Source organism: Paenibacillus graminis, assembly GCF_000758705.1.
GTDB lineage: Bacteria > Bacillota > Bacilli > Paenibacillales > Paenibacillaceae > Paenibacillus_AQ > Paenibacillus_AQ graminis.
Genome location: NZ_CP009287.1, coordinates 5,701,084 through 5,758,754 on the forward strand (window position 1 = coordinate 5,701,084; position 57,671 = coordinate 5,758,754).

51 protein-coding genes and 1 riboswitch (2 of these 52 only partly in view) are annotated in these 57,671 nt (G+C 46.0%); of the genes, 5 read left to right on the forward strand and 46 right to left on the reverse strand.

Going from position 1 to position 57,671, the window contains the following annotated elements; translation table 11 throughout:
- From hemL to hemA, 8 genes are all read right to left on the reverse strand, one after another.
- On the reverse strand, nucleotides 1–420 hold the 5' end (the start) of the coding sequence (gene hemL, locus PGRAT_RS24640) for a glutamate-1-semialdehyde 2,1-aminomutase (protein ID WP_025706547.1). The gene continues 882 nt to the left of window position 1, outside the view; only the first 420 of its 1,302 coding nucleotides appear in the window; its start codon is at nucleotides 418–420; its stop codon lies beyond the left edge, outside the window.
- Nucleotides 421–567: 147 nt separating this feature from the next.
- Nucleotides 568–1,566 carry a porphobilinogen synthase gene (hemB, locus tag PGRAT_RS24645; RefSeq protein WP_020426932.1) on the reverse strand — a complete coding sequence of 333 codons (999 nt, stop codon included), beginning with the start codon at nucleotides 1,564–1,566 and terminating at the stop codon, nucleotides 568–570.
- Nucleotides 1,567–1,653: 87 nt separating this feature from the next.
- The gene (cobA, locus tag PGRAT_RS24650; protein ID WP_042267345.1) at nucleotides 1,654–3,201 is read right to left on the reverse strand and encodes a uroporphyrinogen-III C-methyltransferase; all 1,548 of its coding nucleotides are present in this window, start codon (nucleotides 3,199–3,201) and stop codon (nucleotides 1,654–1,656) included.
- A gap of 5 nt (nucleotides 3,202–3,206) precedes the next feature.
- Entirely contained in the window at nucleotides 3,207–4,157 is a 951-nt protein-coding gene (hemC, locus tag PGRAT_RS24655; RefSeq protein WP_042267347.1) for a hydroxymethylbilane synthase, read from the reverse strand.
- A 3-nt stretch (nucleotides 4,158–4,160) separates the two neighbouring features.
- Entirely contained in the window at nucleotides 4,161–4,697 is a 537-nt protein-coding gene (locus PGRAT_RS24660; RefSeq protein ID WP_025704728.1) for a hypothetical protein, read from the reverse strand.
- A gap of 145 nt (nucleotides 4,698–4,842) precedes the next feature.
- Nucleotides 4,843–5,490, reverse strand: coding sequence for a precorrin-2 dehydrogenase/sirohydrochlorin ferrochelatase family protein (locus PGRAT_RS24665; RefSeq protein ID WP_042267348.1), 648 nt, complete (start codon nucleotides 5,488–5,490; stop codon nucleotides 4,843–4,845).
- A 1,089-nt stretch (nucleotides 5,491–6,579) separates the two neighbouring features.
- Nucleotides 6,580–7,404, reverse strand: a complete 825-nt coding sequence (gene ccsA / locus PGRAT_RS24670) for a cytochrome c biogenesis protein CcsA (RefSeq protein ID WP_036705907.1) — start codon at nucleotides 7,402–7,404, stop codon at nucleotides 6,580–6,582.
- Between the two features lie 5 nt (nucleotides 7,405–7,409).
- The gene (gene hemA / locus PGRAT_RS24675) at nucleotides 7,410–8,801 is read right to left on the reverse strand and encodes a glutamyl-tRNA reductase (protein ID WP_025707056.1); all 1,392 of its coding nucleotides are present in this window, start codon (nucleotides 8,799–8,801) and stop codon (nucleotides 7,410–7,412) included.
- A gap of 708 nt (nucleotides 8,802–9,509) precedes the next feature.
- Nucleotides 9,510–9,612: riboswitch (purine riboswitch) on the forward strand.
- A gap of 150 nt (nucleotides 9,613–9,762) precedes the next feature.
- On the opposite strand from hemA, the gene PGRAT_RS24680 reads away from it, so the two are divergent.
- The 3 genes from PGRAT_RS24680 to hpt all read left to right on the forward strand — a co-directional run bounded on the left by PGRAT_RS24680 (nucleotide 9,763) and on the right by hpt (nucleotide 12,478).
- Nucleotides 9,763–10,323: a phosphoribosyltransferase gene (locus tag PGRAT_RS24680; RefSeq protein ID WP_025707055.1), complete on the forward strand. Its 561-nt coding sequence runs from the start codon at nucleotides 9,763–9,765 to the stop codon at nucleotides 10,321–10,323.
- Nucleotides 10,324–10,354: 31 nt separating this feature from the next.
- Nucleotides 10,355–11,869 carry an IMP dehydrogenase gene (locus PGRAT_RS24685; protein WP_025707054.1) on the forward strand — a complete coding sequence of 505 codons (1,515 nt, stop codon included), beginning with the start codon at nucleotides 10,355–10,357 and terminating at the stop codon, nucleotides 11,867–11,869.
- Nucleotides 11,870–11,947: 78 nt separating this feature from the next.
- Nucleotides 11,948–12,478: a hypoxanthine phosphoribosyltransferase gene (gene hpt, locus PGRAT_RS24690; protein ID WP_025707053.1), complete on the forward strand. Its 531-nt coding sequence runs from the start codon at nucleotides 11,948–11,950 to the stop codon at nucleotides 12,476–12,478.
- 106 nt (nucleotides 12,479–12,584) lie between these two features.
- Here hpt and PGRAT_RS24695 read toward each other — a convergent pair whose 3' ends face one another.
- The 7 genes from PGRAT_RS24695 to PGRAT_RS24725 form a co-directional block, all read right to left on the reverse strand.
- Nucleotides 12,585–13,631, reverse strand: coding sequence for an HD-GYP domain-containing protein (locus tag PGRAT_RS24695; RefSeq protein ID WP_025707052.1), 1,047 nt, complete (start codon nucleotides 13,629–13,631; stop codon nucleotides 12,585–12,587).
- Between the two features lie 317 nt (nucleotides 13,632–13,948).
- The gene (locus tag PGRAT_RS24700; RefSeq protein ID WP_155990469.1) at nucleotides 13,949–14,149 is read right to left on the reverse strand and encodes a hypothetical protein; all 201 of its coding nucleotides are present in this window, start codon (nucleotides 14,147–14,149) and stop codon (nucleotides 13,949–13,951) included.
- Nucleotides 14,150–14,203: 54 nt separating this feature from the next.
- On the reverse strand, nucleotides 14,204–15,220 hold the full coding sequence (locus PGRAT_RS24705; protein ID WP_081758896.1) for an aminoglycoside phosphotransferase family protein: 1,017 nt from the start codon (nucleotides 15,218–15,220) through the stop codon (nucleotides 14,204–14,206).
- Nucleotides 15,221–16,053: 833 nt separating this feature from the next.
- Nucleotides 16,054–16,632 (reverse strand): CueP family metal-binding protein, encoded by a 579-nt coding sequence (locus PGRAT_RS24710; RefSeq protein ID WP_025707051.1) that lies wholly within the window; start codon nucleotides 16,630–16,632, stop codon nucleotides 16,054–16,056.
- 751 nt (nucleotides 16,633–17,383) lie between these two features.
- A complete protein-coding gene (locus PGRAT_RS24715; RefSeq protein WP_025707050.1) occupies nucleotides 17,384–18,562 on the reverse strand; it encodes a WD40/YVTN/BNR-like repeat-containing protein in 1,179 nt (392 codons plus the stop codon).
- A 38-nt stretch (nucleotides 18,563–18,600) separates the two neighbouring features.
- The gene (locus PGRAT_RS24720; RefSeq protein WP_025707049.1) at nucleotides 18,601–19,638 is read right to left on the reverse strand and encodes an acyltransferase family protein; all 1,038 of its coding nucleotides are present in this window, start codon (nucleotides 19,636–19,638) and stop codon (nucleotides 18,601–18,603) included.
- Nucleotides 19,625–20,725, reverse strand: a complete 1,101-nt coding sequence (locus tag PGRAT_RS24725) for a hypothetical protein (protein WP_025707048.1) — start codon at nucleotides 20,723–20,725, stop codon at nucleotides 19,625–19,627. Before PGRAT_RS24725 ends, PGRAT_RS24720 begins: the two co-directional genes overlap by 14 nt.
- Before the next feature lie 281 nt (nucleotides 20,726–21,006).
- Between PGRAT_RS24725 and PGRAT_RS24730 the strand changes: the two genes are divergently transcribed.
- Together PGRAT_RS24730 and fliB are read left to right on the forward strand one after the other, a co-directional pair.
- Entirely contained in the window at nucleotides 21,007–22,116 is a 1,110-nt protein-coding gene (locus PGRAT_RS24730) for an acyltransferase family protein (protein ID WP_025707047.1), read from the forward strand.
- Between the two features lie 96 nt (nucleotides 22,117–22,212).
- Nucleotides 22,213–23,418 carry a flagellin lysine-N-methylase gene (gene fliB / locus PGRAT_RS24735; protein WP_238326853.1) on the forward strand — a complete coding sequence of 402 codons (1,206 nt, stop codon included), beginning with the start codon at nucleotides 22,213–22,215 and terminating at the stop codon, nucleotides 23,416–23,418.
- A gap of 76 nt (nucleotides 23,419–23,494) precedes the next feature.
- Here fliB and PGRAT_RS33500 read toward each other — a convergent pair whose 3' ends face one another.
- The 31 genes from PGRAT_RS33500 to clpP form a co-directional block, all read right to left on the reverse strand.
- Nucleotides 23,495–23,644: a hypothetical protein gene (locus PGRAT_RS33500; protein WP_155990467.1), complete on the reverse strand. Its 150-nt coding sequence runs from the start codon at nucleotides 23,642–23,644 to the stop codon at nucleotides 23,495–23,497.
- A 195-nt stretch (nucleotides 23,645–23,839) separates the two neighbouring features.
- On the reverse strand, nucleotides 23,840–24,484 hold the full coding sequence (locus PGRAT_RS24740) for a YdcF family protein (RefSeq protein WP_025707045.1): 645 nt from the start codon (nucleotides 24,482–24,484) through the stop codon (nucleotides 23,840–23,842).
- A gap of 2 nt (nucleotides 24,485–24,486) precedes the next feature.
- On the reverse strand, nucleotides 24,487–25,482 hold the full coding sequence (rfbB, locus tag PGRAT_RS24745) for a dTDP-glucose 4,6-dehydratase (RefSeq protein WP_025707044.1): 996 nt from the start codon (nucleotides 25,480–25,482) through the stop codon (nucleotides 24,487–24,489).
- Between the two features lie 34 nt (nucleotides 25,483–25,516).
- Nucleotides 25,517–26,077: a dTDP-4-dehydrorhamnose 3,5-epimerase gene (rfbC, locus tag PGRAT_RS24750; RefSeq protein ID WP_025707043.1), complete on the reverse strand. Its 561-nt coding sequence runs from the start codon at nucleotides 26,075–26,077 to the stop codon at nucleotides 25,517–25,519.
- A gap of 21 nt (nucleotides 26,078–26,098) precedes the next feature.
- Nucleotides 26,099–26,977 carry a glucose-1-phosphate thymidylyltransferase RfbA gene (rfbA, locus tag PGRAT_RS24755; RefSeq protein WP_025707042.1) on the reverse strand — a complete coding sequence of 293 codons (879 nt, stop codon included), beginning with the start codon at nucleotides 26,975–26,977 and terminating at the stop codon, nucleotides 26,099–26,101.
- A 32-nt stretch (nucleotides 26,978–27,009) separates the two neighbouring features.
- Nucleotides 27,010–28,458 (reverse strand): flippase, encoded by a 1,449-nt coding sequence (locus tag PGRAT_RS24760; RefSeq protein ID WP_025707041.1) that lies wholly within the window; start codon nucleotides 28,456–28,458, stop codon nucleotides 27,010–27,012.
- Between the two features lie 41 nt (nucleotides 28,459–28,499).
- Nucleotides 28,500–29,867: a UDP-glucose dehydrogenase family protein gene (locus tag PGRAT_RS24765; protein ID WP_272945719.1), complete on the reverse strand. Its 1,368-nt coding sequence runs from the start codon at nucleotides 29,865–29,867 to the stop codon at nucleotides 28,500–28,502.
- 86 nt (nucleotides 29,868–29,953) lie between these two features.
- Nucleotides 29,954–30,973 (reverse strand): acyltransferase family protein, encoded by a 1,020-nt coding sequence (locus PGRAT_RS24770; RefSeq protein WP_025707039.1) that lies wholly within the window; start codon nucleotides 30,971–30,973, stop codon nucleotides 29,954–29,956.
- A 74-nt stretch (nucleotides 30,974–31,047) separates the two neighbouring features.
- Nucleotides 31,048–32,289: an O-antigen polymerase gene (locus tag PGRAT_RS24775; protein WP_025707038.1), complete on the reverse strand. Its 1,242-nt coding sequence runs from the start codon at nucleotides 32,287–32,289 to the stop codon at nucleotides 31,048–31,050.
- 35 nt (nucleotides 32,290–32,324) lie between these two features.
- Nucleotides 32,325–33,530 carry a glycosyltransferase family 4 protein gene (locus PGRAT_RS24780; protein ID WP_025707037.1) on the reverse strand — a complete coding sequence of 402 codons (1,206 nt, stop codon included), beginning with the start codon at nucleotides 33,528–33,530 and terminating at the stop codon, nucleotides 32,325–32,327.
- Between the two features lie 67 nt (nucleotides 33,531–33,597).
- Complete coding sequence (locus PGRAT_RS24785) at nucleotides 33,598–34,743, reverse strand: glycosyltransferase WbsX family protein (protein WP_025707036.1); 1,146 nt, start codon at nucleotides 34,741–34,743, stop codon at nucleotides 33,598–33,600.
- Nucleotides 34,740–35,846 (reverse strand): glycosyltransferase family 4 protein, encoded by a 1,107-nt coding sequence (locus PGRAT_RS24790; protein ID WP_051424763.1) that lies wholly within the window; start codon nucleotides 35,844–35,846, stop codon nucleotides 34,740–34,742. Before PGRAT_RS24790 ends, PGRAT_RS24785 begins: the two co-directional genes overlap by 4 nt.
- Nucleotides 35,846–36,694: a glycosyltransferase family 2 protein gene (locus tag PGRAT_RS24795; RefSeq protein ID WP_025707034.1), complete on the reverse strand. Its 849-nt coding sequence runs from the start codon at nucleotides 36,692–36,694 to the stop codon at nucleotides 35,846–35,848. The genes PGRAT_RS24790 and PGRAT_RS24795 overlap by 1 nt, the downstream gene beginning before the upstream one ends.
- Nucleotides 36,695–36,722: 28 nt before the next feature.
- Nucleotides 36,723–37,316, reverse strand: a complete 594-nt coding sequence (locus PGRAT_RS24800; protein ID WP_025707033.1) for a DapH/DapD/GlmU-related protein — start codon at nucleotides 37,314–37,316, stop codon at nucleotides 36,723–36,725.
- A 33-nt stretch (nucleotides 37,317–37,349) separates the two neighbouring features.
- Entirely contained in the window at nucleotides 37,350–38,477 is a 1,128-nt protein-coding gene (locus tag PGRAT_RS31285; protein ID WP_025707031.1) for a glycosyltransferase family protein, read from the reverse strand.
- Nucleotides 38,474–39,346, reverse strand: coding sequence for an NAD-dependent epimerase/dehydratase family protein (locus tag PGRAT_RS24810; RefSeq protein ID WP_025707030.1), 873 nt, complete (start codon nucleotides 39,344–39,346; stop codon nucleotides 38,474–38,476). The genes PGRAT_RS31285 and PGRAT_RS24810 overlap by 4 nt, the downstream gene beginning before the upstream one ends.
- Before the next feature lies 1 nt (nucleotide 39,347).
- Nucleotides 39,348–39,977, reverse strand: a complete 630-nt coding sequence (locus PGRAT_RS24815) for a sugar transferase (protein ID WP_025707029.1) — start codon at nucleotides 39,975–39,977, stop codon at nucleotides 39,348–39,350.
- Nucleotides 39,978–40,080: 103 nt separating this feature from the next.
- Nucleotides 40,081–41,103, reverse strand: coding sequence for a copper amine oxidase N-terminal domain-containing protein (locus PGRAT_RS24820; protein WP_042267352.1), 1,023 nt, complete (start codon nucleotides 41,101–41,103; stop codon nucleotides 40,081–40,083).
- Between the two features lie 2 nt (nucleotides 41,104–41,105).
- The gene (locus tag PGRAT_RS24825) at nucleotides 41,106–41,816 is read right to left on the reverse strand and encodes a hypothetical protein (protein WP_025706986.1); all 711 of its coding nucleotides are present in this window, start codon (nucleotides 41,814–41,816) and stop codon (nucleotides 41,106–41,108) included.
- Between the two features lie 24 nt (nucleotides 41,817–41,840).
- Nucleotides 41,841–43,673, reverse strand: a complete 1,833-nt coding sequence (locus tag PGRAT_RS24830) for a polysaccharide biosynthesis protein (RefSeq protein WP_025706985.1) — start codon at nucleotides 43,671–43,673, stop codon at nucleotides 41,841–41,843.
- A 38-nt stretch (nucleotides 43,674–43,711) separates the two neighbouring features.
- Entirely contained in the window at nucleotides 43,712–44,398 is a 687-nt protein-coding gene (locus PGRAT_RS24835) for a CpsD/CapB family tyrosine-protein kinase (protein ID WP_025706984.1), read from the reverse strand.
- Entirely contained in the window at nucleotides 44,379–45,155 is a 777-nt protein-coding gene (locus PGRAT_RS24840) for a YveK family protein (protein WP_025706983.1), read from the reverse strand. Before PGRAT_RS24840 ends, PGRAT_RS24835 begins: the two co-directional genes overlap by 20 nt.
- A gap of 159 nt (nucleotides 45,156–45,314) precedes the next feature.
- Nucleotides 45,315–47,312: an S-layer homology domain-containing protein gene (locus PGRAT_RS24845; protein WP_025706982.1), complete on the reverse strand. Its 1,998-nt coding sequence runs from the start codon at nucleotides 47,310–47,312 to the stop codon at nucleotides 45,315–45,317.
- A 139-nt stretch (nucleotides 47,313–47,451) separates the two neighbouring features.
- Nucleotides 47,452–48,234 (reverse strand): tyrosine-protein phosphatase, encoded by a 783-nt coding sequence (locus PGRAT_RS24850; protein WP_025706981.1) that lies wholly within the window; start codon nucleotides 48,232–48,234, stop codon nucleotides 47,452–47,454.
- Nucleotides 48,235–48,338: 104 nt separating this feature from the next.
- Nucleotides 48,339–48,935, reverse strand: coding sequence for a hypothetical protein (locus PGRAT_RS24855; protein ID WP_025706980.1), 597 nt, complete (start codon nucleotides 48,933–48,935; stop codon nucleotides 48,339–48,341).
- Nucleotides 48,936–49,143: 208 nt separating this feature from the next.
- Nucleotides 49,144–49,809 (reverse strand): ribosome biogenesis GTP-binding protein YihA/YsxC, encoded by a 666-nt coding sequence (gene yihA / locus PGRAT_RS24860; RefSeq protein WP_025706979.1) that lies wholly within the window; start codon nucleotides 49,807–49,809, stop codon nucleotides 49,144–49,146.
- Between the two features lie 12 nt (nucleotides 49,810–49,821).
- Nucleotides 49,822–52,185 (reverse strand): endopeptidase La, encoded by a 2,364-nt coding sequence (gene lon, locus PGRAT_RS24865; protein ID WP_025706978.1) that lies wholly within the window; start codon nucleotides 52,183–52,185, stop codon nucleotides 49,822–49,824.
- Between the two features lie 441 nt (nucleotides 52,186–52,626).
- Nucleotides 52,627–54,336, reverse strand: a complete 1,710-nt coding sequence (lonB, locus tag PGRAT_RS24870; protein ID WP_042267358.1) for an ATP-dependent protease LonB — start codon at nucleotides 54,334–54,336, stop codon at nucleotides 52,627–52,629.
- Nucleotides 54,337–54,640: 304 nt separating this feature from the next.
- Nucleotides 54,641–55,780: a flavodoxin-dependent (E)-4-hydroxy-3-methylbut-2-enyl-diphosphate synthase gene (gene ispG, locus PGRAT_RS24875; protein WP_025708436.1), complete on the reverse strand. Its 1,140-nt coding sequence runs from the start codon at nucleotides 55,778–55,780 to the stop codon at nucleotides 54,641–54,643.
- Nucleotides 55,781–55,892: 112 nt separating this feature from the next.
- On the reverse strand, nucleotides 55,893–57,149 hold the full coding sequence (clpX, locus tag PGRAT_RS24880) for an ATP-dependent protease ATP-binding subunit ClpX (protein WP_020430248.1): 1,257 nt from the start codon (nucleotides 57,147–57,149) through the stop codon (nucleotides 55,893–55,895).
- Nucleotides 57,150–57,161: 12 nt separating this feature from the next.
- Nucleotides 57,162–57,671: the 3' portion of an ATP-dependent Clp endopeptidase proteolytic subunit ClpP gene (clpP, locus tag PGRAT_RS24885; RefSeq protein ID WP_025708435.1), read on the reverse strand. The gene runs 81 nt beyond the window's last position; 510 of the gene's 591 nt are visible here — the last part of the coding sequence; its start codon lies beyond the right edge, outside the window; its stop codon occupies nucleotides 57,162–57,164.

The following is a 57,671-nucleotide window of genomic DNA, read 5'->3' on the forward strand; positions in this document are numbered from 1 at the left end:
TCCGGTATACCCCCGGGCCAGGCGGATTGCACTCATCGTAGCTTCCGTACCGGAATTAACCATGCGCACGATATCCACCGAATGAACGCGGCCGGTGACGGTTTTGGCCATCTCCGTTTCCAGCAGTGTCGGCGCGCCGAAGCTTGTCCCTTTGACGGCGGTCTCCTGCAGTGCCTTGACCACCTCAGGGTGGGCATGGCCCATAATCAGAGGCCCCCATGAGCAGACGTAGTCGATAAAGCTGTTGCCATCGATATCGTAAATGTGCGAACCCGCGCCATGATCCACGTATAACGGTGTCAAACCCACGGATTTGAACGCCCGGACCGGACTGTTCACCCCGCCGGGGATATACTGCTTCGCTTCTTCAAAAGCCTTGCGGGAAGCCTCTTCCCGCCGCGCCAAAGGCAAATTGCTCATGGTCACCACTCCTGTTCTATTCATATCGTTGGCTTGTACCTGCAATGCTAACCGGAGCAGGCAAAAACCTTCTCCGGCTATAGCATAGCTGATGCTCACCAGTTCGAAAAACATGCTCCAACTTCTGCCCGGCCGGCATTCAGCCGTTTATCCGCGCAGCCAGCGGGCTGCATCTTTGGCAAAATAGGTAATAATAATGTCCGCACCAGCGCGCTTCATCCCGGTCAGCATCTCCAGCACGACAGCCTTTTCGTCGATCCAGCCTTGCAGGGCTGCGGCCTTGACCATCGAATACTCCCCGCTCACATTATAGGCAACCAGCGGCAGATCAAATTGGTCGCGGATCGTACGGATGACATCCAGATAGGCCAGCGCCGGTTTTACCATTAGCATATCCGCACCTTCCAGCACATCGGAATCCGCTTCACGGATAGCTTCGCGCAGGTTGGCGGGGTCCATCTGGTAGGTCTTGCGGTTTCCGAACTGCGGTGCGGAGTCGGCGGCTTCACGGAACGGGCCGTAAAAGGCCGATGCATATTTTACCGAATACGACATGATCGGCACATGCTCAAATCCGTTCTCATCCAATCCGGCGCGGATCGCATGCACGAACCCGTCCATCATATTCGATGGCGCAATAATATCGGCCCCCGCCCGGGCCTGCGACACCGCCGTGCGGGTCAACAGGTCCAGCGAAGCATCATTGATCACATCGCCGTGCACGACACCGTCCACCGTATGGGTATGAACCATGCCGCAATGGCCGTGATCCGTAAATTCACACAGACAGGTGTCCGCAACCACGAGCAGCTCGGGGTACCATTTTTTGATCAAACGAGTGGCTTCCTGCACGATGCCATCCTCAGCGAAGGCAGAGGAGCCGACCGCATCCTTGGTTTCGGGAATTCCAAACAGCAGTACAGCCGGAATGCCCAGCGCTGCGATTTCGTCTACCTCCGCCTTCAGCGTATCCAGTGAAAAATGGTATACCCCCGGCATGGAGCTGATTTCATTTTTTACACCTGTTCCATAGGTCACAAATATCGGCTGGATGAAATCCAGCGTATTCAGGATCGTTTCCCGCACCATACCGCGGATTCCGGCTGTCCCGCGCAAACGGCGGTGTCTTGTAATTGGAAAGCCCATCTATTCATCCTCCTATATATAAACACAAGTCTAGCTAAAGCCCACAAACAATCGAGCTTTGTCAGTCATAAAAAGCCCGGACTCACTCTATTTCAGCCTCGTGCTTTCGTTCCAGCGGCACAGTTCCTGCACCAGTCCTTCTATCGTCGCTTCCCCGGGAAGAAGCCCCGGCGTCAGCCCCGCCTCTACAGCGGTTTGTTCGGTCACCGGACCGATGCAGGCAATCTTGACGCCCGCCAGCAGCGGAAGCGGATCTTCCAGCCCCATGCGCTGCAGAATGCTCATGAAGTTGCGCACCGTAGAGGAACTGGTAAAAGTCACCGCATGAATCCGCTTCTCTTCCAGCAGCTTCAGCAGCTCTATATCGTCCTCACCGGTCACCACAGTCTCATAGGTATCCACCTCGGTTACTTCAAGGCCGAGCTCCCGCAGCTTGTCCGCCAGCCACTCGCGCGCCAGATCGCCGCGCGGGAGCAGCACCTTCTGCCCCGGCTGAAGCCTTGGCGCGAAGGCTTCAAGCAGCCCCTCTGCCTGGAAGTGTCCAGGCAGCTCCTCAGCCATCAGCCCGCGCTGCGCCAGCGCCGCGGCTGTGGCCGGACCCACCGCGCCGATACAGGCGCGGTGCAGCCCGCGGATGTCCACCTTCAGCTCCGCCAGGTGGCGCCAAAAAAACTCCACGCCGTTCACGCTCGTGAAGAATACGTAATCGTATTCTTCCAGCGCCGCCAGCGCGGCGGCAATGTCTGCCCTCTGCCCGGCGCCTTCGGGCATCCGCGTCTCAATGACCGGGAACTCATAAGGCTCGCCGCCGAGTTCCTCAATCCGGTTCACCAGCTCGCTCGCCTGGCTGCGGGCCCGTGTCACCACAATGCGCTTGCCGAACAGCGGCAGCGCCTCTGCCCACATGAGCTGCTCGCGCTGCAGCACGACCTCGCCGACGACAATGACCGCCGGCGACTCGAAACCCGCCGCCTTCACCTTCGCCTCAATGTCGGCCAGCGTACCCGTCAGCGTCTCCTGATCCGCCCGGGTCCCCCAGCGGACCAGCGCAACAGGGGTCTCCGGCGGCCGTCCATGCTTGATCAACTGGGCGCTGATATAGCCAATCTTCGCGACGCCCATCAGGAAGACCAGTGTCCCCGTTGCATTCGTTACTTTATCCCAGTGAATGGAATGATCGAGCTTATCAGGACTTTCATGTCCTGTAATGATCGATAGCGACGAAGCCATATCCCGGTGCGTCACCGGAATACCTGCATACGCCGGGACACTGATTGCCGAAGTAACACCCGGCACAATCTCATATAAGATGCCATGTCTGCGCAGCAGTTCAGCTTCTTCACCCACACGGCCAAAAATCGTCGGGTCCCCGCCCTTCAGCCGCACTACCGTCTTGCCCTCCAGCGCCAAATCAACAAGCAGCTGATTGATTTCTTCTTGCTTCATCGTGTGGCGGTCCGGAAGCTTGCCCACGTATATTTTTTGCCCGCCGGGCTTCATCCATTTCAGCAGCCGCGGACTGGCCAGCCGGTCGTACACCAGCACATCCGCTTTTTGGACACATTCCAGCCCTTTGACCGTAATCAGCTTCGCATCTCCAGGACCCGCACCTACCAGATAAACCTTCCCCGTCATTTCCCTCATCCCCTTGCATCTGCCAAAATCTGTTCTGCTCCTCTGGCAATAAGCTTCCGAGCAACCTCTTCTCCCAACAGCACCGGATCATGCCCGCTGCAGGTTTCTTTCAGGACGACCGAGCCGTCGGGAGTTCCCACCATTCCTGTCAAAGTAATCAGCTTGGATGAGGCAGACTCCGCAGCTTCCGCATCCAGTACCGCAAAAGCACCAATCGGCACCTGGCAGCCGCCATTCAGCGCCCCGAGAAAAGTCCGCTCCGCGGCCACCGTCAACGCTGTCTGCTCGTCATTATATAACGCCAGCAGCTTCCGCAGCTCGTCGTCATCAGCCCGGCACTCGATCCCGAGTGCCCCTTGACCAACAGCGGGCAGACAGACCTCCGGCGGCAAATATGCCGTCACCCGGTCCTCCCAGCCCATCCGCGATAATCCTGCTGCCGCCAGCAGGATCGCGTCGAATTCACCACTCTCCAGCTTGCGCAGCCGCGAGTCGATGTTGCCGCGTACCGGCTCGATTTTCAGATCAGGCCGCAGCGCTGCAAGCTGACTCGAGCGGCGCAGACTGCTTGTGCCTACACGCGCTCCTTGCGGCAGCCCTTCGAGCGGAAGTCCGCTGCTCGAAATCAGACAATCCCGGGGGTCCACACGCTTAGGAACCGCACCGTTCATCAAGCCCTCCGGCAATTCAGAGGGCATATCCTTCATACTATGTACAGCCATATCAATCTCACGGGCCAGCATCGCCTGCTCGATTTCCTTCACAAACAACCCCTTGCCGCCCACCTTGGACAGCGTTACATCCAGAATCCGGTCGCCTTTGGTAACAATCTTATGCACCTCAAAAGTAAACCCAAACCCATGCTCCCCGCTCAGCCGCTCCAGATCTGCGATCACCTGCCCCGTTTGCGTGAGCGCCAGCGCACTTTGTCTGCTGCCTACAATAATCTTCCTCATCCTTCACCCCTCCTTGGTACCTTCCCTGGCCCCATGTGGCTGAAATAACGACATTTCTGCCTTTATTTCACGCGCACTTGCCATTTGCAGCCTAATTAACGGCATTTCTGCCGTTGTTTCACACATGCTGGCCGTTTGCGGCCTAACTAACGGCATTTTTGCCGTTGTTTCACGCATGCTAGCCGTTTGTGGCCTAATTAACGGCATTTCTGCCGTTATTTCAGCCTTTTCCAGGCTCAGCACCTTATTCAAAGGTATTTCTACCTTTGTTTTAGCCACCTTCGGCCTCCGCGCCTTATTCAAAGGTATTTTTACCTTTGATTCAGCTACTTCCAGCCTCTGGACCCCATTCAAAGGTATTTTTACCTTTGATTCAGCCACTTTCAACCTCTGGACCCCATTCAAAGGTATTTTTACCTTTGGTTCAGCTACTTCCAGCCTCCGGACCTCATTCAAAGGTATTTCTACCTTTGATTCAGCTACTTCCAGCTTCCGGACACCATTCAAAGGTATTTGGTTCTGCCACTTCCAGCTAATCATCTGCCCGCTTCCGCCCCAATACTGTCAGCAGCCTCGACTTTAATCCTAATCCTTCAAGTAACCGGCAGTTCTGACTTCTATCCTTATCCCTCAAGTTTCTGGCCAGCAGTCCCAGCTTCTATCCCCGGTTCATGGGAACCCCTATCTACACTTCAAGGTTGCGGGTGATCCAGTTGTCGATGTCATCTGCGCTCCACTCTATAAAGGTGCCCTGTCGCATCTCATTCAACACATCGAGATTCCCGGCGCTGCGCAGAAGCCTTCTGCGCTGCTCAGGCGGCAGCTCTCTGCGCTTGATCTCTACGCGCAGATCATGCAGCCAGTCCAGATAGGGCTCGTATTCCTCGCCCAATATCTCAGCCAGCTGCTCCGTGATCCTCGCAGCTGCCGACGGTCCCGCGCCTGAGGTGGACACGGCGACCGTCAGCCGCCCCCGGCGAAGCACGCCAGGGGTAATAAAGCTGCCAGCCTCGGACCGGCTGGCCACATTCACCGGAACGCCCAGGCTGCGCGCCTCCTGGGCCACCGCCTCATTCACCGCCGCCTCATTGCTGGCGGCGTAGACCAGGAATGCCCCCCGTATGTCTCCGGGGGCATAGCGGCGGCTGATCCAGCTCAGCCGCCCCGCTTCAGCCAGTGCGGCTAACGCTTCTGTCAGCGATGGGCTGACCAGAACCACCGCCGCTCCGGCTTCGACAAGGGCGCCCACCTTGCGCTCCGCGACCGCACCGCCGCCAATGACAACCACACGCTGGTCCTGCACATCCAGCATAATAGGCAAATACTTCACCATGCAGTCACACTCCCACTCCTGCCACTAACCTGGAAACATCAGCTGCGGGTAACCCTAGATCAAACTCCAGCACCAGTTCCAGCCATCATCACCGTCAACTCTGTTTCAACCACATCATTCCCGCTATACCGTTCCATCCGGGATCAGCATCAACACAACCTCAATTTTACTACTGTTATAGCCGAAGAGAACCCCTCAACTTATCACTCTTTCTTATACTTAACTTCTATGGGGAATTTACTTCGTCTGATACTTACTCCAGTCCTATACTATACTATCCTAATCTAATACTTACCCCAATCCGATACTCACCTTTGTTAAATCCCCACTTCCCGTTAGCGGGTCAACGCGACTTGAGCGGAAGCGTTGGGAACCAGTCTCACATTTATAGTCCAGATCATGTTCTTGCATGCATGTCTCCCTGAGGTTATCCTAAAAAATAAACAGTTGCAGTCCACACGAACTCATCTCATAACGACAGCATTTTATTGAGCTGCTCATACGGCCTCTCGTACTACTCCAGATACACCTGCTTTTACGGTTCCTTATGCAACTTCACCTAACAAATTTCACACATACAGCTACTTATACCGCCACTTAAACAACTTCTCATAACAAATTCACATACACCTACTTTTACCGCTTTCCATACAACTTCTAATAACAACTTCTCGTATACCTACTTTTACAGCGTCTTACACAGCTTCTCATACAACCGGAGAACTCGAAAGCTTGGGAAAAACAATGGAGCTCCCAGAAATTGAGCGAAGTGGAAAAAGTAAAACTAATGAGCTAAAATCCTGGCTGCTGAAGGCTTTAGTAGGATTTTGTGCATCTAATTCAAGCATAATTATTCCATACGGCCGCTTTCGGCCGAATTAGTGAACCTTTTTCCTACATAGGTTACTCCGTAAGCCGGATAAGTTCGATTAGTGCTCCTTTCTCCGCTAACGATAACCGCCCTTCGATTTTTCAAGTTCAATCTATGCAGCTTTTTTTGCATCTAAAATTGCTTCTTATACTCCCATATTCACTCTCAACCCGCCTTACACTGGCAACGTCCAGCACCATACCCTGGTCTAACCTGCCCTATCCGCCCCAGCCATGAAACTCGGACCAGGAGTTCAGCAGGAAGTTCAGGATAATAAAACCGTAGCCGGCAATGGCCCAGCGGGCCATGGAGGTACCGCTGCGGCGGGCGGAACGCTTGAGGAAGATATAGGCAATATAGACCGCAAGCCCGATCAGCGTGGTCAATACCTTGGTATCCTGGAATAGCGGCGTGCGCCCTTCAGCGACAATCGACATTCCGGCCAGCACCAGCGAAGCCAGCAACAGCGGAACCCCAGCCAATATTGCGGTATACGAGTATTTGTCCATCGTCTCCAGACTGGGCAGGCGGCGGATGCGGTCATCCCATTTTTTGTGCTTCAGCCGTGTATGCAGGAACAGATACATTATGGCAAATACCGTCCCCAGTGTCAGTGCGGCAAAGCTCAGATTGGCCAAAATAATATGCATCGCCAGCCATCCGTGCACTGCACTCCAACTCTGTAGTGTATGATCCTCGGCGGTCAGCCAGACCCGGTTCAGCAGGAAGACGCTGAAGCCGGCCATGTTAAGCAGCAGAATCGTAAATTCTCCCCCGCGGGTATACGCAACCGCAAGCGAGGTCAGCACAATGATGAAGGAGAACCAGAACAGGAAGTCATACGGCGTAAAAATCGGCAAACCCTGCTCCTGGGAGAAACGCACCGCAAGGCCGGCAGCCTGGAAAATGCCCACAACAACAAGAAGCCCTGTGCCCAGCCGCTTCCCGCCCGGATTCCGCTTAAGGCAATCCGAGAAAACAAACAGCAGGCTCAGGGCATATAGCAGCAGAGCGGCATCATATATTCCGTTCAGCAATTGCATCTTGTTCACCCGCCCAGCAGGCCTGCCGGGGCGAACACCGACTTCGGCAGTGTGAACTCACTGGCAGAGGCGCGTTCGGTTTCCTCTCGTTCCGGCTTAGCAGGACTGGTTCCGTCAGGGTCAGAGCCAAGCTGCTCCTGAAGCGCGAAGATTTGTGTAAAATACTCCAGTGCTTCATTGCCCTGCTTGCCGCTGGACAGCTCTTTGATCACATTGATTGGATCATGCATCATCTGGTTGACAATGCTCTTCGTCAGGCGGCGGATTACCTTGCGCTGATGCTCGTCCAGTTCAGGCAGCTTGTTAAAGAGACTATCCATCGTGTCTTCATAAATCCCGTTCGATTTGTCCTGAAGCGCACGGATGACCGGCCGGACGCCAAGCGTCTTCAGCCACATCTGGAAGTCCTCCAGCTCCGCTTCGATCATGACTTCAATCTTGGCGGCTTCACTGCGGCGCATTTCCAGGTTGTTCTCCACAATGCCTTCCAGATCGTCAATGTCGTACAGGAACACATCCGGCACGCTCGCCGCCGCCGGATCAATGTCACGCGGCACGGCAATATCAATCATGAACAGCGGCCGCGACGGACGGCGCTTCATATTGTCGGCCACCTGATCTGCCGTCAGCACATAGCCGTCCGCTCCCGTCGAGCTGATCACAATATCCACTTCGTCGAGATGCTGCAGGGCGTGCTCAATTGTGCTTGGCTTGCCCGAGAACTTCTCGGCCAGCTCTACGGCCCGTGCCAGCGTACGGTTGGCGACAATCACTTCAGCCGCACCGCTGCTGTACAGATGCTTCACCGTCAGCTCGCTCATTTTGCCCGCGCCGAGAATCAGCACTCTTTTGCCGGTGAACATGCCGAAAATCCGCTTGCCCAGCTCCACAGCCGCGTAGCTGACGGACACCGCACTCTCGCCAATCGACGTTTCGCTGTGTGCGCGTTTGCCGAGAGTAACCGCCTGCTTGAACAGCCGGTTGAACCAGGTTCCCGTCACGCCTTCCGCCTGGGCAGTCAAAAAAGCACTGCGCACCTGTCCCAGAATCTGTGTCTCGCCGATCACCATAGAATCCAGACCGCAGGTTACCCGGAACAGGTGGGCAATCGCCTGCTCGTCTTCATATATATACATATGCTGTGCAAACACATCGCTTTTCACTCCAAACCACTGCTCCATATAACTGCGGATGAAATACCCGCACATATGCAGCCGGTCTACAACCACATAAATTTCCGTCCGGTTGCAGGTGGCAACGACAACCCCTTCCAGCACGCTTTTGGTCTGCATCAGCTGATGCAGTGCCGCAGGCAGATCCTTTTCGGCAAAAGCGAACTGTTCTCTGACCTCTACAGGCGCCGTACGGTAATTCAGGCCAACCACGACAATATGCATCGTTTGTTCACCATCCTAATCTCTATTCATTGGTGCAGGCACTGTGCTGCTCACCTGTAAATTTACTGGTACCACTTTCACAAGTTCTATAAACGCTGTGTTAAGTATATCACATGAAAATACGGCTTTTGACAAAACCTTTGAACTATTTATGAAATCCAGATAATAATTATTATAAACAAGCAGAACGCTTTTGTCGTCCTTAAAATTAGGAAAATCGGTTCAGCGAGAAAGTAAGGGATCATTTAAACCTGGAACCATTTAAAAATCAATATCTATTAATAAGACCGTGCAAGTACCATGGGTTAGGATCGGTTACTTGATGATAATTTATGAACTCATACAAATTATAAAGGGCATATAAAGAATACACGTCCGGCGCTGCGTCTGGACCGCCTCACAACAAAAACCCTTAACCCGCAGCAAACGCGGGACTAAGGGTTATGTTGGTTGTATCTCATGTTTTATCGTGTTTCAAAAAATGAATTGAGGGCGAATATGCGTTTATTTTCCAATGCGAAACTTCTTCTGGTATTCTTTTTATCCTCTTCAAAATCGTTTTTAGTCATTAAATCTAACATGAAACTCAAGGATTGACACACAATATTGCGGATGATAGCATATAACAAATGATTAATGTCATTTTTTATAACTCAAAACTGTGCACAGGCGTATTATTCCTCATCACATGTTACTTTTCCGTTCATATCTCCTTTATTTCAAAACTCTTGTATAAGCTCATTAATCTGGTTTGAGCGTTTCTACAGGCAACCGTAAATTGCCCCAGGCTACAAGAGGCACCGCAGAGCAGATGGATCTTCAAGGCCAGAGTCCGCATGATTATTGTGCGCTCTTCCGTGATGCCGCCCGGCTTCCAGGTGTCTCTTGTGTCCCGGGTTTTTTTGTATATTCAGCCAGGCAAAAAAGTATAGACTAACCAAACTTTTAAGGAGTGAGGACCATGAGCGCATTTTATGCAAGACTCAGCGAATCCATCAGCAAAGCCAAAAATGTGAGAATTTATAAAAATAAGGACACCGCCTATGATTTCAAGCTCTATCCCTTCGGTGAACGGGGCACTTATATCGATCCCGGGCTGATCAGCGAAATTACAGATAGCCTGGCAGAGAGCATCACCGCACAGTTCCCTGCTTTTGATTATATCGTATCTCCGGAGCCGGGTGGACATACCTGGGGCATGCTTGCCGCCTACAAGCTAAGGAAGCCGATGAATATTCTGCGGCTCAGCACCGAATTATACGACAACTATGAAGTTAGCATTAAACGCGAGACGGCGTATAATGAGAACTATATTTATTTTGACGGGTTCACGGCCGGAGACCGGGTGCTCCTTCTGGATGATGTTATCAGCTCAGGAGCTACGATCCGCTGCATCGCCCAGCAAATGGTTCAGATGGGCATCGGGCTAGTTGGTGTACAGGCGATCCTGGCCAAAGGCGGGCATTACAAACAATTGGAAACCGACATTGGCGTACCCGTACGATTCTTATCCAAAGTGTAGCATTAAACAAACCTAGAGAGGGTGTCACCCAATGGCTTACTATTATGATCAGCCGTCCAGAACGTTCAGCGAGTTCCTGCTGGTACCCAATCTGACGACCAAAGAATGCATTCCGGGAAATGTAGATCTTCGAACACCGGTGACCAAATTCCGCAAGGGAGAAACACCCGCATTAACCATGAATTTGCCTGTAACTTCTGCCGTGATGCAGGCCGTATCCGACCACAACATGGCCATTGCCCTGGCCAAAAGCGGCGGCATCTCCTTCATCTATGGCTCCCAATCAGTGGAACAGCAGGTGGAAATGGTCCGCAGAGTCAAAAAGTTCAAAGCCGGCTTCGTGCTCAGCGACTCCAATCTGCGCCCGGAGGATACGCTGAAGGATGTGCTGGAGCTCAAAGCGCGCAGCGGCCATTCCACCATCGCCATTACCGGCAACGGGACGCCCACAGGTAAACTGGCGGGCATAGTCACCAGCCGCGATTACCGGGAGAACCGCCTTGCGCCGGACTGCAAGATTACCGAATTTATGACCCCCCTGTCTTCGCTGATCTATGCCCAGGAAGGCATTACCCTGACCGAAGCCAACGATATGATCTGGGACCACAAGCTGAACTGTCTGCCGATTGTGAACAGCAGCGGTAATCTGGTGCACCTCGTCTTCCGCAAGGATTATGACAGCCACCAGGAGTACCCGCTGGAGCTTCATGACAGCAACAAGCAGCTGATCGTCGGCGCAGGCATCAATTCCAGAGATTATAAGGAACGCGTTCCGGCGCTTGTGGAAGCAGGGGCGGATGTACTCTGCATCGATTCTTCGGACGGGTATTCCGAATGGCAGGCGGAAACGATACACTATATTAAGGAAACGTTTGGGGATAATGTAAAGGTTGGAGCAGGCAATGTCGTGGATAAGGAAGGCTTCCTCTACCTGGTCGAAGCAGGGGCGGACTTCATCAAGGTCGGCATCGGCGGCGGCTCCATCTGCATTACCCGTGAGCAAAAGGGCATCGGCCGGGGCCAGGCCTCCTCGGTCATCGAAGTTGCCGCAGCCCGCCAGGAATATTACGAACAGACGGGCATTTACGTCCCGATCTGCTCCGACGGCGGCATCGTACATGACTACCATATCGTGCTTGCTCTCGCGATGGGAGCTGACTTCGTCATGCTGGGCCGCTATTTCGCCCGCTTCGACGAGAGTCCGGGCCGCAAGCTGCTGGTCGGCGGCAACTTCGTCAAGGAATATTGGGGTGAAGGCTCCAGCCGGGCCCGCAACTGGCAGCGGTACGACTTCGGCAACGCCGACAAGGAGAGCAAGCTGGAGTTCGAGGAAGGCGTAGATTCCTTCATTCCATACGCCGGACGCCTCAAAGACAACCTGGATCTCAGCATCAGCAAAATCAAATCCACGATGTGCAACTGCGGTGCCCTGACCATCCCGCAGCTGCAGCAGCATGCCAAAATCACCCTGGTCTCCTCCACCACCATTTACGAAGGAGGGGCACATGATGTTATGCTGAAGGAGCAGGACAGATCATCCTCCTGAGCATTAAATGCAGGCTGCTGGATATGCGGGCTTGCTTTTCTCAGAGATGAAACAGACAGAGTAAGGAGCGCAAAAGCGATGACAGAATTACAGAATGTGCTTGTTCATAAGGAAGCTTTGCAGCAGAGAGTCCGGGAGCTGGGCACGGACATTTCCCGTGATTACGCGGGCAAAGACTTGGTCCTCATCGGCATCCTTAAGGGAGCGGCCGTATTCATGGCCGACCTGATGCGTGAAATCAGCTTCCCCGTAGGCATTGATTTCATGGCCGTCTCCAGCTACGGCACAGCCGCCACCACTTCAGGTGCGGTCATTATCAAAAAAGACATCGATACCGATATCCGCGGCCGCCATGTCCTGCTTGTTGAGGATCTGATCGACACCGGTCTGACGCTGAAGCATCTGAAAGAGCATTTCCTGAATAGCGGCGCGCTCAGTGTACGCATCTGCACCATACTCAACAAGCCTTCCCGCCGCCTCGCCGACGTAGAAGTTGAATATTCAGGCATCGAAATTCCCGACGAATTTGTCGTCGGATATGGCCTGGACTATGCGGAGCAATACCGGAACCTGCCGGAGGTGTGGGTGGTAAAGACGGGGGAAGAATGAGGTTATTAGCAAAAAGATATAAAAAGGGCCACGTGGAGTATACTTACACTCACATGTGGCCTTTTTTTAGATTCCACGGTACAGGAGAGGCTTCTCGGCTTTTCAGTCAAACTATAATTTCCTGGATATTCAGACTGCGTTCTTTAGACAAATCTATAAATGCCTCTTTCACTTTCACCAGGGGCCTGAAAAAATCCATAGGATTGTTCAATATAATTTCTCCTATGTCTCCATTGCTAAGCAGTACCTTCTTCCCGATCATATTAGGGAGGATATTATGTATTAGCGCTTGCACGGGCTTCTCGTTCAGTTTACCGAACCCAAGCTCATAAATTTCTTGCAGAACTATTGAGAAGTTTCGCCTTGGCTGTTCTGCGGAAACAAATGTCTTGCTGATGAATTCATTCGCCACAGCAACAATCTGGGCATAAGGATGGATTTTATCCTTTTGCAATCCGAGCGGATAGCCTGTTCCGTCCTCCCGTTCGTGATGCTGCAGCGCTACCAATGCAGTTGTATTATCCTTCAGCGATTTGCAGATAATCTGGTAACCTGCCGCAGTATGCTTCTGAAGCTCCTTTTCTTCCTCATCATTTAATTGGCCGACCCGGTTACGGATCGATAACCGAACGCGGCTCTTCCCGATATCGTGGAGGTAGCCTGCCTTGCTGATTTCAAACCGTTCGCTCTTCGGATAGCCTAGCCACTCAGCAATATAGTAAGACAACAAACCTACCTGCAAAGAGTGATTGTAAATGGTCTCATCTTCTTTTTGGAAACTGAACAGAAGGGTAAGCACGTCTTTTTGCTCATCCAGCTGTTCCAGCAAAGGCATCAGCGTCCATTCCATTTTCGACCGGTCAAACTCTCCCGAGATCACAGCCTCCAAAAAAAAGGCTTGGTATTCCCTAAGCGACTTATCATAATTAGGTTTGACTCGCAAAGGACGTTCAGTACCATTAAACACCTCTCTGGCTATACGATCTTCTACATTCCCCTCAACATCGACAAATTTAATGCTGTGCTTATTCAGCAATTCAATATCCTCAAGACGGATTTTTGTCTTTTTTGCCAGCACATGAAGACCCTGACGGTTAAAAATATCGTTTTTCAAAACATCGCCGATTTTCAGTTTCTTAATATGTATTCTCACCTTGTGTCCCTCCGAAATGGATTAAGCCTTTATTATTCTATCGTAAGAACACAACGTTTTATAAATAGTTCTAAACACCCCTCTCTGACCGATTCCACATGACTAAAAGCGCAATTTGAAGAAATTTTCCTCATAATTGGGATAATATGAAACCCCCGCCTCAATTTGTGGAGGCGGAGGCTAATATCCGTTGCTTTACATTTCGCACGACAGGTGCCTAATATTTAAATGATGGTATCATGCTCGTAGACCTTCGTAGGCCAGCCCCAGGTGAAAGTGGTCAGAGCTAAGCCGCGCGGCATCCTTTCTCACGTGTTCTAAGAGCAATTTGCCGTATCGGTCAGCGGATTGATGTATCCACTGATACCGTCCTCATCCAGCCCGGCGCCAATCAAGCCAACGTATTCATCGTCTCGCTTAATGGCGAACAGCTCGGTATGTTCCTCGTATCGGCTGATCCCCATCCAGTACACATTGGGAATTGTAAATATTCGCTTTTGTTCTTCTGAAACAGACAATTCGCATACCTTCAACCAGTTGATTGCATCTAAGGACTCAATGGTTATATTCATCTATATATTGCTCATTTCATGAATTTTCTGCAAGGTATTCAGATGCATTGATTTATCTTCGGGCGACTCCGCGAATTTATACCCCTCCACAAGCCTGTATCCGAACATAACAAGGATTAGTTCATGGATACAGTGATATGAGATATCGGACACATCCGCATATTCCGCAAAGCCCCTGTAATAGGCCGGAATGCATTTTTGGTAGTATTCAAGCATATGACAGATGTCCGCTTCGTCCGCTATTAAACTTGCGATGTCCTCACCCATGTACCCCCATCCGGCGGTATCCCAGTCGATGAGTACAATTTTACTGTCCGAGCAGAATAGGTTAGCCACCCAAAAATCTCTGTGGCACAGCACTATGGGCAGTTTGTCAATGCGACTGAAGATTTCGTCCGCATTGTTATCTATGTCTATAAGCATTGTACATAGGTGCTTCGGAATTTCGCATTCGTCGGAGCGTATATAATCATACAAAACTGCCCATGACCGGTACCGCAGATAGAAGCTTTTTACGAAATCAAGCTTGCTTAAATTTTTCAAATTCCCCAATACATCCGGTTGCTGGGCATACAGTTTGCCTTGAAACCGCCCCAATTCCTCGGCTGCACGTTCATACATTCCAGAGGTGAGATTTAAGCCTGACACACCCTCAATATATTCCATCCATAGCTGTATCTCATCGCCGTTCATCTCTGCATGGTAGCATTCTGGCCAGCGGAGCGAATCCGTAAAAGTCTTACCCAAATCCGATGCATAGAGGTCATATTCCCTGCGCCATGAATCAGGGTCGTTGTAGCGTTCCCATTTTTTCTGTTTTTTCCAAACTACCTTATACGGCAGAATCTCACCCTCTAAGGTTTCAGCCATGCCCGTTACAAGCCGAACATCTCCCACCGTCCCGCCTTTCAGCTGCCTGGTTTGATAATCCGCGCGGGTTATGGTCTTGCGGAGCACTGCACTCACAACAAGCGCCAGTATTTCGGGCTTTACATATATTTCATCCTGGTTGTTCATATCTTATATCCTCCGTTTTTTTTCATTTGCTTGCTTCCCATGGCAATCGATCAAAGTTCGTGGCTACGACTTGCTCCAGTATGGTTTTGGCATACCCTGCAGCGTGTCCTGAAATAATGACCGTATATTGCTCTCGCTGAACCTCCGTAACCTTTCGGGTATTAAACCTATCGGCATCATTTCGGCTTCAATATAACCCACTGGTATCAAAACAATCACGGACGCAATCCCCCCTGCAAATCTAAGCTGTTTTTGGGCATAAAAATGCCGCGAACAAGCAGCCTCCTAAGAAGCTGCTGTTTCGCGGCGCATAAATGCTTATATTTTCAAAAAAGGATACGACCTTCATCGCATCGCGCTAACAGCAGTATTCACGAAAGGTTACTGTTTACGGCATAGCAAAAACACGGGTGATCTTCCCGATTTCTCACCTTCCAAGCTATAAACAAGATTGGAATTTACTATGCCCAATATTCGGTTAAGCTAAAACCACCAATACCATATAAGCAGTCATTAAAAAAACATCCCCTTTCGCAAGCTGCAGTTGAAATCTATTTACTTCTATAGTGAAGCATAACCTTTTGTGAGAGATCAATAGAACGTTTGGTTATAAGTGAGTTTTACCAATCAAATACCCTAAAGACAGGGCTTTCATCTCAGGCTCCCCTTTGCGGTGAGGTCAAGAAAGAAGGTATTCTTTTTATTGAAATCCAAGAGAATTAACACTTATCAAAAAATAAATCATAGAAAAAAACCTTGATGGACACAGTACCATTCAAGGTTAATCTAATAGACCAAAGCTTTTCAGTTGTTCATTTACTGCACTAGAACCTTCACCCCAACTGCATAGTTGTCACACAAGTATCGTCCTTCTCAAACGTGGAAATCTCGGACTCTGCTTGTTTGCCGTCATGTTCAATAGTAACTTGATAAGTCTGGTCCCGCGGCAGCCACAAGTCGATAAAGCCGTTGGGCTGGGATTTCACCGTTTCGTTGTCCATTATTACCTTGCCGTCCGCGTCTTTGACTGAGATGTTGAACTTTTCCTCTGTCATCTCGCCCTGGCAGCCGGTCAGGCTGTGGGTTGCGCACGGATGGGTTTGATTGAGGTAGGGTGCAATGGAGACGAAAAATTCGTCAGCTGGCAATGCATAGGTCGCCGACTTGCCATCGCTCTCTTTTACCATGAGCTGTGTGGATGAAATCGACGCTGACTCCGCTTTTGCAGTACGCATACTGTAACTCCGTACCATCTGTTTTAGTCCTTGCGTGTCCATTTTAACGCTTTGTACATCCGTTTCAACACTTTCTGATTTTCCAGTCTCTTTTGAGTCATTGGTTCCTGCTAACATATATGTTCCCATGGCAATAACAAACACTATTCCGGCAGCTACAAGTACTTTATTTCTCATCCGGGCAATCCTCCTCCTGTTTCTTTCCCTATTATAATCTAGCCCATACAATTGTAGACAAGACGAAAACGTGACAAATGTGCCAAGCAAGCAACGGCCGGCCAAAGAGTACGCCATACGCAAAAAAAGCGAACCCCTTGTATGACCAGGAAATCCGCCTTAGCTGCTGCTGCCTGTTCTCAAATGGTGAAATCAAACCGTTCACACCGGAATGAAATGGTTAAAATATGAAGATCCAGCCGCAGGCGTTTCAGGCCCAACGAGCTGAGTCCTCTCTTGGTCGATAGAGTCTGCCTGTTTGCTACGGACTGAGCGGCGCTTATCCCTATCAAAAATCATTTTTAGCAAGGTAACGGACTGAGGCGCACTTATTCGCGGACATTTATCCCATTTAAAGCTACTCGTGAAGCCATAAGTGCGCTACGGTCCGTTAGCCCCGGCATAAGTATCCTTATTGAGAAAATAGCGGCGTTACGGTCCGTAAAGATCAGCAAGACAGACATCACAATCTTGAATGCAAGGGTGATAGTGATAGCTAGCGGATTTCACAGGATAAGAACAGATGCTCTACTGGCGGGTGAATAAGGTTGAGGTTACGAAATCCGTATTTGTTAGAGGTTCATCCATTTGGTGAGTCAGGCCCATATTGCTGTACAATCCGCAAGATTTTTGTCCACTGATCGTTGCTTAGGATACTGTTTGTTGAATAACGGAACATACAAGATGTTCGCCCCCTAAGGGTCCCAACTGACTAGAATTCAAAAGCAAACTTAGCCTTCCAGCTCGCGCCGCCGTCCTTCGTGGCATACAGGGTTGAGCTGTTCATATCACGTACCGCCAGCCAGCCCTGATTATGGTCAACGAAGGAGATCACGCCTTCAAAGCCCAGGACCGTCTTGGAGTTGCTCCACGCCTGTCCGTTGTTCTTGGTCATGCCGGTGCCGACCATCTGGGCCGCAGGCTGATAGCCGACCAGGAAGGCTGTGGTTTTGCCGATCACCTGCATCGTTCCGGGACTGCCTGAAGCCGGCCCCTTCTCCTGCTTGGCTGATCCGCTTCCCGGAGCAGGACCGCCGCCAGCCGTTGCCTGGGCAATGATTCGGGTCCAACTGCTGCCTGCATCGGAGCTGCCATAGAGGGAGTACGAGGTCTGCGACATCCCCGAACCGCCATAAAGCACAGTATATACCTGAGAAGCGTTAGCGTAGACTTGAGCGTATAGCGGATCTGAATAGGCCACTTTTTTCATCTGCTTCCAGCTTGCCCCGCCATCGGTGGTTCTCATGATCTGGTAGCCGCTGCCCTGATTAACAACGACCGCCCAGCCGCTGCTGCTGGTAGTGAAGTCCGCCCCGCGAGTATTAGCCGGAGTAGGAATCCGGCTCCAGGTGCCTCCGCCATCTTTTGTATAATAGGTAGAAGCGCGGTTATAGCCAAATCCGGTTGCACCGTCTACAAATTCTATACGCTCAAAGGCCGCCGGACTCTGGCTCAGCCGCTTCCAGGTGGAACCGCCATCCTTGGTACGGATCAGATATTTGTTCTGGCCGCCCTTCAAGGAGGCTAAGGCCCAGCCATGCACATTATCCGGAAACTCGATTTGCTGAAAGTTCCATTGTCCCTGATAGATCTCCTGGAAGTGGCATCCCCCATCCGATGTCCCAATCAAAAAACCGTTGCCGGCCGCCCGGCCCGTCTCTGCATTCAGAAAGTCCACTGTGGCAAAGGTAAGCGGGTCGGCTCCTTTAGCCGTCTGCTTCTTCTGCAAATCCTGCAGAATCCCATGATCTCCCGTACTGCAGGACGGTGCTGGTGTGGCGGGCGCTGCCGCCTGTGCCGGAGACACTGCGGTTCCCCAGCCCGAAAAGGCAAGCAGTCCCGCAGAGAGAATGGTTAAAGATCTTTGCTGCAATTTTCTAGTAATGTTCATTGAAACACCTCCTAGGGTATATTTACCCTATCCGGCAATCACGAAGCGGCGGCCGCTGTCGTGCCGGATTTCATACGGGCGCTGAACCCGTTAACTACTTTTTTCAATACAAAAGCCAGTCCCAGGGTAAGCAGGATGCCCGCCGCATTCAGGATAAGATTGTTCACAGGCAGCTCCAGGCTCCGCCGGAGATCCGCCAGAATTTTCAACATCCGTTCATGAATCAGGTAAATTTCCAGACTATGCGTGCCACAGAACGTAAGGAAGGGATACCGGGTCCATTTGTGCTCTGCCACCCAGTGCAGTCCTCCCGCCGTAAGCAGGCATAAGGGCAATGTAATCAGGATAAAAGGATACCACCACAGCCCATAGCTCCACACATATTCGCTCATATATTTCTGGATTGCTGCCAGCATCCCTACACCGGACAGAAGCATCCCCAGATATAGAATGCCATTTATCCGCGAGACAGCCTGTTTCTTGTCGATCAGGTAACCCACCCATACGCCAACGAAGAAGATCGGGATTCTTATCGTAAAAATCAGCAAATATGCGAGAGGTGTTCCCGATAGAACCACGCTAACCACAAGACCAATCAAGCTGGCCGCCGCCACAGTAACAAGCTTTCGCTGGCCCCTGAAAAAATGCATAAACAGCGGCGTAAGCAAATACAGCACCAGCAGGGCAGGAACGTACCAGTCAAACCGGCTGTCCCGTCCAAGCCAGAAACTAAGCGTGGTCAGGTTTAGAAGCACGTCCGTAAAGGGCATCTCACCCATTCCCCAATACAGCAGGCAAAAAATCAGCACCACCGGAAGATACGTAGGCAGAATCCGCTGCAGCCTTCTTTGATAAAATAAAGCTGTGCGGGTATTCGTGCGGGTTGCATAATAAAGCCCCAAGCCCGACACCAGCAGGAAGATATCCACCCCACCATATCCGTAGGCCTGCAAAGTGCCAAGAACCGGAACGGAGGAAAAACTTACCGTCGAGTGATAGAGCATCACCCACAGAATTGCCAGTCCCATGAGCTGGGTGCGGTACGTGCTGATCGCTGTGTAATTAAGCTTGTTCATGGACAACCTCCGGAAGGGGCGGTTGGCGGCGGGTAGACGGTTTGGCTGACATCAGGCTGGAGAGCTGTTTGTAATTCATTGCGAACAGCATACCCAGCGCAGTCTCCGCGAGAATAATCAGATCTCTGTTCGGGATTACCAGCGGGACCGCAACAACACCAATGACGATAAGCGCCCAAGGCAGCGGATGCTCCAAGTACTGCTCCACGTAGCGGTTAAGCCACAGCAAAACCTTCATCCCCACATAAGTGCAGACCAGAACCAGCCCCCACATCCACACAATGTACAGGCGGCCCAGACCCAGCCGGTCAAAAGCCAGGATCAGAAACAAATGGGTAAACAAAAATAGAAACGAATGCTTGCCGAAATACAGAACCAGGTTGGAGGATGCGTAGCTTTTTTTGCTCCTGAAAAGGTAGAAGACCCCGAACAACACGAACAGAGACAGCAGCAGATATTGCACGGACATATTGTATTTCACAAAATCCGTCTCGCGCACTTCTCCATAACTGACGATGGCCAGCATCACCCCGGTAGCCACAGCCGCCATGAGGTTTACCAGATTGTTGCACCGATAGGCAAGGACCCCCGCCGCAAACGCAAACATCCAAGGGAAATACGTGAAACCGACCGTTTCTGTGAAGAAAATAGATTGTAGAGGAAAGTCCGGCAACCGGTGGCCGATGAACGTATGTACTGCAAACACCAGCAGCGACAACAGGAGGTATAAATAGAGTGGAGGTTTGAGGTATTTCTCTAAAAGGTATACACTGATCACTCCGAGTGCGATGATCTGGGGAACATCCATGATCCGAAATGCCTGAATCTCCGGCCTCCACATCAGATTATAGGAAAACCCGATGAGCGCGAACAGCACATAAAAGCCGAGAAGCGATCCGAAACTGCGCCTTCGCACCAGCAGGGTGGTAGTCACACCTGAGACCGCAAAGAAGAGTACAGGGGCCACACCGGCAACAATCTGGAACACCCGTTCATTGCCGTTAAAATAAAGCGGAATATGCGCCATGATCATCAAAATACAGCTAATCCCCTTAATCGCATCCAATGAATAGTCATATTCCTTCATTCCCCTCACTTTCCTTTCCGTTCATATGGATTTCATTTCGATTATAAAACGAATCCTGCGATCTCCCACCCCTCTAAAGTGTAAGATTTCACATGAATTCTGCACGTATGTGCAATTTATTCCATACCTGCAGTTCCAACTACCCTTCTTTATATAACTATCAATAAATTATATCAACCAACTAAGGTAGTATATTGAAATAACTAGTTTGTACCATGTTCTTGCCTATTATTTCCTATAAACTATTGATAACTTATAGGGAAGGGGGCTGCCGTCAAGCCATGCAAGCTCCAGATACGACTTCAGCGACAACTGCAGCGGAATCAGCTTCCGCTACTTCCAGGACCCCGCGGCTCAAAGTGATCGACATGGTAAGAGGGATTACCATTCTGCTCGTCGTTGTGGGACATGCCGGCCTGACTCCGGTCGTGCTCAATGATATGTTCAGAGATTTCCGGCTCCCGCTGTTCTTTATCGTCTCCGGTTATCTGTTCAGCGCCTCCAAATATTTTGACAATTTCACAGCATTGCTTCGTACCCGTATCTTTACCCTCGTTGTTCCCTATCTGTCTGCCGGATTCCTCTGCTACCTGCTCTGGCTCATTCTTCGGACCCTCGAACCAAATCACAGTCCCGGTATTGCTTGGCATGAACCTATGCAGGCTATTGCGCTCGGCACCTATTCCGGGGGGCTGCTCCTGAATATTCCCAGCTGGTTTCTGACCTGCCTGTTCGTGACCCAGATCATCTTCTGCCTCAGTATGCGCTACCTGAGCGGACGCCCGCTGCTGCTGCAGCTTGCTGCCATGCTCGCCTTAAGCCTGTCCGGTTATGCTCTAAGCACCATAGTCTTCCTGCCCTGGAACATCGACGTTGCGCTCGTCGCCCAGCTCTTCGTGTTCATCGGCTACCAGCTCAAACAGCATCAACTGCTCAGCAAAATTCGCGTCTTCAACCTGGGCACCCTGGTATGGATGGCGCTTTTTCTCACAGCTGCTTACTTGAACAGCTATGTCGACATGAACAATAGAGAATACGGCAACCTGTTCCTCTTCTACACCGCCGGAATCGCCGGAAGCCTGCTCGCCATCAAAATGACCCAGCTACTCTCCAGATCCAGATTCTTCGCCGCCACCCTCACCTACATCGGCCAGGAATCGCTCGCTATCCTCATCTTCCACTACGGCATCTTCATCCTGCTGCTGAACTTCATGGAACGCTTCGTCTTCGCCAGCTACCTGGGCTGGTTTCCGACTACCGTTATTGCGGTGACAGGATCACTGGTGCTGAGTCTGGTAGTGAAGCGGGTACCGGGAATGGGGTTCGTGCTGGGGAGGACAAGAAAGAAAGCTGCGCCTCCAAGGAGCTATGTAGAGAGGGCAGCTTCCTAGTCTTAGTAAATTAAAGATTTACCTCCATCTTCCCGATAATAGTAAATGATGCACTTACTTATAGCGGAGACACAAGGAGGTTTTTTTTTGCAGGTTATGCAGAAGGAGTATCTGACTCCTCAATATATACGTCAATTCCAATGTACGGGAGCCGCTTGCGAAGACACTTGCTGCTCTTTATGGGAAATAACCATAGACCAATTAACCTATGAAAAGTACAAGCAGATTCCTGACACGAGCCTTCACAAAGAGATTAACAAGAATCTTGTGCGTAATCATAAAAGCAAAGAGTCATACGCTTCTTTTAAAATGAACCAAAAAACCGGAAACTGTTCTATGCTCTGTGACGGCCTCTGCACAATTCAAGCCAAGGTAGGAGAGACCTTCCTCTCACAGACCTGCTCGACCTATCCGCGAATTCTGAATGAGGCCGATGAGATTGAGGTATCTGCACTCTTGTCCTGTCCAGAGATCGCCCGCCTGGTACTTCTCTCAGAAGACGCCATGAACTTTACCCGAACCCATGAACTGCATACACCGAATTTGCGCATCAACCCGCTAGGCAGCCTTACCGATAAGAAGAAGCTATGTATTCAGAACCTGCGGGATATCACGCTGGAGGTTTTGAGCGACCGCCAGTTCTCTCTTCAACACCGGTTAATTATTATTGGAGTACTAATGGATAATACTGACGAGTTGCTTCGTTCAGGTGCATATGATAATGTTCTCTCTTTCTTGGATGAATTCAGAGGGGAGCTGGTCACTAACGAAGAGCTGCGCAACTATGGCGTATTTCCCTCAGACGATCAGATCCAATTCCAGATTTTGAACAATACCCTAATGGCGCACCTAAGTGAATTTTTATGGAATGCCCGCTACAATGAGTGCATGAATGAATACCTCACAGGCATACAGAGCAACGGGAGCAGCTTGAGTGAATCGTTACATACTTACCGCAGTGTACGCGAACAAATCTATGAACCCTACCTCCGGGAGAAGGAGTTTATTTTTGAGAACTATGTGATTAATCATGTGTACCAGAATTTCATGACCGATATTTATGCAGGGGGCAGCCTGTTCGACTTCTTCGTGAAGCTCGTTGCAGATTGTTCCTTCATTCGGCTTCACCTCATTGGAATGGCAGCGTACAGACAAGAGCTAACTGACGATATGGTCGTCAAGCTCATCCAGTCGTATACGAAAAACTACAAGTTCTCCAACAAATTTCTCAACGCAATACTTAAAGATATAAAAGATCAGGGATACTATAGCCTCGGGGGAATGTCCTTATTGATAAAGTAGCGACGAGATACAAGTCGGGAGGGTTACTATCAGGGCCGGAAACACATAAATTCTTATTTCCAAAAAACGGAGGCCCTTAGGCCTCCGTCTCACTTCCCTGCTTCCCCACCAGCCGCCGCCGTTTCGATCCACGCTTCACCCACAACCGCCCATCATCATCCCGATAGAACCATATATGTATCCATCGCAAAGGCGTCCATATTTCCTTAAAATAATAATTAGGCATGAGACCTCTCTCCTACCGCAGCAAAATAGATTTAACCCTAATTATAGACCGGGATACCTAGTTTGTTTGTCGGTTTGTGGGAGGGGCATAGGAATTTATTAGTATAAAAGATGAACTTCGTGAATTGAACCGCTTATAGCGGTTGAAATCCGGTGACAAGCTGGTAAGTTAGGCTGCGATCATCACATCTGGATTCTAGTGGAACCAGCGCTTAATCTGTTCCAATGCGTCTTTAGCCTCAGGACCGTTATAACCAAAAAGATTGCCAATCATCTTGGTATATTCGTTAAACGTCGTCTCCCGGCTGTACTTGTCACCCCACCAACGTTTGGCATTGTAGCCGGAATCCGAACCGACATACGTTAGCTTAATCCCGGAATGATTATAGACATGATCGAAAAGCAACTTCACCCGCCGCATGTGAAAATCCGAAGAAATAACAATGGCCGAAGTAAAGCCATGCTGCTTCATAATCGGAAGCGTCAGCTTTGCGTTCTGGTAGGTGCTTAGTGCTGCATCCTCGGTCAGAATGGCATCATCAGGGATGCCAAGAGCTAGGGCGGTTTGGAGCATGTCGCCGGAGGCGCTGGTTATCTCTTTGGAATTGGACAAGAGAAGATATGGGGCATAGCCCGATTTGTATAGTTCAACCGCATCCTCAATCCGGCCTGTGCCTCCACTTAGCACGATAATGGCATCTGCTTTTTTGGGAGACTGATTGAATTGAAGAAAACGCCCTGCACCAAAGAAGCACAATGTAAGAACTAACAGAACAGGCAAGTACAGAAAAAGAATTCTCTTTCTACGCTTGCCCGTCTTTTTAACCTTTATACTCTTCATAACTACTTCCGATACTCGCCGCTAAGAATTTGCTCCCACCACTCTGCGTTTGCCGTGTACCACTGTATCGTCTGCGCAATTCCAGTCTCAAAAGTGTACGTAGGCTTCCAGCCCAAGTTCTCCAGCTTGGTAGGATCGATAGCGTAACGCTTGTCATGCCCCAACCGGTCTGCAACAAATTCAATTAAATCTTCAGACTTACCCAGAGTATGGATGATGGTCTTCACCACCTCCAGATTCGTACGTTCATTATGACCGCCTACATTATACACTTCACCACTTACGCCTTCGTGCAAAACAAGGTCAATCGCAGCACAGTGATCATAGACATGCAGCCAGTCACGAATATTTTTGCCATCACCGTAAACTGGAACCTTTTGTTCGTTCAGAACTTTAGAGATCGTCAGAGGAATCAGCTTCTCCGGGAAATGGTACGGGCCGTAATTGTTAGAGCAGCGGGTAATGTTCATCGGCAAGCCGTACGTTTCATGGTAAGACCGGACTAGCAGATCTGAACCTGCTTTGCTTGCACTGTAAGGGCTATTCGGCTGCAAGGGAGTTTCTTCGGTAAAGAACACAGTCGGATCAAAATCCAGTTCACCGTAAACCTCATCCGTGGAGACATGAACAAATTTAGTCAGCCCTATCTTTCTGGACGCATCCAGCAGCACTTGTGTCCCCATAACATTCGTACGAACGAATACAGCCGGATCGGTAATGGAGCGGTCAACATGACTCTCTGCAGCGAAATGCACCACATAATCGAATTTCTCTTGTTCAAAAAGAGCAAAGATTGCCTCCCGATCGGCAATATCTGCTTGTACGAAACGATAGTTCTCCTTATTCTCGATTTGTCTATGCTTGGTCAGATCACCGGCATAGGTCAACAAATCCAGGTTTACTACATCGTAATCAGAATATTTATTAACCATGTAATGGACAAAGTTCCCGCCGATAAAACCGGCACCGCCGGTAATCAGCAATTTTTGCTTACTCATCATCTACACCTCAGAACTCTCTATTAATAATTCCCTAGCCGCCATATGTAAAATTCAAATTCGCATCCTTCAACAAAGGGGCCTTTTCATCCTTGGCAGATAGTACCGGGGCCACATGTATCGGCCATTCAACACCAATGGCGGGATCGTTCCACAGAATGCCACCGTCACATTCCGGGGCATACAGCTCATCACATTTATATTGAACCTCAACATCTTCTGTCAGCGTCATGAATCCATGTGCAAACCCCTTCGGAACCAGCAACTGCTTCTTGTTCTCCGCACTTAACTCCAGACCAAACCACTTGCTATACGTGGGGCTGCCTTTTCTAATATCTACAGCCACATCGTAGATGACTCCACGTGTACAACGGATAAGCTTCGTCTGCGCTTTAGGATTCAATTGATAATGAAGTCCTCTTAGAGTTCCTTTGACAGCAGAATACGATTGGTTATCCTGGACAAAAGAAATATCTATTCCATGTTCCCTAAATTTCGCATCACTGAATGTTTCCATAAACCATCCGCGATGGTCACCAAATACTGCCGGTTCAACGATAACTACACCAGGAAGTGCTGTTTCCGTCAATTTCATTTTTCTTCACACCTTTAAAACTTAATATTGGATTTTCCCGGTAGCTACTTTTATTAAATATTGACCATAACCTGTTTTGCTCAGCTTCTGCCCGCAGATCAACAAATGCTCTTTAGTGATCCAGCCATTAATATAGGCAATCTCCTCAAGAGCAGCGATCTTAATCCCTTGATGATCCTCGATCGTTCTAACAAAATTAGTCGCATCCACAAGACTTTGATGAGTTCCCGTATCCAGCCAAGTAAAGCCGCGGCCCAGCAGCTCAACATCCAGCTCACCAAGCTTAAGATAAGCTTCATTAATAGAAGTGATTTCAAATTCACCCCGAGAAGAAGGCTTAACATTTTTTGCAATCTCGATTACCCGGTTGTCATAGAAGTACAAACCAGTGATAGCATAATTAGATTTAGGCTGCGCAGGCTTTTCTTCCACACTAAGGACCTTACCATCATCATTAAACTCCACCACGCCAAAACGCTCTGGATCTTGCACATGATAACCAAACACCGTCGCACCTTGCGCTTTGTCTGAAGCCCGTTTCAGCATTTTCCGGATGCCGTTGCCATAATAAATATTGTCTCCGAGAATCATAGCCACTGAGTCATTCCCAATAAAAGACTCACCCAAAAGAAAAGCCTGAGCCAAACCGTCAGGACTTGGTTGCACTATGTATTGTAACGATATGCCGAACTGAGATCCATCTCCTAAGAGGCTTTCGAACCTAGGAGTATCTTCCGGTGTGGAGATGATCAGGATGTCATTAATTCCCGCAAGCATTAAAGTAGATAATGGGTAATAGATCATTGGTTTGTCGTAAATAGGTAACAGTTGTTTACTGGTTACCATAGTTAATGGGTAGAGGCGGGTTCCGCTGCCTCCGGCTAGGATTATGCCTTTCAAAATACTTCCTCCTCGATTAAATTCCTAAAGCCTCAATTTCTAAGTTTTTTAAAAAACATATCAAATAAATACACTGTAATTTTCTCCCTAATTATATATAAAGCCAAAAAATAAAACGTTCCTCCTAGTAAAATCCCAACAGCAAAAGACAGAAAAAGATTATCTATTAAATTACGAGATAAAATCATTACACCGCCCATCAGCATAGATACAACCAAATATGAGATGGAGGACTTGTTGATAAAACTAATTTCACTATACTTTAGATTCTTTTTAGCAATATAAAGTCTAATGCTTACCGCCATAAATTCAGAAAGCACTTGAACGATCCCAGCACCTAATAAACCAATCCTAGGAATCAGTAATAAATTAAAAGTTAAACTAAATAAACTGGTTAATATTGCAATATATAATCCAATTCTCTCTTTACCCGAAGCCACAAGTACTTGATACTGAAGGTATCCTGATAATGGTGAACACACGATAGTTAAAGACATTATCTGTAACAAAGTTGCTGCTTCTAAAAACTCACTTCCTCCTAAAATGTACATAATATTCGAAGCCAGATACATAAAACTAACACAAATAGGTATTGTAATCCATAAAATATAATTGGGTATTTCTGACATTAAATATCTAAAACTACTCTCATCATTTTCTTTATAATAAGATGCCCTAGGTAAAGTAACATTAGAGATTGCAGTAGAAATAGCAACAGCCATATTTACAAGCGTCTTACTCCTATTCATAAATGCTACGGCTTTTGTATCGAAGTATAAGCCAAGGAGTACTTGATCTAAATTAGTATAGATACTTACAATTAATGTATGGAAGAAAAAAACACTTAATCTCTTGAAATGCCTAATGGGGTTAATGCCCCTATATTTCATCTTAACGCTTTTTTTGCTATAAATATAATTTAAAACACTACTTAGGCTTGTCGCAAAAACACTTATTAGTCCATATAAGACATAATGATCTGACTCCTTTACAAATAGGAAGATACAAATCAAAGAAATTGTTTTAAAAATAGCACTTCTAATTGTAATATATCTATATTCTTCTATCCCTTGAAAATACCAATCTATAGAAAACATATTCAGTACAATACTGAGGGACATAATTAAGTACAAATGTATTTCATTATGAAAGGTAGAGATACTGAAGATCACAAAAAAATAAATTACAACAACTACGAAAGATAAAATCGCATTTATAATTACAAGCTCAGAAAATATAGTACTTAGTTTTTCTTTATCGTCTCTAGCCTTTGCTACTTCCCTGACTCCGTATGTGGCAGTACCATATGTAGCAAACAAAACAAACCAACTAACAATGGTGGCAGCAAAATTGACCTGACCTAAATTAGATGCCCCAAGCACTCTAGAAACATAAGGTGCTGTTATTAAAGGGAATAGTAAATTTAATCCAGTGTATATAAAATTAAAAATAACATTATGAAATAAAGACTTTTGTTTCATTTTCATATTCTATATAGCAAATTCACTATAGACCTTTCTAGTTACTCTCCACTTATTAAACTGCGACCAATAGACTCATATTTTATGTTTTTCCCAGAAAAGACATTTAAATCATAACAATTCCTACCATCTAGAATAATAACGTCCTTCATGTTATTAAAGTCTTTAGGTTCAAGCGCTTTTATTTCTGGCCATTCAGTAAATATAAAACAAATATCCGCCTCTTTTAAAGTCTCTTCTATTTTATCGCAATATTCCACCTTTTCATTCAATTCACTATTATGTTCTCGTTCCATGGCATTCTTAAATGCCTCAGATCCGACAGGATCCCACACTTTAACTATGGCACCATCGTCAACAAACAACGGTACATTAACTAATGAAGGAGCTTCTCTTAAATCATCAGTCCCCGGTTTAAATGTGAGTCCCAATACCGCGACAGTTAACCCTTCGAGACTCTCATAGTACTTACGCGATTTTTTAAATAATTTAAACTTCTGCTGTTCATTCACTTCAATTGCTGCCTTTATGGTCTTAATTTCGTAATCATGAAAACTTGCCAGCCAATGAAGAGCCTTAGTATCTTTTGGGAAGCACGACCCCCCATAGCCAATACCCGCATTTAGGAATTTATCCCCTATTCGCTCATCATAACCCATTCCATTAGTAACTTCTTGAATATCTGCCCCTATCAACTCGCATAGATTTGCTATTTCGTTTATGTAGGAGATTTTCAAGGCTAAAAAATCATTAGAGGCATACTTTATCATCTCTGCAGATCTACGGTTGGTGACTACAATGGGGATATCCTTGAAGCCATTATATGCTTGTCTAAGAATATTTTCTGAGTATTGATTTTCCACACCAATAACTATTCTTGAAGCATGAAGAGTGTCTCGAATCGCAGTACCTTGTGCCAAAAACTCTGGGTTACTTGCAACATATATAGTCACTGGTTTTTTTAATTCTGATTTAATAAAATTTTCAATTTTATCGTTAGTACCGATAGGCACTGTAGATTTAACAACTACTACACAATCCTTAGTTACATTATGTGCAATCTGTTTTGCTACATTGTACACATATGAAAGATTGGCAGATCCATCTTTTTTTTCAGGAGTACCCACCCCAATGAAGATAATATCTGCATTTTGGTAAGCATTAATGTAATCGGTGGTGTATGTTAGTCGTTCATTATTAAGAGTCATTAACTCTTCAAGTCCTTCTTCAAATATTGGACTTTTCCCTGATTTCATTAAGTTAATTTTTTGCTCATCTATATCTACGCAAGTTACATAATGACCAGTATGAGCCATACATACTCCCGTACAAAGTCCAACATAACCAGTACCTGCTATAGCTATATTCAGAGAATTTTTTGATTCGATCGTATTTTTTTTAAAAGCCATTACTAACATACCTCACTTTCTAATAATAAAACATATTAAGACCTTGAAAATTTTTTTGAAACGTTGAGAAAATAGAATAATTTGCTCTAGCTATTATATTTAATACAAAGACTAATTTTATTGAATACAATCGTTGCAATTATTGCCGAACTAGAAACCAAAGTGAACTGTACTATAAAGTTGTTTAAAATATACATTTCATTTAATAAGTTTCTTATAACCATCAAACCAAATAAAGAAAAAATGTGAAATAAATATACTTTAAATGAATTTATACTAAGCCAGTGCATAGCCACAATTATTTTATTCGTTTCATTATATTTGATTTTTTGTAGTAATTTATAAGACGCTGTACCTATCATTAGTCCGTAAGTTATATAGTATAATTTTGGGGGATACTTAAATAAATTCGGTTCAAATCCATTCCCATTAATAAATGTAAGTAGCTGGAGTATAGAAAAGCTAACACAACTTACAATTAGTATCATATCAACAAATTTAGAATCATGGGTCATCCTCAAACCTATTAATGCTACTAATCCATAAGGTATTAAATATAATAATACATATGATATAAATATATTAGGAAAGCTCTTATCATACATAAAGAACAACTCATTAAAAATATAAGCTAAAGTTATAATTAATATAAATAATATGTTGCTTTTTATCTTATCGTTAAGGAATCTTAGAATTGGCTGTAGTAATGCTATCATTAAAAATATTCGTACTATCCAACCATAACCTATAGCACTCCCATTGGGTACAAGGGCATAAGAAAGAAATACCTGATTAAAATTCCATAAAAAATCTTTTTTTAATAACACCGAAAAAGTATAGATTGTTATAAATATAATGGTGATTATCATATATGTTGGTATTAACAACTTTTGTACTCTTTTCAATAAATACCGACCATAAGTTAACTTGTACTTTTTTGATTCATATCCCATAGAAACTCCAGATATAAGTATAAGAACTGTTACATCAAATGTTCTCAGATTTAACAATAATTCAGGAATTTCAACATGTGCCAACATAATAAGCAGAGTACATACTGCTCTTAGAATATCTATTGATTGATCTCTTTTTGTTGTTATCTCCAAGAAAATCCTCCTTATAGAACATTTTTCCGTAATTAAGAATATATAAAATGAAAATTCTATAAACACATCAATTTTTATTTTTTTTTTCTAATCACAAAATTTAAATATAAAAATGACAGCGCATAGGCAGAAATCACAAATTGCCAGCGTACCATTGATGTCAGTACACCTTGCATAATTAATAAATAGAACGCAATATTTTTGATATTAGGTCTATATTTAACATAATTATAAGATAAAGAACAAATGATTCCATATAAAGCAGAATACAAGGAAACCCCCAAAATACCGCCATCTAAGTAGAAATAAAAGAATGGAGTAACGAAGGCATTAAAAGTAAGCTTTTCTCCGATATTCACAAAATTATCAACATTCATCAAATCTAGCGAATTCAAGAAAGTTTGTGGATAGTTAAATATCCCTGTACTACTTATCACATGAAAAAAAGGTTTTGAATATCCACTTAAAAATGCCCACCCATGAGTATGTGAATTAGTAGAGTCAATTACGTATAGCCTGTAATCTAAATGCGGTATCGCGCCGGCCAAATACAAATATAACTGTTGAATTATCGAAGCGGATGGTCCTCTCATTTTCGTAATAACATACATTGCCGTTACTCCAAGCACTATTAAAACTATAGTTACTCTTTTCATCTTTCTACTGATGTTAAAACGTTTTTTATATACTGCAGCAGCAATTAGAAAATGAATAAACACATAATAAAATATTACTCTCCCACCATCACCAATTGCAGAAAGGATAGCCACAACAAGGGTTAATATTAATAATTTCTTATCTTTTTTTCCAGCAAAAAAATCAATTGCTGCAATAGGAATAATCATAAATATAATTGCTTTATTTACATAATTCTCATATATAACTGCCCATGTGGATGAACCTAATACTTCGCTTGTGAAAGCCCCTCTAACTTCACCTAGTGTATAGCCTTGGGTCAGCAGTATTAATACATTGAATACTCGATAAAGCATATATGCAATTGTTACAAAATAAAAAAAGTACAGGGTATTGTATTGGAACTCATATCTATCTTCAGTGACTAAATAAGTATTGCTTATTTTAGGGAAAATCACACTTATGAATACATAACCTATTAAAAAACTTAACAACCCTATACAGATTACAATATATGTATCATCACGAACATCATATAAATTATACAATCCCATAGAAGCGAACCCTATCATAAGAGAGAAAAAAACAAATAAAATCGAAATGGGATTAATTACACTTCTTTGCATCCTACTGGATATTATTGATATTCCGATGCAAGTAAAAGCGATAAAAACTGCCAAGTAAATCTCTCCTTTTAGACAAGACCCAAACAAATTTAAATATATTTAGGTTCTCTTGTTACTTCAAGAACCATTTTTAATATTGAGTCGCTACATTTTCCTAATGTGAAATTATCAACAGCATAATTAAAACCATTCGTTGCAATTCTCTTTATCTCCGACCTGGAATTACAAAGATATTCTAAACTTTCAACTAAAGACTCAATGCTCCCAGGCTCATACAATAATCCAGTCTCTTTATTTTTTATTAATTCACTTGTACCTGCACTATCTCTTCCAACCATTGCTAATGAACTTAACATTCCCTCTACAGTAACTCTACCAAATGCTTCACTTTTTGAGGAGATTAGACCAATGTCCATTTGGCTTCTTAATTCATTCATATCTTTTCGTAGCCCATGGAAAACTACATTCTCGCCTATATTGTGCGTCATAATATAATCTTTTAAAATCTTATAGTATTCGCAATTTGTACTACCAGCAATATTTAAAGTAAGATCATATCCACGACTTAATAAAACTTTCATAGCCTGCAAAGCTTCTAATTGCCCCTTACCTTCACTTAAAGTTCCAGTGATCAGTATTTGAATTTTCGGCTTATTTAAATCAAAAGTTTTTTTGGGATTAATATAACTAGGTGATATATCATTGTAGATCGTTTTTAATTTCTCATTTTGTATATTCTCTTTGTATTTCGTTAACATACTTTGGGATAAAACAATTATCTTATCTGTGTATTTGTTAGCAAATTTATAAAAATATTTTTCTCGAAAAAAGAAATCTATTTGTTGATCTTCACGTCTAAATTCACGGAAATGCCATATATGAGGGATTTTAAAAAACTTATTTATAAATCCTCCCACAAAAATAACACTTGTATTAGTGTATACCGCATCCACCTTAAGTTCTCTAATTAAATTTTTTAAGCGGTAAATACTGAACATTGATATAAGCATTCTGCCAAATCTATATGGAAAAGCTATCATCTTCTTTAGCGATGACTGGTTTATTGATGCAACTAATTCTGTATAAAAACTATAGATAATTTTAACTTTTTTATTATTTAGATAATCTATAGCAGTACCCTCTCTTTTTGAAAATAATACCACTACATTAACTGTCTCTTCCTCTAGATATTTATCAATAATATCTAATAAGGAACGAGTTGCCCCACTGTAAAAATCGGAATTATGAAATACAAATAATACAGTAGGCCTTATTTTAAAACTGACTTGCTCCATTAAGTCCAATTCCTTTCATATCAACTCATCAAAAAGAAATCTGAATGATTATGAAGTTCAAAAATGACTATTCTTTTTCACCGGTTTCAATAAGAGCATTATTCAAAGCCTCTAAATAACCATATTTGTATTTCTCATCAGGTTCCATATAACCACCTTCAGCCCATTCATTCCATGCAAACAAGAATATTTTGTCAGTCTTATAAATATCCCTAGCGTTTTTTATCTGATTAATCATATGTTCTTGAAATGCAGCTGGTGTACTCCCAGTGTAAACAGTTCCATTTTGCCTCCTTGGAGTATTGTCCCATCCTACAAAGGAGCCCGGTATTGATTTGTTATTTGTTGGGCCACGCTTAATAATGGATTTCCACGCTTCGTTAAAATCTATTAAGCGTAATTTATTCCCTGCAAATTTTGCAATAAAGTTCGTTTTAAATGTTTTATCTATTGTATTAATTACTTCTCGTATCGAGGTTCTGAATTTATACAAAATTGAACTTGATTTATCCTTATCATTTGTCTTCATATCATGTAATGCATATCCAGGTTGGTATTCTATATTATATCTAAATCTACTATCATCCTTATCTTTCTTAAGATAAAATGGAAGCTGTTGGTAAGCAAAATTAATTCCACTCAATCCGCTTTCCACGGCTAATGCCTGCCAATAATCAAGCATTTCATTTAAACAGTCAATGATCTCCGGTCTGTAAATAACAAATAGAGGTTTCCCTTCTTCTTTTATATAATTATCATCAAGGAAAAATGGTAGAAGATAATCAAAGTGCGTTTTCCATTCCGGTTTATCTCCATATCTTTGAGACATTAATGTTTTAGGATCCTTATCTGCAACCCAAGCGTTTGTCCAATTTTCATTAGCCCAACACATACAATACGGATGATTCAGTTCAGAGTTATCTTTGAATTGTTCTATTGGCTTTTCTAAAAGCAACTTCCCATCAAACCAATAATGATAAAAACAAAATCCATATACCCCATATTTTTTCGCCAGATTAATTTGCCATTTTTTAACTTCATCATCTAATAAATTATAATAGTTACCGTTGAGAGGAACTCTCGGTTGGTAATGATCTTTAAATAAAGGCTGCGCTTTTTTCACATTTTTCCATTCCGTAAATCCCTCCCCCCACCATTCATCATTCTCAGGAATTGAATGAAATTGAGGTAAATAAAAAGCAATAATTTTCATGTTAGATCTCCCCTAAATATCTCTTTCCATTTATTTGTTATATTTTCATTATTCCAATTTAGGGCAAATAAACGAGCTTCATTTCCCAAAGAAGTTAAATAATCATTTCGGTCATTCAACAGTAAAGATAACTCATCCTTATACTCTTCATAATCATAAGGCTTTATTAAAACGCCATTTAATTTGTGCTCAATTAAATCTCTAGGCCCACTCGGACAATCGAATGATATGCAAGGAAGACCAAATGACATGGCCTCTAACAATACCATACCAAAACCTTCAAATTTTGACGTAAATGCAAAGAGCGAAGCATTGATATATAATTTCCCAACATCCTTTACTGGAGGGGATATTTCAACACAGTCTTGAAGATTATTACAATAAATAAAATTCCTTAGATTAACTTCTTCTTCCCCTTTACCAACGATTTTCAGCTTCCATCCATTCAACCGATTTTCTTTTCTAAGTTCGTTCCAAATTTCAAGTAGCATGAGTTGCTGTTTATCGGAGGTAAGTCTTCCAATATTAAGAACTATTTTAGAATTGAGATTATTTCCAGGGACAACTGAAAACGTTGATAGATGTGGTATATATACTGCGTCACTTCCTTCATTTATGTAAGAATAAGTATCCATTGTAGTCGGAACAGAAATTTTATATGCTTTAGGATATAATTTTTTCTTTAAAATTTTATAAATTTTATTATAGGCAAATTTTGACCCGTGTTCACTAATAACCAGTTTTCGAGCATTACATTTACCGCAAAGGAAAACTTCTAGTGCATTAAATGGTGAAGTTACATAGATGTAATCAAAAACAAACGATCTAGTATAAGTTTTCAATCTATTATTTGTGATTAACAAGTTGATTATAAGACTAAACAATCTTTGAATTCTCGAATTCATATTTAATTTTAAAGGCACATTTAAACTAATAACATTTATTTTATCTTTAAGTTCATAAAATGATGTAGCCTCATCTTTCACTAATATAGTAATTTCATAATCTTCACTTAAATTATTCGCTAAGTTTGCAACGACTCTTTCTATACCTCCTGCTGGATTCATACTATTGAGAAACATCAATATTTTTATTTTCCCCATCACTCTTGCACCTGCTTTAAATCATCATGTCTATAGCTTCGTCTATGAATTTTTGTAATCAAAATTCTTCTAATATATTTCGCATAGTAAAAAAAACGTAAAAAAACATAAAAATTAACACTTATATAATTATCATTTTTTAATTCTTTTATATTTTTAATATTCCCTTCATACATTTTTTCTAAGTTACCTGATAATCCACTATACCCAAATTGTGGTTTCCCTCCACCAAAAGAAACCAATTGCAGGGGTAAATGATAATAATTATAATTAGCACAAATTTTTAGAAAGTAATTACCATCCTCTGCATATTTTTGGTTTTCGTCATATCCACCAATTTGTTCAAAGATAACTCTTTTGAAAATAGCAACTGAAGTTTGAGGAAACATTTTTAAACATACGTCACTAATCTTAGCCTTATATAATCCATTGATTTGTCTCCACAATATCTTTAAGCCTTTATTATCAATATCGCCACCCAAAAAATCAATTTCCGGATTTTTTAAAAGTGTATTTATCTGAATTTCTAGTTTATGAGGAAGCCATTCATCATCAGAATCAAGAAGAGCAATCCATTTTCCTTTAGAAATCCTCATCCCTGTATTCCTTGCAGCCGAGACACCGCTATTTTCCTTATCAATTAAGATTATTGGTAAATTTAAATGATCCCTTCTATACTCCTTAACGATCCTTGAAGAATTATCCTCTGACCCGTCATTAACAATTATTATCTCTTCAATATATTCGATGAAAGTTTGTTCCATTATTGAATTAAGTGTTCTAACTATAGTGGCTTCGCTATTATACATAGGAATTACAACAGATACTTTCCCTATTTTTTCTGTCATGTATTTCCCCCCAGTTCGTTCGCAAATCTTAAATCCATCTTCTCAGATCAGGATTGTAAATTTTTATAACCTTAGCAGGATTACCAGCAGCAATACAATTTACAGGGATGCTCTTTGTAACAACAGCATTTGCGCCTATAATAGAACCATCTCCAATAACAACTCCTGGTAATATTGATACATTCTCACCTAACCAAACATTATCCCCAATAGTCACTTTCTTATATGACAATGGACGTTTATTCGGTGAAACTTCTGGATTAGATGTCTCGGATAGTCCGGAATACTCCCCATGATTAGTGTCCGTTATGAAAACTCTAGAAGCCATAAGTACTCCGTTACCTATAACAACTTTTTTATTTGCTACTATATGAGCATAATCTCCTATTACACAGTTTTCTCCAATAATCAACTTCTCTGGTGCCTTAATTCCGTTCATTTCTATTCTACAACTATAACCAGTAGTAAATCCTGGGCCGTAACTCATACAGTCTTTTCCTCTCACTCTGATGGGAAGGCGTACCAATCTTGCATTTTTCCAAAACAATTTCGTATATATAAATGAAATGGCATTCTTCACAATTTCAATGAATCCATAATTACCTGCCCTCTCATTTCCCATTTGCAAGTACCTCCTGAATGTGGCTGAGAAAATTTAGCAATACACTCCAATTGCTTTTTCTAAGCTCTCATCGAATGATTCTTTAGAAAAAAAATCAATAAATACTTTGTCAGTATTATTTTTTAAGAATATCCATTCCGATTCTTTCATTAATGCTATTCTCTCAGCTACTTCAAGTAGATTATCATCTGTAATATTCATTCCTATGCAATAATCTTCTACTAAATTAGTAGTATCTGCTTTAATATTATTTATAATTGGTAAACCATGTTGAAAATAATCGATTGATTTCATTGTAAGACCAACGCATACATTATCCTTCATAATGTTTAGTCCAAAATGGCATTTATCAAATATCTTTTGTTTTTCTTGCAAATCGTATATTTTGCCATAAAACTCTACATTTGCTCCAGTACTAATCACTTCATCGATTAAAACTTGTTTACTTTCCCCGTCTCCTATGATGTGTAAAGTTGTGGATTTCAGTTCATTGATTGATTTTATTATTTTTTTTATTTTTGGAATATCGATAATATTATTTATTGAGCCTAGATAACATAAATGAATTCTGGCATTATTAAATATAGGATAACGTTCAATGTTAACTTCTCGCTTTGCAAGATATACTGTTTGAGTATTGATACTCTTCAATTCATTGGCTAGAATTGACTGATAATGGTTACATTCAGTTACTATTAAGTCGGAAATTTTGAGACTCTTATCTCTCATCAATCTCCAAAACGTAAATGGAGGAAAACTTGAAATTTTTCCAATTGGCATGGTTTCAGGCCATAGGTCAATTAGATCAAATATTAGCATTGTGTTTCTATTTTTCTTTTTATACTTTGCAGCAAACATCGCTAGGGAATTTGGAGGTACTATTGTGTACAATAGATCAGGTTGCAATTTCCCAACAACCTCGAATGCTTTTTTTGCGAATTTGTAATGGGATATTAATCTAGTCAGTGACATATTTTTATAATAAGGCTTTGACTGTATAAAAATAAAACCAGGTTTGTCTTCTGTTCTTTTGACTTTTTTAAAGTGTCTAAAATCAGACTGAATAACAGTAACTTCATGTCCTTTATTCTCGAAAAAATCATAAATTAAATCTATTCTTTCTTCATATGTATCAAAGCAATTAACAATCACAACCCTCATATTACCTTCCTCTCCACTTCTGTTTCGTTAATTGACTCTTTAAATTCTTTAATTCTATAATTACATTTATAATTGCTGATAGTTTGCTCATATACAAAATCTCCAAAGACTTTATTAATTAGCTTAATACGTTTCCTTAAAATACCAATAACAGGGTTGAGTATTCCAACCAATATGATCCTTCTTCCATTTGCTTTTGCTATCGACTGAACCATATTAGAAGTATTGATATATTCTCTATTCTGTGGAAAAAACAACCCACTTTCTTTATTCTCTATCATAAGTCTTAAAAATTCGCAAAGATTATCTATATAGAGCATACTGCGTTTATTCTGGAAATTGGGGAATACAGGGAGTATTCGAGCTAACTTAGCTAATCTTAGATAATTTCCTTTAGATCCCTTACCATAAATCATTGGAGGTCTAATAATAGCAATTTTAAAATTCTCATTTTCAAGAATTCCAATTTCTTTTTCTGCTTGAAGTTTGCTATTCCCGTAAAAATTTGCTGGTTTGGGTATAGTGTTTCTAGTGATGACCTCGCAACCACTATCTCCGTACACAATAATACTACTCATAAAAATCAATTGACCCACACTCTCAATATTAGCCTTTTTGGCAACTTCTATCGCTAAATCACGATTAACATTATAATATTCTTGTTCCATCTTAGGATCAGCAGATACATGAGCAATCCCCGCTACATGCAGCACTACATCATAAACAGAAAAGTCATATTCCTTCCATTCATCGCCTCTAACAGAAATCTCTTCTACTTCATATTGCTCTGGCCATTGCTGCAACCATTTAATAAAACTAGTTCCTATATAGCTTCCTTTACCAGTTATTAAAATCTTTCGTTTATTCATCTTATAAAGTAACTCCTTTGGTGTTCGATGTCACATCTTGATCGTCTGCACCTTCTCTTACACCATCTGACTTTAGAACACTTAATACCGTCCGTACAAAAACCTTAATATCAAAAACAAAGGTAATGTTTGTAGTATACTCGCCATCCAGTTTGGCCTTCTCTTCAATAGATAGCTCGTCTCTACCATTAATCTGCGCCCATCCGGTAAGCCCTGGCTTAATATCGTTCGAGCCGTACTTATCACGCTCAACAATCAAATCATATTGATTCCAGAGCGCAGGACGCGGACCAACAATACTCATTTCGCCTTTAAGTATATTTATAATCTGAGGAAGTTCATCCAAGCTTGTTTTCCTAAGAAATTTGCCGACTGAAGTGATAAAAAAATCAGGGTCTTGCAGCAAATGAGTGGGCATATCACTTGGGGTATCGGTACGCATGGTTCTGAATTTCAAAATATAGAATTCACGCTTATGCTTCCCTAGCCGCTTTTGTTTGAATAGTACTGGCCCTTTTGAAGTGAGCTTGATTATCACTGCAATGATCAAGAAAAAAGGCCATAACAGGAGTATTCCGATTAGAGCCATCATAAAATCTACGATTTGTTTTATTACAATGTAAGGTCTCATTTGTTCACCTAACCCTTAAGAACTCTTCACTATGCACTCCCATCACTTATCCGATGAAGTGATGGGATATACTCAGTAATTAATCAAAGGTAACTCTTGTGACTTATCCCCCAAGCTTCGACAATCCTTGCTGCACAGACGAATTAAATGCTTTTCTATACTCAGCGATGATCGCTGTGCTATAGCCATTATTGTTTAGTTTTTGTTCAGCATCAGCAACTATACTATTAAAGCTGGATGTAAACGAGGCGAGTTGTTCCTTCCCTTTGGTAATTAGTGCATTCCTTGTGGCCTCGTCTGTTGCTGCCAAGTATTCAAAAGCAAGGCCGCCGAGTGAGGCTTGGGCTTCGGATTTCAATGCATTCAACTTGTCTTCAGTTTCACTGGTGATAGCCTCATAAGATACCTTACCATTGGAAGTTCCACCGCCAGTGGCTCCTCCCGCAGGACCGGAGGCAGCCGAAGCAGCTGGTGTGGATGTGTTGCTTGGTGTAGCTGAAGGTGCAGGGGTTGCTGTTGCTCCTTGACCTGTTCCGTTAGTACTGTCAGTCGATCCTTGATAAGCCTTGGAGGACGCTGTAATCGTCTTATTCTTCTGATCCCAGCTAATAGAATTCCCTACAGATTCCGATAAAAAACGAAGAGGCACATACAATGATCCATTCAGTAAATAGCTGCCTTGACCGGATGGAATAGCCTTAGCCGAACCCTTAAATATGTAGCTGGCTTTTACATTACCCAGTACGATATTTTTGCCCTCAGTGCCTGCACTGGTTGCATTCCCGGCATTCATTAAGTACTCCTTGATTACTACCAATTCTGAACTGCTTGGTTCCGCCACTGTAACTTTTAGATTCTTGGCATCCCAGCTCACACTCTTTTGCAAGGCGTAGGACATGAAGCGCAGAGGTACATAAGTAGTATTGTTATACATGAATACATATTGTCCGGCAGGAGGCTGAATGGTCACTCCATCAAAGACCATTTTCACGTCCATAGTGGAGACTTTGATCGAATCAGTAACCGTAGATGCTGACGCAGATAAAGGTGCAGAAGCTGTTAATGGTGCAATTCCTACCAGCATGAGCAGCAACAACGCTGCCGCTGGAAATTTCGCTTTAGACACAATTATTCACTTCCTTTTTCTTGAGCTTTAAGTTTTTCTTCCTCAGCTAATATTTGATCCCGAGTTTTACCTTGGCTCAGACCATATTTCTTAGCGACCTGTACCAGCTCGTTGTACTGTTCCTCTGAAACCTTACCAAGAATGATACTGCGCGCTTCGCGTTTCTCTTCGTTAGTTAGTCCACCTGCGGCTAATTCCTGAAGTTTTTTGATATCCGAAACACTTAACTGTTGTGCCACTATTGATGCTACATTAGCTTTATCTTTTATCGATACGCTCTCTTGTACTTCTTTAGCCTTATCAGAAGAAATATGGGCTATTCCATCTACACCTTCTGGTGTTGGAACCGGAGTGCTTTTTGGCTTTTTTGTACTTGCAGCCGCTTGCTCTCCATCATCCGCTTTTTTATCACCAGCACCATTTGAGGCCGGTGTGCTCGAAGGTGACACTGCCGTTGTTGGCTCTACTTTCGCTCCTGGTGCTGTTGAAGCCGTTGGCTCCGCAGTTGCGTCACCCGCAGCTACAGGAGGTTCGACAACTTCTCCTTGGGTTACATTACTAGTAGTCTCGTTTGCTTCTACATCGAAGCCGTCAGCCATCGAACTCATTAGTTTATCTACCGCATAGTTCGCAGCGAACAGGCCAGCAACTCCTAACACGACAATTACCGACAGCGTCCAGAACAATATCTTCTTCCATCTTTTGTTGAACACTTCAGGTACCTCCATAGGAATGAATTAGCTAATCGCAGCTTGAGCTACCGGCTGCATCGGCACAATCTGGTTAATGACTTCACGAATAGCGCCTGCGTCTTCAGACAATACACGTTCCAAGCGTTTGAACTCCAGCTCCAGCTGGTTCTGGCTAAGGACGTTGGGTCTGCCGATAAAGATCCGGTCATGCTGGGTGGAACCCAGGTTCTCTTCGGCTGTCAGCAGTTCTTCATACAGCTTCTCGCCTTCCCGTATTCCGGAGAAGGTAATCTCAATATCCTTATAAGGCTCATAGCCGGACAAGGTAATTAGGTCTTCGGCCAAGGTCAGAATCTTCACTGGTTGGCCCATATCCAGTACGAAGACTTCTCCGCCATTCGCGAATGAACCCGACTGAATGACCAGCTGCACCGCTTCCGGAATGGTCATGAAATATCGTACCATCTCGGGATGGGTCACGGTAACCGGTCCGCCCGCAGCGATCTGCTGCTTGAAGGCTGGAATAACACTGCCCCGGCTGCCCAAGACATTGCCGAAACGTACTGCTGAGAATTTGGTTGGGCTGGATGTGTTGAGGCTCTGCACATACATTTCCGCGATTCGCTTGGTCGCTCCCATCACGCTGGTGGGGTTAACGGCTTTGTCAGAGGAGATTAATACGAACCGTTCCGCTCCATATTTGTCAGCACAATCAGCTACATTGCGTGTGCCAAAGACATTATTCTTAATGGCCTCTGAAGGATTACGCTCCATTAGGGGAACATGCTTATGCGCTGCCGCATGAAAGACTACCTGCGGGCTATGACTATGGAATACTTCCGTCATCCGCGAACGGTCTTGCACATCCGCAATCACTGTAACAATGTTCAGTTCCGGGAAGCTCTTGCGCAGCTCCATCTCTATCGTGTAAATGCTATTTTCGCCGTGTCCGAGAATTAACAGCTTGTCTGGGGCAAAAGGGGATATCTGACGGCATAGCTCTGAGCCAATCGAACCTCCGGCTCCTGTGACCAATACCGTCTTGTTATGTACATACCCTAGGATACTGTTCAGGTCAGCTACAATCGGTTCACGTCCGAGCAAATCCTCCACGCTGACATCACGCAGCTTCTTCACCGAAATTTTGCCGGCGATCAAGTCATTCAGTGCAGGAATAATCTTCAGCTTGGCCCCGGTGGCCTTCGCCAGGTTGATTATCTCGGAGATTTCCGTTCTGGATACAGAAGGCATAGCGATAATAATCTCATGAATCTCGCGTTCCTTCACGATTCGGGGAATATCATAACGGTTGCCGAGGACGGGTACACCCAAGATGGACAGATGGTACTTATCTGCACTGTCGTCAATGAAGCCAACAATTCGGGTATGGGCAAACGATGGGCCCATCATTTCCCGGGCGATCAGTATTCCGCAGTCACCGGCACCCACAATAATAGTGTGCGTTTCTGTATCTTTGGAGTTACTGCGATCATTACGGAACACTCTCCAGAAGAAGCGTACTCCTCCTACCAATAGCAGGATCGTTTCCATCGCCCGCACCTCAATACTGAGCGGAACCCGATCCGGCAATATAATAAACGCCGCTACAAAAGAAAGAACAGCTCCTACAACAATCGCTTTGAATACTGAAACGATCTCCCCAATGCTGGCATACTGCCATAATCTGCGGTACAGGCCAAAATAGATCAGACTGCCCCCGAAGGTTACTGTCGCAATAAGACCGAACACCAGCATCTGAAGCATATATTTGTCAGGTATGCCCTCAGAAAACCGGAACATATAAGAAGTCACAATACTGAACCAGATGATCGCAAGGTCAATGAGGAATAATAAATATACTCTGGCTTTCGCTGTCATTTTCAGTGCCTCCAAAAATAACATTTTTCTCTAACAACTTAATTCCCGTAGTAGTAGTAATAATAACCTTCACTGGCTTTGCGCTTCACATTGTTCAGTACGACCCCCAGCATCTTCGCACCCACACGGTCAAGGTTAGCCTTGGCCTTGGCGGCGATATCCCGCTTCACCTTGCCATAACTGACCACCATAATAACCCCGTCACTCTTGGAGGCAACAATTTGCGCATCCGTGACAGCCAAGAGCGGCGGAGTATCAAACAAAATCATATCATAGCGCTGACGCAACTCCTGCAGTACTGCACTCATCCGGTTGGAGGCCATCATTTCTGCCGGATTAGGAGGAATTGGACCTGAAGTCATGATGGAGAGATTTGTTACACCTGAATCCTGAACGACATCCTCCAACTCAGCCTGTTGAGAGAGCAGCGAAGACAACCCAGCGCGGTTACTTAACGAAAAAGTTTTGTGGGCTGTAGGCTTGCGCAAATCTCCATCAATTAACAGTACCTTCTTGTCCGCCTGGGCATAGGCTGCCGCAAGGTTGGCCGTGACCGTAGACTTTCCTTCTTCAGGGCCGGAGGAGGTAACCATAATGATCTGAATCTGCTTGTCTACGGAAGAGAAATCAATGTTCGTCCGCAAAGCGCGAAAAGCTTCCGATACAGGCGAACGCGGATTGGTCACGGTAATCAGATGACGTTGTTTACTTGGCTGCTGTGACATGTTCGAGTTCTCCTGCCTTTCTGGTCAGCTTTTGGGCCTGTAATTCTGTGGACTTCGTTTCCTCTTGTCCAAGTCTGGTGATCATGGCGATCGTTGGCAGACCCAGATATTTTTCAATGTCCTCTTCAGTCTTCAAGGTATCATCCAGGTATTCCAGCAGGAAGGCGATGCCCAGACCGATCATCAATGAAACGATAAAAGCAATAGCCAGATTCATTACAACGTTAGGCTCAACTGGTCCTGGTGCAACCGGCGGATCAACCTTAGCCTCATTCAGGATGGATACGTTCTGCACATTGAACAGGGAAGGAATCTCCTGCTTGAACACAAGTGAAATGGCATTCACGATTTCTGCAGCTTTCTGGTACGAATTATCTCGAACGACAAGTGTCATCACCTGCGTGTTATTTACGGAACTCACATTAACCTTCTTGAGCAGATCTTCCGCAGTAATATTGAATTGCGGATAGTTCTTGGCTACGACATCCAGAATAGCGGGTGTTTTAATAATTTCCTTGTACGTATTAATTAACTGAATATTGGTATTGATCTGATTAAGGTCAAGCTGTGCCACAGTAGACTGTGTAGGCGTCTGATTAACGATAATCTTGGTGGAGGCTTCATACACCGGATTCTTAATATATAGGCTGTACACTCCGGCAAGAATACAAACCACAACCACAATGCTTACAATCATCCACAGTCTCTTCCTGACAATCTGGAAATAATCGCGAAGATCTAATTCTTGTGCTGACAAGTGAATTTCCCTCCAAGCTGTTTCTGTAATATTCAACCTATACACAGCGAACTCGTGAATCTAGAATATGAATTCGCAAGTTCGATGTATATAAGCTAAAAAAGTGCCTCCTCTCACCGAGACGAGAGGAGGCTCTCCACTTGCTTATGTTATAAACTTTTACTTGAAGTTGATGGTACGGTAGATGATTACAGCTGCTTCTGCACGGGTAGCTGTGTTGTTCGGGTTGAACTTGCCGGCATTGCCGATAACCAGGTTATGGCTGGCCGCAAAGGCTACTCCATCTTTCAGGGAAGCGGCAATCTTAGCGGCATCCGCGAATTTAGTCAATGACGAAGCATCTCCTGCAGTAGCTTGCGGGTTAACAGTCTTAACCGCACGGGCAATCATCGTTGCCATTTCAGCACGGGTGATGGTTGCGTTCGGATCGAACTGGGAAGCACTGCGGCCTGTAACGATGCCCTTCTCAGCAGCAACGGCTACATAAGGAGCGTACCAGGCTGTGGAGGCCACATCGCCGAAGCTTTCAGTAGCAGTGCTGTTCTCCAGGTTCAGTGCACGGATCAGCATCTTGGAGAATTCAGCGCGGGTAACATTGCTCTTCGGAGCGAACTTGCTTGCGCCAACACCTTCAATTGCGCCTTTAGCAGCTACAACTTGAATTTGTCTTCCAGCCCATGCTTGTACACTTGCAACGTCGTTGAAGTTCACTTTGTTCTCAACTACTGCATAAGTCGAGAAGGTATCGCGTGGTTCAACGATATAGTCACCGTCAACTACGCCGCCATGGAACTCAAGGGCCTTGTAGACCACCTTCGACACGGAGAGCAATTCCTTGTCAAGGCCAGTTGTGTTGGCCAAAGGAAGCTTAATGGTCAACGGCTGTTTGAAGGTTGTTGTCTTCACGCCGCCTACTGTCAGATCGAAAGAGTACACTTTCGAAGCCAGCTTCAGGCTTGTCAGGGAAGTGACTGTTGCGTCAGCTTCATTCGTAACTGTCAGTGTTACTGCATCACTGAACTGGGATACCGGAATGGTAACTGTCAGACCGTTGAACGTTACTGCGATATTAGCAATACCTCTTGCCTTAGCGGCTTCAATGATTGCTTTGGACAGTGGAACTTCTACTACCTTAGCGTTGACAGTGCCCAAGTTCAGGGTAAGTGTAAGGCCGGTCTTGCCAGGGTTCGCTGCCAGCAATGCGTCAAAAGCCTTGATCACATCAGCGTCAACCAGCTTCAGGGTTGCTTTATCGCCGACAATGCTAACCAGTTTGGAAACATCGTAGAATCCAGGAGTAGCAGTTGGATTAGTGACTACTACAGCAGTGCCGCCACCGTCGCCACTACCACTACCAGGGTTAGTAGTAGTCAACGGATAAGCACGAAGATAAGCCAAAGCAAGCGATTGAGCTGCTTTTCTGGCAGATTTAATTTCTGTATTTACATTGTCAAGGGTAAGTACGAGGTCATCTGCACTAATTCCCAGATTGTAAACTGCTTGACTTACTGTCAACGCTCCAGTACCGATTCTATGGTCGAGAACCTTGTAGACAGCGTCCTTCACCAGAGTCTTCTGTGAAGCAGGATCAGAAACGATGTTGACCAGGTCCGCACCGGATTTGCTAGCCAGCATATTGCGAAGCTCTGCTTCTACGCCGTTAGCAGCGAAGAAGAAATCCAGAATGTCGTCGAAGCTAAGGTTTGGAACTTTGGCCTTGGCTGCAATAGAGTCAAACAAAGCAACGTTGTCCACATCATAACGGATACCCTTAAGTACGTCGAAGTCATTTGCATATACATCGTATACTACGCTGGAAACGCTTTTGAACAATTTCAAAGATGTTGCTTTTTCTTTATCAGTAAGTACAATCTTGCCGAGAACTGGTTCAAAAATTTTATTGAACTTGTCTTGGCCAAGTCCCGCAACTTCATCTGAATAGTTTTTCAAATAAGTTGCTTCGGTTACGGTCAGGCTCTTGTAGATAGCGGTAATCTTGTCTTTAACTGCCTGATGGCCAACTTCAGCCGCTGCAGCGGTTCCAACCAGTCCCAGATGCTGGGCTAGACCAGTACTGCTGAACGGAAAACCTGCAAATGATGCTGCTGTCATGCTTGCTGCTAGTGTTGATACTGCCAATTTTTTCTTCAAAGACACTTTTCATCCACCTCTTTGTATGTATTTTTTCTAGTTCTACTGCTAGTATAGATAGAGCCGAAACCCTATGACTACACTACTCTGATAATAAATAACAATAAACCAGTAATACCCATTCTACCATCAATAGCGAGCGAGGTCACCCTTTACGGGAAAAAAATCCGAACAATCTATGAAGTTTGGTGTGAGATTGTAGATAATCCGCTCGAATGATGTCCTCATTGCCAATGATTTTTAGCGCATTTTGACGAAAAAAGTCAGTTGCTGTCGCTCCTAATTCTTTAGTCAAAACCCCGTAGGCCTCACTCAGACCAAAAGGACGATGCTGATTGTCATGAGCGTCCGAGGCAATCACATGTACAGCATTCCTCCGGCACAGGTCCAGCGACAGCTTCTGCAGTTTGCTTCCGAATGTTCCGGCCAGGCTCTGGGCAGTAAGCTGGCCCAGTGCGCCAAGCTCTATTAATCTTGTTAATTTGGAAGGATCGGCAGCTACCTCGGCATTGCGCTCCGGATGGGCGATTACTGGCACGAAACCTTGAATCAGCAGTTCATGACAAGTCTCCTCCATCGTACGTGGCACCCGTGAAGAAGGCATTTCCAGCAAAATATACCGTGAACCTGCGAGCGTCAGAAGCTGGCCCTGCTCCAGATCATTCAGCAAATCACTATAGATGCGGATTTCCTGGCCGGGAAGCACCTGCAGCATAACACCGGCCTGCCGGAGTCTCTGATTCAGCTGTTCCACAGCTTGTCCTATATTCGGAGCGGGGTTCAAATATACTCCGTTGGCATGATGTGGCGTGGCGACAACAGTGGAAATTCCATCCTTCCCGGCAGCCTGCGCCATGGTAAGAGCCGCGTCCCAATCGGCAGCCCCGTCGTCCATGAAGGGTAGAATGTGACTATGGATATCTATCATAAGCTTTTTATCGGTCCCTCTCATACGTATATTTATAGATTTTCTAAAAAAAATACAACCATTTCGCTAGGAAATGATTGCTAAATTTTAAAATAGTATTTCCGCTAGGCTTCCAGCTCGAACAGCTTCCGGGTGATCCGGGCAAGATTCCTGTCAATCTCTTGAATCTCTTGATTCTCTTCATTCCGGCATACCCGGTTACGCTGATCAAGCAGACGGTTAATGGTGATACGCAAGCTCTCAATCTCCTGCTCAACCGCATCGGACTTATAGAGACGCATCATTTCTGCAAGCGAATGCTTGTGCTGATAGACCAGCTTGCAGCCCAGCGGCGTAACTTCAGAGATTCTGCGGACCGAGCCGTTCTCGTATACATACACCATGGTAAAGCCTTGATATATTCGATTTACCGTTCCGGTTCCCTTGTAGGTGACGAACAGCTTGCGGATTGCGTTATTCAGATGCGGGTTCACAATTCGGCAGGACAAGGCGCATACGTAGATGCTGCCTCTTTGCTGGAAGGACAAATGGACCTCTTCGCCCCCGGCTTCCTCCAGGACGATTTCCTGTTCCCCGCCGCCCAGAATCTTCACCCGGTGGCTGATGAAGCAGGTATCGGCTGTAAGCAGAAACTGTTTCATTTGAAATTCCGTCATTTGCAAAGTCGCCTTCACATATTCTGTTGCCAATCTCTGAGCCATGACCATCCCTCAATTCTTTGTAACAGCCTTTAGCATGATTATACAATGAAGAGCAGCAGGTTTTCTCATCAGGGGGAACAGGATATAGGCCGATAATTCATCTTATAACGGGAGAAAAGGATAAGAGCCACGGAATACATATGTATTCCTCATTATTCTGTGAGTAATACGCGCTGATCCTATGGAATAGGCATCACAGAGTTACCATTCAAGCTTCGGAAGGTTCTTCCGGCTGTACTTCATTTCCAGCATCTTCAATCTCCGGATCTATGATCGGCTCCTCTTCGGATGCCTGATTATACCGCTCAATCAGCTCCCATAATTCATCTCTGCCGAGACCGATCTCCGAGGAAAAAGAAATAAAGTTATCGCCCGGCAGCACGCCCAGTTCCTGCTTCATAATCTTGATATGCTTCGGCCAGCGGGTTTTGGGAATCTTGTCCGCTTTGGTAGCCACAACGCACAGGGGGAGATCGTAATGCTTCAGCCAGTCAAACATCATCTTGTCATTGCCCGTAGGCGGGTGGCGGAGATCCACAATGAGCAGAACCAGCTTCAGAGTGTCGCGCTCGGCCAGATATTTCTCGACCATTTTGCCCCAGGAGGCGCGCTGGGTTTTGGATACCTTTGCATAGCCATAGCCGGGGAAGTCGACAAAATACATACTTTCGTTGACCCGGTAATAGTTCATATGCTGCGTCTTGCCCGGTGTAGAACTGGTGCGGGCCAGATTCTTGCGGTTAATCATCCGGTTGATCAGAGAAGATTTCCCGACGTTGGAGCGCCCTGCCAGAGCAATCTCCGGCAAGGCGTCAACAGGGTATTGATCAGGGCCAACGGCGCTGATGATAAATTCGGCGTTGTTAACTTTCATAGGACTTCCTTTCTAATGCACACTACTCGGCGCTTCACTGCTGATTTCATTATGATGTTCGACCAGCGCATGCTTCAGCACCTGATCCATATGGGAAACCGGCACGAACTCCACATCGCTGCGGACGCTCTCCGGGATATCCTTCAAGTCGCGCTCGTTGTCCTTGGGCAGCAGGATTTTTTTGTATCCGGCCCGGTGGGCGGCAAGCGACTTCTCCTTCAGACCGCCAATCGGCAGGACCCGGCCGCGCAGCGTAATCTCGCCGGTCATCGCCACATCCTTCGAAACATAACGTTTCGTCAGTGCGGAGATCAGCGCGGTAGCAATCGTAATCCCTGCAGACGGACCGTCCTTGGGTATTGCGCCTTCGGGGATGTGGATGTGAATATCGTTCTTTTCATGGAAATCGGGTGCCAGCCCCAGCTCCTCAGCCTTCGAACGGGTGTAACTGAAGGCGGCCTGTGCCGATTCCTTCATCACATCGCCCAGTTGCCCCGTCAGGGTCAGCTTGCCGGTTCCCTGGACCACCGTCACTTCGATGAGCAGCGTATCGCCGCCAACTTCCGTCCAGGCCAGTCCGGTAACTGTGCCAATCTGATCTTCAAGCTCCGCCATTCCGTAGCGGTACTTCGAAGCCCCCAGGTAATCCTTGATCTCAGCGGGAAGGATGCTTACCTGCTCCTTTTCGCCCGATACAATAATCTTTGCGGCCTTGCGGCAGAGCGCCGCGATCTGCTGCTCCAGATTGCGCACTCCGGATTCCCGGGTATACTCGCGGACAATTTTGAGCAGGGTATCGTCCTCAATGGACAGCTGCCCCTCCTCCAGCCCGTGGTTCTGGCGCTGCTTCGGCAGCAGGTAGCGGCTGGCAATCTGCAGCTTCTCCAGCTCCGTATAGCCGGGAATGAACAGCATCTCCATCCGGTCCAGCAGCGGACGCGGAATATTATGCACGGTATTGGCCGTCGTCACGAACATGACGTTCGAGAGGTCAAACGGCAGCTCAACGAAATGGTCGCTGAACGTGTTGTTCTGTTCGGGGTCGAGCACTTCCAGCAGCGCAGCCGACGGGTCGCCGCGGAAATCCGCCGCCATCTTGTCGATCTCATCCAGCAGGAACACGGGATTGATGCTGCCTGCAGTCTTCATGCCCTGAATAATCCGGCCCGGCATAGCACCGACATAGGTGCGGCGGTGGCCGCGGATTTCGGCTTCGTCACGCACGCCGCCCAGCGAGATGCGCACGAACTTGCGGTTCAGCGAACGGGCGATAGAGCGCGCGAGCGAGGTTTTGCCGACACCCGGAGGGCCTACCAGACAGAGAATCGGCCCCTTCAGCTTCTTGACCAGCTTCTGCACCGCAAGATACTCCAGCACACGTTCCTTCGGCTTCTCCAGACCATAATGATCCGCATCCAGCACCTGCTCCGCCTTCAGGATATCAAGATCATCTTCGGTAGATTCGCTCCACGGCAAGCTCAGCAGCATATCGACATAATTGCGGATCACCCCGCCCTCAGCCGAGCTTGCCGGCATTTTTTCGAGCCGGTCGATCTCTTTCTCAATCTTTTCCTTTACGCGTTCAGGCAGTTCCTTCTCTTCCATCAGACTGCGCAGCTCATCGGCTTCGCCGGCCCGGCCTTCCTTGTCGCCAAGCTCCTTCTGGATTGCTTTCATTTGCTCGCGGAGATAATACTCTTTCTGCGTCTTCTCCATCTGCTTTTTCACCCGCTGGTTGATCTTGCGTTCGAGTTCCAGCACCTCACGCTCATTGTTGAGGATATCCAGCAGCTTCTCCAGACGTTTGCTGACATCGATGGTTTCCAGGATCTCCTGCTTATCCTTGATCTTCAGCGCCAAATGGCTCGTGATGACGTCGGCCAGCCGCCCCGGCTCTTCGATATCGGATACGGCGGCGAGCGTCTCGGGAGTGACTTTTTTGGAAAGGGTAATGTAATGTTCGAACTGGCTCAGTACGGTGCGCATCAAGGCATCGCTCTGCTGGTCCACATCCTCTTCCTCAGGCAGCACACGCGCCATCACCTCGTAATAATCCTCGTTGTCCGTATAGTTAATAATTTCGGCCCGTTCCACGCCCTCCACAAGCACACGGATCGTGCCGTTGGGAAGCTTGAGCATCTGCCGCACATTGGCGACCGTGCCGACCCGAAAAATATCTTCTTGTCCCGGCTCCTCAATATTCACTTCCGACTGGGAGCAGAGGAGAATCAGGTTATCTTCAACCATAGCTTTTTCCAGCGCCCGAACTGACTTCTCGCGTCCCACATCCAGGTGAAGAACCATGCTGGGATATACAAGAAGACCTCTAAGCGGCAATAAAGGAAAACGACGACCTTTGGATTTGCTTTGTATCATCGCTTTCGCACCTCCCATGGTTCTCAAGTAGTGTCATATGCTTCATTCTAACAAAAGCGGCCCCAAAACACCAACAAGCCGAGCCTTCCTGCAGCTTCCAGTTCATATATTCCGCTCTGCCAGACCTGATTTATTATTCGCTGCTTATTCCCGGAATATGTCCGCACGGTCCCAATCAAGCAGAAACGGCTTTGCCGTCCTTAAAAAGCGTATACTTCCGAAGCAGCGATTCCCGTATCGCTTTCAGGTATCCGTTTCAGCAAGAAATAGAAGGATGATTAACGGGCGCGAGACATATAAATGCTTATATTTGCAAAAAACAGGCTTCCGTTACACAACCGGATTGTGTGTCGGAAGCCTGCTGGGTATACAGCTGTGATCCCAGAGTGAAACCTGGTACAGCACTGGAACAGCAGATTGCCAAGTGCCTTCAAGCTTGAATTATCCCTTCGCGCTGTCGCCGCTCGCGTCCGCCTTCAGCAGCGAAGGAGCTGCCGAGAAGGTCTCACCGGATACGGCCGGCAGACGCACATCCGCAGTTTCAGCTCCGAACAGATGACGGAACACTTCCTCAACCGTCTCCATCGGAATCACCCGCAGCGGGGCAAGATCGGCGAACAGCGACTGCCAGTTCTCTTTGGGGATCAGTACAGTGGTGGCCCCTGCCTGGAAGGCTGCCTCCACCTTGGCAATTACGCCGCCTACCGGCTTCACCCGGCCGTGAATGCCGATCTCACCGGTAATCGCTACGGTGTTATCTACCGGCAGATGCCGGATGGCAGAGACAATGGCCACGGCCATGGCGACCCCGGCGGAAGGGCCGTCTATCGGCGTTCCCCCAGGGAAATTCACATGCAAATCATAACGGTCCGGCTCCAGATTCATGGTCCGGAGGACCGTCAGCACATTTTCGAGCGAGCCTTTGGCCATGCTCTTGCGCCGGATCGTCCGGGAGCCGCCTTGGGTCTCTTCTTCGTCTACCACTCCGGTCACATTAAGCCTACCCTGGCCGCTTTTGGCGGGTGCAGCTGAAACCTCAATTTCAAGCAGCGTACCCATGCCCGGACCATATACGGCAAGTCCATTGACCAGGCCGATCTGCGGTGAAGACGGAATCTTGCGTTCAGTACGCATGGGCAGCTGGCTGCTGCTGGCTACCCACTCGACTTCGGCTGCACTCAGGGTATCCCGTCCTTCAGTTAAGGCAAGTCCTGCCGCTAATTGGATCATGTTGACCGCCTCGCGGCCATTGGTCGCGTATTGCTGCACCACTTCAATGGCTTCGGGACTGGGCTTCAGCCCGATCTTCTGGACCGCATCGCGTCCGATGACGGCAATCTCCTCCGGCAGCAGCGGCCGGAAATAGATTTCCATGCAGCGGGAACGCAGCGCCGGTGAGATTTCTTCCGGCGAACGCGTGGTGGCACCCACCAGCCGGAAATCGGCCGGCAGGCCATTTTGAAAAATATCATGGATATATGCAGGGGTATTGCTGTCCTCGGAGTTGTAATACGCACTCTCCAGCAGCACCTTTCGGTCCTCCAGCACCTTCAGCAGCTTGTTCATCTGAATCGGATGCAGCTCCCCAATCTCGTCCAGAAAGAGGATGCCGCCATGCGCCTTGGTAACGGCCCCTGGCTTCGGCTGCGGCACACCTGCCACGCCCATAGCCCCTGCTCCCTGGTAGATCGGATCATGTACGGAGCCAATCAGCGGATCGGCAATGCCGCGTTCGTCAAAACGGGCAGTGGTGGCGTCAATCTCCGTGAACTTGGCATCGCTTTTGAAGGGAGAAAGCGCGTTTCTTTTGGCTTCCTCCATGACCACCCGCGCAGCCGCCGTTTTGCCGACGCCGGGCGGCCCGTAAATAATGACATGCTGCGGGTTGGCACTGCACAGTGCCGCCTTCAGGGCGCGCAGCCCGTCCTTCTGCCCCACGATATCTCCAATGGAGGCCGGACGCGTCTTCTCAGACAGCGGCTTGGTCAGTGAGATCATCCGCATTTTGCGCAGCTTGTCCAGCTCCTTGCGCGATTCCCGGTCCACCGCCGTCTTATTGGTCTTCTGTCCCCGCAGCAGATTCCAAAAATAAACGCCGATGACCAGCGCGAAAAAGAGCTGCACAATCATCAGCAATATACTTAATTCCATAGGTCATCCTCCTGTTCGCTTCAGTCTACCTGTCCTGTATTTGGCTACTACTAGGTAGTATAGCCTTTTCGGTCATTCGTAAACGCCTGCATACAGAATTATGCATGCGGAAATACTTAGCACACAGGAGATCATAGTTATGACTGAACTGAATCAGGCGGAGACACCACCAATGGGGCTGCCGGCGGATGATAAAATAAAACGCCCCGCTACCCTGCCGGTTATCCGGTGCGGGACGGGACGTTGCACTAATAATCTTATAATAAGTTAAAAAATAAGTCCGGTTCTGCTTGACTCTCAGGAATTATTGCTCTGTGTTGCCTAACTGAACCGCCGGTGCCAGTCCTGCATGCTTGCGGCCCGGAATTTCGCCGGTTGCTTCAAAATGAACAACGATCGCGTCAATCTCTTTCTTCAGCTCGGAGACGAGTTCCGCTTCAGGAACCTTGCGGATCATCTGTCCGTAACGGAATAGCAGACCTTCCCCGCGCGCACCGGCAATCCCAATATCGGCTTCCCGCGCTTCCCCCGGACCATTGACGGCACAACCCAGCACAGATACCTTAATCGGCACCTTCAGCTTGGAGATGTACTCTTCCACTTCATTGGCAATAGAGAAGAGGTCAATGTCCAGCCGGCCACAGGTCGGGCAGGAAATGAGCGTAGGAGCGTTAGAGATCAGACCGAAGGTCTTCAGCAGCTCGCGGGCCACCTTTACCTCTTCCACCGGATCAGCGCTGAGCGAGATCCGCACGGTACTGCCGATGCCCATCGAGAGCAGCGCACCGATCCCGGCCGAGCTCTTCACCGTACCGGCAAACAGCGTGCCGGATTCGGTAATCCCCAGGTGCAGCGGGTAGGGAATCACTTCTGCAGCCTTGCGGTAGGCTTCGATGGCCATAGGGACATCAGAGGCTTTGAGGGATACGATGATATCATGGAAATCGAGTTCTTCCAGAATTCCGATATGGTACAGAGCACTCTCTACCATGGCTTCCGGGGTCGGATAGCCGTATTTCTCCAGGAGATGGTTCTCGAGAGAACCCGCATTGACGCCGATACGGATTGGAATGCCTTTATCCTTGCAGGCTTTGACGACAGCTTCGACTTTGTCCCGGCGTCCAATGTTACCCGGATTGATGCGCACCTTGTCGATGCCGTTCTCTATCGCCAGCAAAGCCAGCTTATAATTAAAATGAATATCCGCCACCAGCGGAATATGAATCCGCGCCTTAATCTCCTTAATTGCAGCTGCCGCTTCTTCATTGTTGACCGTCACGCGCACAAGCTGACAGCCCGCTTCCTCCAGCCGCAGGATCTCGGCTACCGTTGCTTCGACATCAGCTGTTTTGGTTGTACACATGCTTTGAATAGCAACCTCGTTGTTTCCACCAATAATAACCCCGCCAACATTGACGGGACGGGTCTGGTGTCTCAAGAACATGGTTTTCTCCCCCATAACGATCAAAGCTCCACCCTCCCCGCGCCGTACAGGCGGTTGTAAGGTGGAGACAATGACATGTATTGTTAATGCTGTATGGTTAAGGAAAAGGCCCTTAGGCGCTTTCCTCTTTTTTCTTGTCTTTCTTCAGACTCAGCTCAGGCAGGGACTTCTCCTGTACCACCTGCTCCGTAATGACACAGTCTTTGATGTCATCGCGTGAAGGCACCTCATACATTACATCGAGCATAATGCTCTCAATAATGGCCCGCAAGCCACGGGCACCCGTGTTGCGTTTGATGGCTTCCTTGGCAATGGCCTCAAGAGCGAGCGGCTCGAACTTCAGCGCAACATTATCCATTTCCAGCAGCTTGATATACTGCTTGGTGAGTGCATTCTTCGGTTCGGACAGAATCCGGACCAGCGTATTCTCATCAAGCGGCTCCAGTGTCGAGATGACCGGCAAGCGGCCGACAAATTCGGGGATCAGACCGAACTTGAGCAGATCTTCCGGCAATACCATGGACAGATATTCTCCAGTCTTCAGATCCTTCTGTCCTTCTACTGCCGCGTTGAAACCGATGACTTTTTTGCCGATACGGCGTTTGATCATTTGCTCCAGGCCGTCAAAGGCCCCGCCGACAATAAACAGAATATTCGTGGTGTCGATCTGAATGAATTCCTGATGCGGATGCTTGCGTCCGCCTTGCGGAGGTACAGAAGCTACAGTGCCTTCAAGAATCTTCAGCAGAGCCTGCTGTACACCTTCACCGGAAACGTCACGCGTAATGGACGGATTCTCGGATTTGCGGGCCACTTTGTCAATTTCATCAATATAGATAATGCCGCGTTCTGCTTTTTCCACATCATAATCGGCAGCCTGAATCAGCTTCAGCAGGATGTTCTCGACATCCTCACCGACATAACCCGCTTCCGTAAGGGAAGTGGCATCTGCGATGGCAAAAGGAACGTTAATAATCTTCGCCATGGTCTGCGCCAAGAGTGTTTTACCGGAGCCGGTTGGACCAAGAAGCAGGATGTTGCTCTTCGTCAGCTCAACGTCTTCGATCTTGCTCTGGCTGTTGACACGTTTGTAGTGATTATATACGGCTACGGAAAGCGATTTCTTCGCTTGCTCCTGGCCGATGACATATTGATCAAGAATGTCACGGATTTCCTTCGGCTTCGGAATATCCTTCAGATCCAGCTCTTCCTCATGGCCGAGCTCCTCTTCAACGATTTCCGTGCACAGCTCGATGCATTCATCACATATATAAACGCCCGGTCCTGCTACAAGCTTGCGAACCTGCTCTTGGGATTTGCCGCAAAAAGAACATTTCAATTGCCCTTTTTCATCATTAAATTTAAACATCTTACCACCCCTTTAAGATTTGATCGGTGAAGAGAGCACCTGGTCAATCAGCCCGTATTCCTTCGCTTCTTCCGCGCTCATGAAGTTATCGCGGTCTGTGTCCCGTTCGATTTTTTCAAGGGGCTGACCTGTGCGATCTACATATATTTGATTCAGCTTCTGTCTCGTCTTCAGAATCCAGTCGGTATGAATCCAGATATCGGATGCCTGCCCCTGAACACCGCCGAGCGGCTGGTGAATCATCACTTCGCTGTTGGTCAGCGCGTATCTTTTGCCTGGAGCCCCTGCCGTAAGCAGCAGCGATCCCATACTTGCCGCCATGCCCACGCAGATTGTCGAGACATCCGGTTTGATGTATTGCATCGTATCATATATACCCATGCCGGCTGTCACAGAACCACCGGGCGAGTTGAGGTACAGGTGAATGTCTTTTTCGGGGTCATCTGCTGCCAGGAACAGCAATTGGGCAATGACCAGATTGGCGACATCATCGTCAATCGCACTGCTTAGGAAGATGATGCG

Coding starts and splice junctions, on each gene's coding strand:
- hemB (WP_020426932.1), bottom strand. CDS start 1,566: ATGGGCTTTCCAATTACAAGACACCGCCGTTTGCGCGGGACAGCCGGA.
- cobA (WP_042267345.1), bottom strand. CDS start 3,201: ATGACGGGGAAGGTTTATCTGGTAGGTGCGGGTCCTGGAGATGCGAAG.
- hemC (WP_042267347.1), bottom strand. CDS start 4,157: ATGAGGAAGATTATTGTAGGCAGCAGACAAAGTGCGCTGGCGCTCACG.
- PGRAT_RS24660 (WP_025704728.1), bottom strand. CDS start 4,697: ATGATTAGCTGGAAGTGGCAGAACCAAATACCTTTGAATGGTGTCCGG.
- PGRAT_RS24665 (WP_042267348.1), bottom strand. CDS start 5,490: ATGGTGAAGTATTTGCCTATTATGCTGGATGTGCAGGACCAGCGTGTG.
- ccsA (WP_036705907.1), bottom strand. CDS start 7,404: ATGCAATTGCTGAACGGAATATATGATGCCGCTCTGCTGCTATATGCC.
- hemA (WP_025707056.1), bottom strand. CDS start 8,801: ATGCATATTGTCGTGGTTGGCCTGAATTACCGTACGGCGCCTGTAGAG.
- PGRAT_RS24680 (WP_025707055.1), top strand. CDS start 9,763: ATGAGCGCATTTTATGCAAGACTCAGCGAATCCATCAGCAAAGCCAAA.
- PGRAT_RS24685 (WP_025707054.1), top strand. CDS start 10,355: ATGGCTTACTATTATGATCAGCCGTCCAGAACGTTCAGCGAGTTCCTG.
- hpt (WP_025707053.1), top strand. CDS start 11,948: ATGACAGAATTACAGAATGTGCTTGTTCATAAGGAAGCTTTGCAGCAG.
- PGRAT_RS24705 (WP_081758896.1), bottom strand. CDS start 15,220: ATGAACAACCAGGATGAAATATATGTAAAGCCCGAAATACTGGCGCTT.
- PGRAT_RS24710 (WP_025707051.1), bottom strand. CDS start 16,632: ATGAGAAATAAAGTACTTGTAGCTGCCGGAATAGTGTTTGTTATTGCC.
- PGRAT_RS24715 (WP_025707050.1), bottom strand. CDS start 18,562: ATGAACATTACTAGAAAATTGCAGCAAAGATCTTTAACCATTCTCTCT.
- PGRAT_RS24720 (WP_025707049.1), bottom strand. CDS start 19,638: ATGAACAAGCTTAATTACACAGCGATCAGCACGTACCGCACCCAGCTC.
- PGRAT_RS24725 (WP_025707048.1), bottom strand. CDS start 20,725: ATGAAGGAATATGACTATTCATTGGATGCGATTAAGGGGATTAGCTGT.
- PGRAT_RS24730 (WP_025707047.1), top strand. CDS start 21,007: ATGCAAGCTCCAGATACGACTTCAGCGACAACTGCAGCGGAATCAGCT.
- fliB (WP_238326853.1), top strand. CDS start 22,213: ATGCAGAAGGAGTATCTGACTCCTCAATATATACGTCAATTCCAATGT.
- PGRAT_RS33500 (WP_155990467.1), bottom strand. CDS start 23,644: ATGCCTAATTATTATTTTAAGGAAATATGGACGCCTTTGCGATGGATA.
- PGRAT_RS24740 (WP_025707045.1), bottom strand. CDS start 24,484: ATGAAGAGTATAAAGGTTAAAAAGACGGGCAAGCGTAGAAAGAGAATT.
- rfbB (WP_025707044.1), bottom strand. CDS start 25,482: ATGAGTAAGCAAAAATTGCTGATTACCGGCGGTGCCGGTTTTATCGGC.
- rfbC (WP_025707043.1), bottom strand. CDS start 26,077: ATGAAATTGACGGAAACAGCACTTCCTGGTGTAGTTATCGTTGAACCG.
- PGRAT_RS24760 (WP_025707041.1), bottom strand. CDS start 28,458: ATGAAACAAAAGTCTTTATTTCATAATGTTATTTTTAATTTTATATAC.
- PGRAT_RS24765 (WP_272945719.1), bottom strand. CDS start 29,867: ATGGCTTTTAAAAAAAATACGATCGAATCAAAAAATTCTCTGAATATA.
- PGRAT_RS24780 (WP_025707037.1), bottom strand. CDS start 33,530: ATGGAGCAAGTCAGTTTTAAAATAAGGCCTACTGTATTATTTGTATTT.
- PGRAT_RS24785 (WP_025707036.1), bottom strand. CDS start 34,743: ATGAAAATTATTGCTTTTTATTTACCTCAATTTCATTCAATTCCTGAG.
- PGRAT_RS24790 (WP_051424763.1), bottom strand. CDS start 35,846: ATGGGGAAAATAAAAATATTGATGTTTCTCAATAGTATGAATCCAGCA.
- PGRAT_RS24795 (WP_025707034.1), bottom strand. CDS start 36,694: ATGACAGAAAAAATAGGGAAAGTATCTGTTGTAATTCCTATGTATAAT.
- PGRAT_RS24800 (WP_025707033.1), bottom strand. CDS start 37,316: ATGGGAAATGAGAGGGCAGGTAATTATGGATTCATTGAAATTGTGAAG.
- PGRAT_RS31285 (WP_025707031.1), bottom strand. CDS start 38,477: ATGAGGGTTGTGATTGTTAATTGCTTTGATACATATGAAGAAAGAATA.
- PGRAT_RS24810 (WP_025707030.1), bottom strand. CDS start 39,346: ATGAATAAACGAAAGATTTTAATAACTGGTAAAGGAAGCTATATAGGA.
- PGRAT_RS24815 (WP_025707029.1), bottom strand. CDS start 39,977: ATGAGACCTTACATTGTAATAAAACAAATCGTAGATTTTATGATGGCT.
- PGRAT_RS24830 (WP_025706985.1), bottom strand. CDS start 43,673: ATGACAGCGAAAGCCAGAGTATATTTATTATTCCTCATTGACCTTGCG.
- PGRAT_RS24835 (WP_025706984.1), bottom strand. CDS start 44,398: ATGTCACAGCAGCCAAGTAAACAACGTCATCTGATTACCGTGACCAAT.
- PGRAT_RS24850 (WP_025706981.1), bottom strand. CDS start 48,234: ATGATAGATATCCATAGTCACATTCTACCCTTCATGGACGACGGGGCT.
- PGRAT_RS24855 (WP_025706980.1), bottom strand. CDS start 48,935: ATGGCTCAGAGATTGGCAACAGAATATGTGAAGGCGACTTTGCAAATG.
- yihA (WP_025706979.1), bottom strand. CDS start 49,809: ATGAAAGTTAACAACGCCGAATTTATCATCAGCGCCGTTGGCCCTGAT.
- lon (WP_025706978.1), bottom strand. CDS start 52,185: ATGATACAAAGCAAATCCAAAGGTCGTCGTTTTCCTTTATTGCCGCTT.
- lonB (WP_042267358.1), bottom strand. CDS start 54,336: ATGGAATTAAGTATATTGCTGATGATTGTGCAGCTCTTTTTCGCGCTG.
- ispG (WP_025708436.1), bottom strand. CDS start 55,780: ATGTTCTTGAGACACCAGACCCGTCCCGTCAATGTTGGCGGGGTTATT.
- clpX (WP_020430248.1), bottom strand. CDS start 57,149: ATGTTTAAATTTAATGATGAAAAAGGGCAATTGAAATGTTCTTTTTGC.